This window comes from Agriterribacter sp., assembly GCF_035497235.1.
Lineage (GTDB): Bacteria > Bacteroidota > Bacteroidia > Chitinophagales > Chitinophagaceae > Agriterribacter.
The window spans coordinates 173,015-230,685 of sequence record NZ_DATJEB010000033.1; the positions used below are offsets into that span (position 1 = coordinate 173,015).

Annotated in this window: 49 protein-coding genes, 2 tRNA genes and 1 pseudogene (2 of these 52 running past the window's edge); 32 read left to right on the forward strand and 20 right to left on the reverse strand. The window is 42.2% G+C overall.

From position 1 onward, the window contains the following. Positions 1 to 299, forward strand: partial view of a sensor histidine kinase gene (locus VL121_RS10445; RefSeq protein WP_325404936.1) — the 3' portion only. 2,149 nt of this gene lie to the left of the window's left edge; only the last 299 of its 2,448 coding nucleotides appear in the window; the start codon falls outside the window, past its left edge; its stop codon occupies positions 297 to 299. 105 nt (positions 300 to 404) lie between these two features. Here VL121_RS10445 and metH read toward each other — a convergent pair whose 3' ends face one another. The 7 genes from metH to VL121_RS10480 all read right to left on the reverse strand — a co-directional run bounded on the left by metH (position 405) and on the right by VL121_RS10480 (position 11,639). Continuing rightward, complete coding sequence (metH, locus tag VL121_RS10450; protein ID WP_325404938.1) at positions 405 to 3,080, reverse strand: methionine synthase; 2,676 nt, start codon at positions 3,078 to 3,080, stop codon at positions 405 to 407. Positions 3,081 to 3,151: 71 nt separating this feature from the next. Beyond that, positions 3,152 to 3,688, reverse strand: a complete 537-nt coding sequence (locus VL121_RS10455) for an ORF6N domain-containing protein (RefSeq protein ID WP_325404940.1) — start codon at positions 3,686 to 3,688, stop codon at positions 3,152 to 3,154. Between the two features lie 242 nt (positions 3,689 to 3,930). Further along, entirely contained in the window at positions 3,931 to 4,935 is a 1,005-nt protein-coding gene (locus VL121_RS10460) for a homocysteine S-methyltransferase family protein (protein WP_325404942.1), read from the reverse strand. 253 nt (positions 4,936 to 5,188) lie between these two features. Further along, on the reverse strand, positions 5,189 to 5,806 hold the full coding sequence (recR, locus tag VL121_RS10465; RefSeq protein ID WP_325404944.1) for a recombination mediator RecR: 618 nt from the start codon (positions 5,804 to 5,806) through the stop codon (positions 5,189 to 5,191). A 72-nt stretch (positions 5,807 to 5,878) separates the two neighbouring features. Further along, positions 5,879 to 7,321, reverse strand: coding sequence for an Ig-like domain-containing domain (locus VL121_RS10470; RefSeq protein ID WP_325404947.1), 1,443 nt, complete (start codon positions 7,319 to 7,321; stop codon positions 5,879 to 5,881). Positions 7,322 to 7,540: 219 nt separating this feature from the next. Beyond that, on the reverse strand, positions 7,541 to 10,693 hold the full coding sequence (locus VL121_RS10475; protein ID WP_325404949.1) for an ATP-dependent helicase: 3,153 nt from the start codon (positions 10,691 to 10,693) through the stop codon (positions 7,541 to 7,543). Positions 10,694 to 10,988: 295 nt separating this feature from the next. Beyond that, positions 10,989 to 11,639: a tetratricopeptide repeat protein gene (locus VL121_RS10480; RefSeq protein ID WP_324555434.1), complete on the reverse strand. Its 651-nt coding sequence runs from the start codon at positions 11,637 to 11,639 to the stop codon at positions 10,989 to 10,991. Positions 11,640 to 12,008: 369 nt separating this feature from the next. On the opposite strand from VL121_RS10480, the gene VL121_RS10485 reads away from it, so the two are divergent. The 8 genes and pseudogenes from VL121_RS10485 to VL121_RS10520 all read left to right on the forward strand — a co-directional run bounded on the left by VL121_RS10485 (position 12,009) and on the right by VL121_RS10520 (position 24,747). After that, positions 12,009 to 12,080 (forward strand) — tRNA-Arg (locus VL121_RS10485). A gap of 406 nt (positions 12,081 to 12,486) precedes the next feature. After that, the gene (locus VL121_RS10490) at positions 12,487 to 15,363 is read left to right on the forward strand and encodes an SNF2-related protein (RefSeq protein WP_325404952.1); all 2,877 of its coding nucleotides are present in this window, start codon (positions 12,487 to 12,489) and stop codon (positions 15,361 to 15,363) included. A gap of 15 nt (positions 15,364 to 15,378) precedes the next feature. Then, complete coding sequence (locus VL121_RS10495; RefSeq protein WP_325404954.1) at positions 15,379 to 17,319, forward strand: site-specific DNA-methyltransferase; 1,941 nt, start codon at positions 15,379 to 15,381, stop codon at positions 17,317 to 17,319. Position 17,320: 1 nt separating this feature from the next. Then, positions 17,321 to 19,237, forward strand: coding sequence for an RNA-binding domain-containing protein (locus tag VL121_RS10500; protein ID WP_325404956.1), 1,917 nt, complete (start codon positions 17,321 to 17,323; stop codon positions 19,235 to 19,237). Then, positions 19,237 to 22,134, forward strand: coding sequence for a restriction endonuclease (locus VL121_RS10505; protein ID WP_325404958.1), 2,898 nt, complete (start codon positions 19,237 to 19,239; stop codon positions 22,132 to 22,134). Before VL121_RS10500 ends, VL121_RS10505 begins: the two co-directional genes overlap by 1 nt. A 145-nt stretch (positions 22,135 to 22,279) precedes the next feature. Continuing rightward, positions 22,280 to 22,791, forward strand: a pseudogene (locus tag VL121_RS10510) (TOTE conflict system archaeo-eukaryotic primase domain-containing protein); the annotation flags it as partial. A 9-nt stretch (positions 22,792 to 22,800) separates the two neighbouring features. Beyond that, a complete protein-coding gene (locus VL121_RS10515; RefSeq protein ID WP_325404964.1) occupies positions 22,801 to 23,304 on the forward strand; it encodes a hypothetical protein in 504 nt (167 codons plus the stop codon). A gap of 567 nt (positions 23,305 to 23,871) precedes the next feature. Further along, a complete protein-coding gene (locus VL121_RS10520) occupies positions 23,872 to 24,747 on the forward strand; it encodes an alpha/beta fold hydrolase (RefSeq protein ID WP_325404966.1) in 876 nt (291 codons plus the stop codon). A gap of 166 nt (positions 24,748 to 24,913) precedes the next feature. Here the strand turns inward: VL121_RS10520 and VL121_RS10525 are convergent. From VL121_RS10525 to bshA, 4 genes are all read right to left on the reverse strand, one after another. Continuing rightward, positions 24,914 to 25,000 (reverse strand) — tRNA-Ser (locus tag VL121_RS10525). Between the two features lie 60 nt (positions 25,001 to 25,060). Beyond that, positions 25,061 to 26,098, reverse strand: a complete 1,038-nt coding sequence (locus VL121_RS10530; protein WP_325404968.1) for an asparaginase — start codon at positions 26,096 to 26,098, stop codon at positions 25,061 to 25,063. Between the two features lie 8 nt (positions 26,099 to 26,106). Further along, positions 26,107 to 26,880 carry a TatD family hydrolase gene (locus tag VL121_RS10535; RefSeq protein ID WP_325404970.1) on the reverse strand — a complete coding sequence of 258 codons (774 nt, stop codon included), beginning with the start codon at positions 26,878 to 26,880 and terminating at the stop codon, positions 26,107 to 26,109. 45 nt (positions 26,881 to 26,925) lie between these two features. Further along, the gene (gene bshA / locus VL121_RS10540; RefSeq protein WP_325404972.1) at positions 26,926 to 28,092 is read right to left on the reverse strand and encodes an N-acetyl-alpha-D-glucosaminyl L-malate synthase BshA; all 1,167 of its coding nucleotides are present in this window, start codon (positions 28,090 to 28,092) and stop codon (positions 26,926 to 26,928) included. Between the two features lie 139 nt (positions 28,093 to 28,231). On the opposite strand from bshA, the gene VL121_RS10545 reads away from it, so the two are divergent. Then, positions 28,232 to 28,624 (forward strand): hypothetical protein, encoded by a 393-nt coding sequence (locus VL121_RS10545; protein ID WP_325404974.1) that lies wholly within the window; start codon positions 28,232 to 28,234, stop codon positions 28,622 to 28,624. Positions 28,625 to 28,635: 11 nt separating this feature from the next. Here the strand turns inward: VL121_RS10545 and VL121_RS10550 are convergent, their stop codons facing one another. Together VL121_RS10550 and VL121_RS10555 are read right to left on the reverse strand one after the other, a co-directional pair. After that, positions 28,636 to 29,355 carry an SAM-dependent methyltransferase gene (locus VL121_RS10550; protein ID WP_325404976.1) on the reverse strand — a complete coding sequence of 240 codons (720 nt, stop codon included), beginning with the start codon at positions 29,353 to 29,355 and terminating at the stop codon, positions 28,636 to 28,638. A 67-nt stretch (positions 29,356 to 29,422) separates the two neighbouring features. Next, positions 29,423 to 30,184, reverse strand: coding sequence for an EI24 domain-containing protein (locus tag VL121_RS10555; RefSeq protein WP_325404977.1), 762 nt, complete (start codon positions 30,182 to 30,184; stop codon positions 29,423 to 29,425). 97 nt (positions 30,185 to 30,281) lie between these two features. On the opposite strand from VL121_RS10555, the gene VL121_RS10560 reads away from it, so the two are divergent. From VL121_RS10560 to porT, 3 genes are all read left to right on the forward strand, one after another. Further along, a complete protein-coding gene (locus VL121_RS10560; RefSeq protein WP_325404979.1) occupies positions 30,282 to 30,887 on the forward strand; it encodes a DNA-3-methyladenine glycosylase in 606 nt (201 codons plus the stop codon). A 196-nt stretch (positions 30,888 to 31,083) separates the two neighbouring features. Then, a complete protein-coding gene (gene ubiE / locus VL121_RS10565) occupies positions 31,084 to 31,827 on the forward strand; it encodes a bifunctional demethylmenaquinone methyltransferase/2-methoxy-6-polyprenyl-1,4-benzoquinol methylase UbiE (protein ID WP_325404981.1) in 744 nt (247 codons plus the stop codon). Next, positions 31,800 to 32,543, forward strand: coding sequence for a type IX secretion/gliding motility protein PorT/SprT (gene porT, locus VL121_RS10570; protein WP_325404983.1), 744 nt, complete (start codon positions 31,800 to 31,802; stop codon positions 32,541 to 32,543). Before ubiE ends, porT begins: the two co-directional genes overlap by 28 nt. A gap of 166 nt (positions 32,544 to 32,709) precedes the next feature. Here porT and VL121_RS10575 read toward each other — a convergent pair whose 3' ends face one another. Continuing rightward, complete coding sequence (locus tag VL121_RS10575; protein ID WP_325404985.1) at positions 32,710 to 32,916, reverse strand: hypothetical protein; 207 nt, start codon at positions 32,914 to 32,916, stop codon at positions 32,710 to 32,712. Between the two features lie 107 nt (positions 32,917 to 33,023). Further along, positions 33,024 to 35,006, reverse strand: coding sequence for a DNA topoisomerase (ATP-hydrolyzing) subunit B (gyrB, locus tag VL121_RS10580; protein ID WP_325404987.1), 1,983 nt, complete (start codon positions 35,004 to 35,006; stop codon positions 33,024 to 33,026). Between the two features lie 102 nt (positions 35,007 to 35,108). On the opposite strand from gyrB, the gene VL121_RS10585 reads away from it, so the two are divergent. The 11 genes from VL121_RS10585 to rsgA all read left to right on the forward strand — a co-directional run bounded on the left by VL121_RS10585 (position 35,109) and on the right by rsgA (position 46,360). Next, the gene (locus VL121_RS10585) at positions 35,109 to 36,065 is read left to right on the forward strand and encodes a helix-turn-helix domain-containing protein (protein ID WP_325404989.1); all 957 of its coding nucleotides are present in this window, start codon (positions 35,109 to 35,111) and stop codon (positions 36,063 to 36,065) included. 288 nt (positions 36,066 to 36,353) lie between these two features. Further along, a complete protein-coding gene (hemA, locus tag VL121_RS10590) occupies positions 36,354 to 37,592 on the forward strand; it encodes a glutamyl-tRNA reductase (RefSeq protein ID WP_325404991.1) in 1,239 nt (412 codons plus the stop codon). Between the two features lie 51 nt (positions 37,593 to 37,643). Then, positions 37,644 to 38,621 (forward strand): hydroxymethylbilane synthase, encoded by a 978-nt coding sequence (locus VL121_RS10595; RefSeq protein ID WP_325404993.1) that lies wholly within the window; start codon positions 37,644 to 37,646, stop codon positions 38,619 to 38,621. Further along, complete coding sequence (locus VL121_RS10600; RefSeq protein WP_325404995.1) at positions 38,608 to 39,306, forward strand: uroporphyrinogen-III synthase; 699 nt, start codon at positions 38,608 to 38,610, stop codon at positions 39,304 to 39,306. The genes VL121_RS10595 and VL121_RS10600 overlap by 14 nt, the downstream gene beginning before the upstream one ends. A gap of 1 nt (position 39,307) precedes the next feature. Next, on the forward strand, positions 39,308 to 40,342 hold the full coding sequence (hemE, locus tag VL121_RS10605; protein WP_325404997.1) for a uroporphyrinogen decarboxylase: 1,035 nt from the start codon (positions 39,308 to 39,310) through the stop codon (positions 40,340 to 40,342). A 69-nt stretch (positions 40,343 to 40,411) separates the two neighbouring features. Next, positions 40,412 to 41,407, forward strand: coding sequence for an oxygen-dependent coproporphyrinogen oxidase (gene hemF, locus VL121_RS10610; RefSeq protein ID WP_325404999.1), 996 nt, complete (start codon positions 40,412 to 40,414; stop codon positions 41,405 to 41,407). Positions 41,408 to 41,539: 132 nt separating this feature from the next. Next, positions 41,540 to 42,514, forward strand: coding sequence for a porphobilinogen synthase (gene hemB / locus VL121_RS10615; protein WP_325405001.1), 975 nt, complete (start codon positions 41,540 to 41,542; stop codon positions 42,512 to 42,514). Between the two features lie 60 nt (positions 42,515 to 42,574). Further along, positions 42,575 to 42,880 (forward strand): four helix bundle protein, encoded by a 306-nt coding sequence (locus VL121_RS10620; RefSeq protein ID WP_325405003.1) that lies wholly within the window; start codon positions 42,575 to 42,577, stop codon positions 42,878 to 42,880. Between the two features lie 44 nt (positions 42,881 to 42,924). Then, positions 42,925 to 44,199, forward strand: a complete 1,275-nt coding sequence (gene hemL / locus VL121_RS10625) for a glutamate-1-semialdehyde 2,1-aminomutase (protein WP_325405005.1) — start codon at positions 42,925 to 42,927, stop codon at positions 44,197 to 44,199. Positions 44,200 to 44,268: 69 nt separating this feature from the next. After that, a complete protein-coding gene (hemH, locus tag VL121_RS10630; RefSeq protein ID WP_325405008.1) occupies positions 44,269 to 45,324 on the forward strand; it encodes a ferrochelatase in 1,056 nt (351 codons plus the stop codon). A gap of 109 nt (positions 45,325 to 45,433) precedes the next feature. Further along, entirely contained in the window at positions 45,434 to 46,360 is a 927-nt protein-coding gene (gene rsgA / locus VL121_RS10635) for a ribosome small subunit-dependent GTPase A (RefSeq protein ID WP_325405011.1), read from the forward strand. On the opposite strand, the gene VL121_RS10640 is transcribed toward rsgA, so the two are convergent. Beyond that, positions 46,357 to 46,659 carry a DUF3630 family protein gene (locus VL121_RS10640; RefSeq protein ID WP_325405013.1) on the reverse strand — a complete coding sequence of 101 codons (303 nt, stop codon included), beginning with the start codon at positions 46,657 to 46,659 and terminating at the stop codon, positions 46,357 to 46,359. The two genes, rsgA and VL121_RS10640, sit on opposite strands and share 4 nt — an antisense overlap. Before the next feature lie 463 nt (positions 46,660 to 47,122). Between VL121_RS10640 and VL121_RS10645 the strand changes: the two genes are divergently transcribed. The 5 genes from VL121_RS10645 to VL121_RS10665 all read left to right on the forward strand — a co-directional run bounded on the left by VL121_RS10645 (position 47,123) and on the right by VL121_RS10665 (position 52,804). Further along, positions 47,123 to 47,842, forward strand: coding sequence for an HAD-IIB family hydrolase (locus tag VL121_RS10645; RefSeq protein WP_325405015.1), 720 nt, complete (start codon positions 47,123 to 47,125; stop codon positions 47,840 to 47,842). Between the two features lie 161 nt (positions 47,843 to 48,003). Continuing rightward, complete coding sequence (locus VL121_RS10650; protein ID WP_325405017.1) at positions 48,004 to 50,049, forward strand: OPT family oligopeptide transporter; 2,046 nt, start codon at positions 48,004 to 48,006, stop codon at positions 50,047 to 50,049. A 37-nt stretch (positions 50,050 to 50,086) separates the two neighbouring features. Then, positions 50,087 to 50,446, forward strand: coding sequence for an SdpI family protein (locus VL121_RS10655; protein ID WP_325405019.1), 360 nt, complete (start codon positions 50,087 to 50,089; stop codon positions 50,444 to 50,446). A 250-nt stretch (positions 50,447 to 50,696) separates the two neighbouring features. Next, positions 50,697 to 51,995 (forward strand): alpha/beta hydrolase family protein, encoded by a 1,299-nt coding sequence (locus tag VL121_RS10660; protein WP_325405021.1) that lies wholly within the window; start codon positions 50,697 to 50,699, stop codon positions 51,993 to 51,995. A 98-nt stretch (positions 51,996 to 52,093) separates the two neighbouring features. After that, on the forward strand, positions 52,094 to 52,804 hold the full coding sequence (locus tag VL121_RS10665; protein WP_325405023.1) for a hypothetical protein: 711 nt from the start codon (positions 52,094 to 52,096) through the stop codon (positions 52,802 to 52,804). A gap of 46 nt (positions 52,805 to 52,850) precedes the next feature. Here VL121_RS10665 and VL121_RS10670 read toward each other — a convergent pair whose 3' ends face one another. After that, positions 52,851 to 53,771 carry an NAD(P)-dependent alcohol dehydrogenase gene (locus VL121_RS10670; RefSeq protein ID WP_325405025.1) on the reverse strand — a complete coding sequence of 307 codons (921 nt, stop codon included), beginning with the start codon at positions 53,769 to 53,771 and terminating at the stop codon, positions 52,851 to 52,853. 221 nt (positions 53,772 to 53,992) lie between these two features. Here VL121_RS10670 and VL121_RS10675 point away from each other — a divergent pair, with 221 nt between their 5' ends. The 3 genes from VL121_RS10675 (at position 53,993) to VL121_RS10685 (ending at position 55,480) form a co-directional block, all read left to right on the forward strand. Then, complete coding sequence (locus tag VL121_RS10675; protein ID WP_325405027.1) at positions 53,993 to 54,421, forward strand: YybH family protein; 429 nt, start codon at positions 53,993 to 53,995, stop codon at positions 54,419 to 54,421. Positions 54,422 to 54,655: 234 nt separating this feature from the next. Next, a complete protein-coding gene (locus VL121_RS10680; protein WP_325405029.1) occupies positions 54,656 to 54,865 on the forward strand; it encodes an ATP-binding protein in 210 nt (69 codons plus the stop codon). A 162-nt stretch (positions 54,866 to 55,027) separates the two neighbouring features. Then, entirely contained in the window at positions 55,028 to 55,480 is a 453-nt protein-coding gene (locus VL121_RS10685; protein ID WP_325405031.1) for a hypothetical protein, read from the forward strand. Positions 55,481 to 55,612: 132 nt separating this feature from the next. Here VL121_RS10685 and VL121_RS10690 read toward each other — a convergent pair whose 3' ends face one another. The 3 genes from VL121_RS10690 to VL121_RS10700 form a co-directional block, all read right to left on the reverse strand. Next, positions 55,613 to 55,837, reverse strand: coding sequence for a hypothetical protein (locus VL121_RS10690; protein ID WP_325405033.1), 225 nt, complete (start codon positions 55,835 to 55,837; stop codon positions 55,613 to 55,615). Positions 55,838 to 55,854: 17 nt separating this feature from the next. Further along, positions 55,855 to 56,628, reverse strand: coding sequence for a glycoside hydrolase family 25 protein (locus tag VL121_RS10695; RefSeq protein ID WP_325405035.1), 774 nt, complete (start codon positions 56,626 to 56,628; stop codon positions 55,855 to 55,857). A gap of 128 nt (positions 56,629 to 56,756) precedes the next feature. Further along, positions 56,757 to 57,671, reverse strand: the 3' portion of a protein-coding gene (locus VL121_RS10700) for an ABC-F family ATP-binding cassette domain-containing protein (RefSeq protein ID WP_325405037.1). The gene runs 747 nt beyond the window's last position; 915 of the gene's 1,662 nt are visible here — the last part of the coding sequence; its start codon lies beyond the right edge, outside the window; its stop codon occupies positions 56,757 to 56,759.

Consider the following 57,671-nt stretch of genomic DNA (forward strand, 5'->3'; position numbering starts at 1 on the left):
AGTTCCAGTTGAATGTTTTCAGGATAGTGCAGGAACAATTGAATAATATTTTAAAACATGCCAGGGCAACAGAGGTTGCCATTAACCTTTCGCAAAACGGAAAATCCATCCTGCTTTCCATTTCAGATAATGGTGTTGGCTTTGATACCGGTAAAAAGCGAACAGGAATAGGAGTAGATAATATCAAAGCCCGTGCAACCTCTTACAACGGAACGGCCGATTTTGTTTCGCAATCCGGACAGGGATGCGTTTTATCCGTAACCTTTCCTGTAGAAGCCGGGCTGTTGGATAAAAGCTAAAGACAAAACATCCTTATAGCTAGCTCTACGCTGCGCCTGACTATCCGTTCTGCAAGAAGACTTCAAGAATTTCCAGCCTTTGGAAGGTTCGAAACCCTTTCTCTATCACTCCATCACCGGTCTCAGCCATCTCTGCATTTCTTCTGCAGTTGCCTCACTTCGCTTTACATAATCATCAAACTGATCCTGCTGAATTTTGCCCACACCAAAATACTGGCTTTGCGGGTGACTGAAATACCAGCCGCATACCGATGAAGCAGGGTACATGGCTAAGGATTCTGTGAGCTGGATGCCTGTTGCTTCTTCGCCACCCAGCAGGTTGAACAGCTTATATTTTTCTAAGTGATCCGGACAGGCGGGATAACCCGGCGCCGGCCGTATACCCTGGTATTTTTCTTTGATCAGGTCTTCATTGTTCAGGGCCTCCTCTTTTACATATCCCCAGAACTCTTTCCGCACCCGCTGGTGCAAACATTCTGCAAAAGCTTCCACTAAGCGGTCGCACAAAGCCTGCAGGGTTATTTTATTATAGTCATCGTGCTCCGCTTCAAATTTTTTAATATGGGGCTCTATACCTTTTATGGTAACGGAAAAAGCACCTATGTAATCCTGCACGCCCGTAGTTTGGGGAGCAATAAAATCTGCCAGGGAAAGGTTGGACTGTCCGGGCGCTTTCTTAATTTGCTGGCGCAGGGATTCTAATCTTATTTCGTACCCGCCGTTCTTTACTTCAATGGTATCCGGCGTAGTGGTATTAGCCTGCCAAAAGCCTATGGCCCCGTGAGCCGTAAGCCCTTTCGTGGCAATGATCTGGTCCAGCAGGGCATTCGCGTCATTATACAACTTGGTGGCTTCCACACCTACTTTTTCATCGGTCAGTATCTGCGGAAAATTACCATGCAGCTCCCATGCTATAAAAAATGGTTTCCAGTCTATATACTCCCGTATTTCTTTGAGATCATAATCCTCAAATATTTTCGTGCCGGTAAAAGAAGGCACGGGAGCAATATAACCTTCCCAATCTATTTTTACTTTATTGGCCTGCGCGGCTTCATAAGAAATATACTGTTTAACCGGCCGCTTGTTTTCGAAATCGGTTTTAAGCTTCTGGTATTCCGCATGAATGCCTTTGAGGAAACCTTCTTTTTGCTCATTCAGTAATGCGCCCGCCACTGTTACACTCCTGCTGGCATCGAGTACATGCACCACACCATAGTCATACTGGGGCGCTATTTTAACAGCAGTATGCATACGAGAGGTGGTAGCGCCGCCAATCAGCAGGGGAAGGTTCATACCCCGGCGTTTCATTTCCTGTGCCACATGCACCATTTCGTCAAGCGATGGTGTAATTAAGCCGCTTACGCCTACCATTGCGGCGCCGCATTTCACGGCTTCATCCAACAACTTGTCTGTGGGTACCATTACACCCAGGTCTTTTATATTATAACCGTTACACCCTAATACTACGCCAACTATATTTTTACCAATATCATGCACATCTCCCTTAACTGTAGCCAGCAAAATAGTAGGCGCATCGGATACTTCAGACTTTGCGGCTTCAATATAAGGTGTAAGAATGGCCACCGATTTTTTCATTACCCGTGCCGATTTTACTACCTGCGGCAAAAACATTTTTCCCGCACCAAATAAATCGCCTACCACATTCATCCCATCCATCAGCGGGCCTTCAATAACATCTAAAGGACGCGGATATTTCAGGCGCGCTTCCTCGGTATCAATATCAATAAAATCGGTTATGCCGTTTACTAATGAGTGGGTAAGCCGCCCTTCAACAGAAGTATTGCGCCAGGCATTATCCTTAACAATCTCTTTTCCTTTTGCCTTTACCGTTTCAGCAAAAACAATCAGCTTTTCCGTTGCTTCATTATTATCGTTGTTCCTGTTCAATATTACGTCTTCACATAACTGCCGCAGGTGAGGATCTATTTCATCGTACACTACTAACTGACCGGCATTTACAATACCCATATCCATGCCGGCCTTAATAGCATGATATAAAAAAACGGAATGCATGGCTTCCCGCACATGATCATTACCCCGAAAGGAAAAGGATACATTACTTACGCCCCCGCTTATTCTGGTTAGCGGCATCAACCGTTTTATTTCTTTTGTAGCCTCAATAAAATCAACCGCGTAGTTATTGTGTTCTTCAATACCGGTAGCAATGGCAAAAATATTAGGATCAAAAATGATGTCCTGCGGATCATATCCTACTTTTTGTGTAAGTATTTTATATGCTTTATGGCTTATCTCTATTTTCCTTTCTTTGGTATCCGCCTGACCCTGCTCATCAAAAGCCATTACTATAACGGCAGCACCAAACATTTTGCATATTTCCGCCTGGTGAATAAATTTCTCTTCCCCTTCCTTCATGGAAATGGAGTTAACGATGCACTTGCCCTGTACGCACTTTAAGCCCGCTTCTATGATCTCAAATTTGGAAGAATCAATCATGATGGGAATCTTAGCAATATCAGGCTCGCTTTGCAGCAGGTTAAGGAAGGTAGTCATAGCTGTTACACCTTCCAGCATGGCGTCATCCATATTTACGTCTAATACCTGGGCGCCACTTTCTACCTGCTGCCGGGCAACGCTTAATGCTTCTTCATATTTACCATCCCGCACTAAACGGGCGAATTTTTTTGAGCCGGTAACATTGGTACGCTCACCTATATTTACAAAATTAGTTTCAGGACGAACTACCAAGGGTTCAAGACCCGATAAACGGAGGTATGGTTTTATAACTACAGGTTCAGACATAGTTTTTTGTTTTAGCTGTTGCTGTCAGCTTTACGTTATCAGCCATAAAGCTTTCAGTGTTTCTCTTTCTTTCATTTTTTACCGGGAATTTTAAACCCAATCGGCTGTCTCGGCTTTTCTTCCTTTACCAGTAAATTTTTCAATACTTTAAAAATAGCCTGCACTTCATCGTCTTTCTTGGCTAACGCCTGTTCTATCTTTTCAATTTTTAACCAAAGCTCTTTGTTGTCCAATATGAGTTGCCGCATCTTTGTGTACACCCGCACAATTTGTATATTTACCTGTATTGCTCTTTCAGATCGTAATACAGAAGATAACATTGCAACACCTTGTTCTGTAAAAGCCATAGGCAGGTATCGTAACCCTCCCCAACTTGAGGTCGCAAATTGCGACCTCAAGTTGTTTAACTCTAATTCTGAAAGTTCAAACATAAAATCATCAGGAAATCTTGAAATGTTTCTCCGTACAGCCTCTTTAAGTCGTTTAGTTTCAACTCCGTACATTTCTGCTAAATCTCTATCCAGCATAACCTTCAACCCTCTTACAACATAAATTTTCTCTACGATTTCATTCGTTGTTACTTCCGGTAACTGATTTTGTGCTTTCATATGTGCAATTTTTGGTTAGCGTTTTAATGCGATCAGCTTTCAGAGCGGTTAGCATTTAACTTTCAGCACCATAGTCTTCTTCAACTTGAAGTCATCAATTGTGATATCAAGCTCTTTCATGTTTTTCAATTGCCGCAGATGCGCACATTACCAGGAAATTTACCACTATTTCCACATGCCCATACTTCCCACCCGCCTATTCAGTCGGGCAGGCATTTTCATTTTTCCACATCTTCAAATTGTCAAATTAACTCCTCCTCCACCACCGGTAAAGCCCTTGGTTTCAGATTCCTCACATTATCCGCTATATGCTTAATATGATCGGGCGTGGTACCGCAGCAGCCACCCACAATGTTCACAAACCCTTTCTCTGCCCATTCTTCCAGGAAATGCGCTGTTTCATCGGGCGTTTCATCGTATTCGCCCATGGCATTGGGCAGCCCGGCATTAGGATAAGCAGACACATAGCAGGAAGCTATATGCGATAACTCTTCTATATGCGACCGCATTTCTTTTGCGCCTAAGGCACAATTCAAGCCTATGCTCAAAGGCCGGGCATGCATTACCGAAGTATAAAAAGCCGCTAAGGTTTGACCACTAAGGGTACGGCCGGAAGCATCGGTAATGGTGCCACTGATCATGATTTCCGCAGGCGGCAATTCCGGATGATCGTGATAAAATTGCTTTATAGCATAAATGGCCGCCTTGGCATTAAGGGTATCAAAAATGGTTTCAACCAGTAATATATCAACGCCGCCCTCAGCTAAACCTTTTACCTGTTCATAATATGCGGCTACTACCTGGTCGAAAGTTACCGCCCTGAAACCGGGGTTATTTACATCGGGAGAAAGGCTGAGCGTTTTATTTAAAGGGCCTATAGCGCCCGCCATCCAGGCTTGCTTACCCGATTGCTTAATTGCTTCCCTGGCGCATTGGGCGGCAGCCACGTTTAACTCATAGGCCAGCAACTGCATGTCGTAATCGGCCTGGGCTATTGCCGTGCTGCTGAAGGTATTGGTTTCAATAATATCTGCTCCGGCGGCTAAATACTGCTTATGAATTTCGGTAATGATCTGCGGTTGGGTTATGCTCAGCAGATCATTATTACCTTTTACATCGGAAGGCCAGTCTTTAAAACGCTCACCGCGGTAATCGGCTTCGGTGAGTTTATACTGCTGTATCATGGTACCCATGGCGCCATCTATAATAAGAATACGTTGTTTTAGTATATCGCGGATGTCATTCATGCTTCCCTTATTTAAGTTAAATGGTTTTAGGAAAAACCCGGAAGGTGCGGCGCCCGGCATTACAATGCGCATGCTCAACAACAGCATTGCCGCTGCCTCCAAAAAATTATTACTGAACTACAAAACGTTGGGAAACTTAATGAGGAGGTTTCTTAGCGTTTATTAGTTCTGTTTTTTAATCAGGCTGAACAATAAACAAATCTGCCTGTATGTGTGGCGCAAATGTACGATAGTATATTGAAAATAAAAAGCATTAGTGCGAGACGTACTTTTCTACAGGCATCCGGTTTTGTAAACTCCTGCCTAAAGTAAGCTCATCTGCATACTCCAGTTCGCCGCCAAACGAAATACCGCGGGCAATGGTGGTAACCTTTACACGGAAAGCTTCAATTTTCTTCTGTATGTAGTAAATGGTAGTGTCGCCCTGGATATTAGGGCTAAGTGCGAAGATCACTTCTTCCACATCGCCTTTTTGTATGCGCTGCACCAGTGTTTCAATATGCAACTGGTCGGGGCCTATGCCATCCAATGGCGAAATGATGCCACCTAATATATGATACAAACCATTGTATTGCTGGGTGCTTTCTACGGCAATTACATCACGTATGGTTTCCACCACGCATATGGTTTCTTTTTTGCGGGAAGGGTTGCCGCAGATATTACAGACGCTGCTATCGGAAATATTATGACAAACCGTACAAAACAGCACTTCCTTTTTCATTCTGTTAATAGCGCTGCTGAACCGTTGTACTTCTTCGGGACTTTGTTTAATGAGATGCAGGACCAGGCGCAGCGCCGTTTTTTTACCGATGCCGGGCAGGCGGGCAAATTCGTTAACCGCGTTTTCAAGTAAGGAAGAAGAAATTTGCATAGCGCAAAGATATAACAAGTTACAGGTTGCAGGGTGTGGTGCAAGATACACCTTGACGAAGGAAGGAACCAGTTAATTGGCTATAACATCAGCCGGAGGTTGTGCCGGCAGCTCGATGGTGATTTCGTTATCCCAGTTTGGCCGTACCGTATATTTTTTCCCATCGGAAACAATTTTTTCAGGCTGAAGCTTTAGCCAGTAGTTGCCGCTATCCCATTTACCATTATTATTGGTATCGTATAAAATGCGTATTTCATAATCGCCGGTATGGAATAATGTAAAATTCACGTCTTTGCCGGTCAGGGGCTGCGACTTTTCTATTTTATCGGTCTTATAAAAAACCAATACAATATGCTGTGCCGTATCGAGGTTCTGCAGCCGTATTCTTAACCTGCCATAGTCGCTGTTCTTTTTTGTTTTAAACCGTATGGTATCTGCCTTTGCCAGCTCTGTTCCGGAGGAATCTTTGGCTATATCTTTTTCCACTATCAGCCGAAATTCCTGCTCTTCTTTCCAGGGGTAGGTGAGCGTAAATAATTTATTTACAGAATCCGCCTTTACATGGTATCCGTTCACCGGATGAAATAAAGTATCGGTAAAACGGAGCTTAGTACTATCAAATGATTGCAGCGGTTCGCTGAAAGTAAGGGTTAAATCGCCGAGCAGATCCTGCTGGTTACTTTCGAGATTGGTACTATAGCTTAGCTTTTTTTCTTTCTTCGCAGCGGAGGGTTTTGCAGTGGCGCCGGCTCTTGCTCCCCCGGGTCTTTTTTCTTCGGGTACTTCGGCAAAAGCGTACAGCACAGGCCGTATATTATTATGGCCGATGATTAACGCACTATCGTAAAAGGCAAACAAGTCGCTGTTGCGCATGTACATTTTTTGCCCTCCCTGGTCTTTCAGCGCAAAAATAGTATAGCGGCCGGGTGCTATATTATGAAACGCAAAACGCCCTGCGCTGTCTAAACGCGTAAAATACCGGGGTTTTTCTTTTGATACCGCAGAATCTTCAAAATTGCGGTGCAGCATTACAATCAGGGTGCTGTCGGGCCGGCCTGTTTCGGCCACTGTTACTTTTCCCAGCAAGCTGCTGCTGTCAATATATTTACCGGTAGAAAATATATACGTGAACTGTTTTGCAGGGTTGCCTTCATTAATATCCTTTAATGCTTTTCCGAAATTAATGCTATAAGTAGTATTTTCTTCCAGGGTGTCTTTGATACGGATGGTAATTTCCTTAAGCTTTGCCTCAATGAGTGGCGACACTTTAGGTACGGGTGAAATAATCAGTTGCTCTTCGGGCCGTTCCAACTGAATATATTCGTCAAAGGCCAGTACTATTTTATTACCTGTAAAATTAAGTGTTGAATCTTTAGGCACAGCGCTCAGCATCACGGGTGGAAGAGAGTCACGCGGCCCGCCGGTAGGGGGTATAATTTGCGCGCAGCCCGATGTAAATACGAGCAATTTATAAAGGAGTAATATAGTAACAACGGCGCAGAATACTTTTTTCATTGATGTTTCGCTTATCCCTTTCAAATCTGCAAACTTAGCAGGTTTACAGCTTTTGCAGCGCATTGTTTTATTAATAATGACTTAAAATGAGGTATCAGGTGTCAGCGGGTAGCGGTTAGCTAAAAACTACTAACGATGGGCTTGGTACTCACGCCTCCCCTCTAACGTCTCAGCACCACTATTCACCCTGTCCGAACAGGGTTCATCCGGGCGGGGCTCTCAGGTATCAGCGTCATCCGCTTCCGGTGCATGAAGCGCTACGGCAAGATTATTGTTTTTTACAAAGCTGCACCACTCACAATCAGCTTTCCCGCAGCCTGTCTTAAATTCCTTACGCTGTATTTTCTGCCAGGTATCCGTTATCTGGTGTGTAACCGTTGTAATATCGGCATCTGTAATCAGTACTTTTTCTACTTTATATTCATCATTTACGGGTTCCAGAAAATCGAACTCCGTGCTTACTATTTCCCAGCCTTTATTAATGCTTTCGCTGAAATTGTCTAACAGAATTTTGTAAAACACGGCCTGCCGCCAGTAATCGCCCCCATTAGGTTCTTTTTCATTTGGTGTTACCAGTTTTTTGCGGGCGTTTTCGTATTTACCTGTTTTATAATCTACCACGTTTACCTGTTTGCCATTAAATTCCAGCTTATCCAGCTTTCCGTTAACAGGTACGTTCTGAACCACCACGTTGCGAACCGCTTTTTCGGCGATGATCACTTTTGTCCACCGGTTAATATGGTAATCATAATAGGCAGGCAATATCTTCTCTCCATATGCTGATCTTCTTTTATACTCCTCCGGGGTAAACGCTTCCCGGTTTACATGCATAAAAAATGTGAAGTCTGCCAGCATAGCTTCTTTACCGGGAAAGATGTCGTTATTGTTCTTCATTTTTTTGAAGAGCATTTCAACGGCATAATGTACAGCGCTGCCAAAAGTCATGTTCTCATTTTTTGCCGCAGGCACCCTGATTAAATTCTGGTAATAAAACTTTAGGGGGCAATTGAGGTAATTGTTGAGATGCGTTACGCTTAGCGTGTATTTTTTTAATAGCTGATCAATGTATTCCTCTTCCATCAATGCAATTTCCGGTTTGGCTTTTTCGGCAAACTGAAGCGCCAGGTATGCTGTAAGCAGCTCGTCCGGAACCTGCTTTTGTATAGATGGCAATGTTGCACCCTCCTGTATTTCGGTAACAAAGCTACTGCGTACCTGCTCCTTATCTTTAGCGTTTTTTAAGGCATACGAAATATTTAAATGCATTTTAGCACGCGTTATAGCTACATAAAACAACCGCCTGCTTTCTTCCAGGCTTGCAGGAATATTGGTATGGCTGACAAGGTTATCGGGTAACTTATAGGACTTGTTACCGGCTTTGGTATCATCCCATATATCCCTGGTAGCGCCAATAACAAAAACATGTGCGTATTCCGAACCTTTGGAACCATGTGCAGTAACCAAATTTACACCCTCTTCCGCAGCATTAACTTTGTGCAATGAAATACCCAGCCTGTTTTTCCGCATCGTTTCGATATTGATCAGCAGTTCATGGAGGTTAAGCGTGGGATTGTGTTTGGTTTCTTCCTTTATAAAACTAAAGAAAGCATTCAGCACCTGCATGAGCCAGGGTTTTTCGGGGCTTTGCATGATAAAGGAAAGTATTCCCGCTTTTTGGATCACCAGTTCAAACAGGTGCTGCAGGGTTACATTGCCTGACGCTTTTAACAGGCTTTCCAGGGTGTCGCTTATTTCTTTAAAGGAATAACCATTGGATTGGTTAAACAGATCGGCACGGGGTACCGTCATTTCCGACAATAATCTGCGGATAGCATATACATCATCCTTATTACTCCTGTTTTTAGCATTTACCGCAACGCTTAGTTTGGCTATATCCAATGGCGGCAACCTGAAAAAGCTCGTATGCAGCAATTGAAACAAAATATCATCGGCGCTGTAAGGGATATAGTTTTCTTTGTCAATCCAGGTTAGCAGGCTAATGATATTATTGATAAAGGGCAGTTGCAGGATGTCTGCCTTTCTTTTTATATTCACCGGAATTTTCTTCGCTTCTAACAACGTAATCATTTCAGCTACCTGGGCATGATTACGATAGATTACGGCTATTTCGCTGCCGCGCATTCCCTGCTGTATCAGCGCTTCAATTTGTAATACCACATCAATCGCTTCCTGGGCGCTGTTAGCATATTCATATATACGGGGCTCAATAGCCAGTCCCCGGAGATTATTGTTAGCCGATATAAGCGGATCGCTATTTTCTATAGAATCTGTACGTGTATTATTATTACGGATAAGCGTATGCGCCGTATTTAATATATTTTGTACAGAACGGTAATTATGCGTGAGGGTAATTTTTACAATACTGCCTGCATATCTTTCTTCAAACGCTATTATATTTTGCACATTGGCATCCTGGAAAGAAAATATGCTCTGGTCAGGATCTCCCACCACAAACACATTCGGATCGTTCCAGTAACCGGTAAGATACTGCAATAGCAGGTTTTGTCCGCGGCTGGTATCCTGGAACTCGTCTACAAGAAAATACTGAAACCTTTCCTGGTAATCTAACAGCATATGCTTATTATTTGCGAAGGCATCCAGCACCCACAAAATCATATCATCAAAATTATAACGTCCCGCTTCCAGCATCAGCTGGTTATACCGCGGATAAAGATTCACCGCGGCGCGCAGCATTTCCATCTTTTGGGTTTCTTCCGCAATAGCTCCGGGTTTTTCATCTCCCGCCTTAAATTCCTTAAATTTTCTTTTATAATAAAACCCTTCTTTTTGGGGTAGCTCCTTTATATAATTATCTATGCGTTCATTCAAATATTCAGGCGTCCACGCTTCCTTCTTCATCAGGCGGTACAATTCCTTTAGCCTGTCTTTCTCATAATATACTTCCCCCCTGAAACGCTTCAATATATTATCCTTTTCAATGCTGTCTATTAATGTATAAAAGAGGTCAATTTCTTCCAGGTCGCCTATAGGTTCCAGGTTCAGCTTACCGAACCAGGTAAGGTTATCCTGTATTACTTCGTTGCAAAAAGAATGGAAAGTGTGTATCTGGATTTTATAGGCGGTGCTTCCAGCAATTTTGAGTAACCGGTTGCGCATTTCCACAGCACCGTTATCAGTATAGGTAAGACAAAGAATATTACCTGCATCAATATCGGTTTGCTGCAATATATGGGCAATGCGTAATGCCAGTATTTGCGTTTTACCGGTGCCGGGGCCTGCATTTACAATAACCGGTCCTTCAATCGTATCAACCGCTTTGCGTTGCTGTTCATTGAGCCTATTGTATTCTTCCCTGAATTTTATTTGCAGTTTTTCTTTTGAAAATGACATGAACCAAAGTTAACCAATGAATAGTTGTAACATAAGTTTACTAATACTAAACTTATTGTATATAACCACTTTGCGGTATAGGCCGGTATTTGTGTTTATAATACATTTACTTTGTTGCATTGCACACTATAGCCGTTGGTACCAATTGAACAGCACAATCCGATTTCGGAAGGATAGGATTAAATAGCTGAAAATACAACTTCTTACCGTAAAGCCTACTATTTACAGAAAAGCCGCATCATTTCTATTTGCGGCTTTACTGCATTTATGCGTTTATCAAAGTACCCGGTACAACTTACCCGGGTATCCGGCTGATGTATTTTTCAATTTGTTTGATCTGGTCTACCACCTGTGCGGTTGAAGGTTTTAGTTCTTTGGCCCGGCGGAAATAATCCTTGGCAGCACGGAATTCCCGCTTGTTAATAAATATCTGGCACATTTGCAGGTAGGCGGCAGCCGTATTTTCCTTATCGGGCAATCCTACCCGGATGGCTTTGCGGATATATTCTTCTGCCTGCCGCATATTGCTTTTTTGCATGGCTATAGTACCCAACTGGAAGTAAGCAGCTCCTTCGGTTTCTTTCATGGGCATTCCCAGGCTGAGGCTCTTTTTCATCATAATTTCCGCGCCGTCAAAATCCTGCTTAAACATGGCCAGGTTCGATTTCAAAAAATAATATACACTGCGAACGGGTTTGATGAGCAGGTTAGGGAAACGGATGGAATCTAATATTTTTTGAGCTCCGTCAATATCCCCGTCTTCCATATAACCCTGTATCAGGCGCATGGGGCCAAACAAAAAATGACTCACAATGGCTACTAACGCAACAAGATATAAAGCAAATGCCGGCCAAAATCCGGAGGAAATATTTACCACAACGGCCAAAGCCAGTGCTAAAAACCCCAGGGGCAGCCTGTATTTAATCAATAAGGTGTAAAACTTCATACGCACATTTTAGGACGGCAAAGATAGGGTTTAAGGAGGATGCGGGTTACGAAAATTTGCCTCTGCCGCCATAGGGCAAATGACATATTGAATGATCGTATTTCAATATGTCAGTTCCTGTCAGCATTGATCTTCAGCCAGTACCCGTTGGGCTGGCGCAGTCATATCTGGTTTATGCCATCCCCCCCGTTTACTGATGGTCATTTGTTCCCCGTTCACTTTTTCCAAAGCAAAACAGGTAATAACAGAAATGAAAGTAGTAAAATAAGGAGTTAAAATGACCGGAAACTGTTATTTTTGCGCCCTGCTATAAACCGGCTGACAGCAGTTGCTAAAAACTGGTTTCATAGTTTACCCCGCAGGCAAAGCGGCCCGGTAGTTCAATGGATAGAATAGAAGTTTCCTAAACTTTAGATACAAGTTCGATTCTTGTCCGGGCTACTTTGCTGATGCGGAACTCCACTTTAGATGCACCCGCCCATGCCGGACTGTACGTTGGGGTTAGAGTTCTATTTTTGCCGCGACTACATCACCGGAAAGGTTGCAATTTATTGTTGCTTTTACAATTTTCCATTTCGTTAAACCACATTTCCAGTGGGAGTAATCTTCTCAAAGCTCATTTCATAATTATTCAAAATAAGAAAGGAAAAGTTGAGCTATTGAAGAAACAACCGGATAAGGCGAAATAATCAAGATTCTTCTTATTGAATATATTTGAATCACCCGAAGCGGGTCTTTTGTAAGGCCTTACTGGAATAAATAAATATATTTGATCATCTTAAAACCACGAATAGTACCCCTTAATAATGTCACAGTAATATAGATTCCTGAAAACGATTGATGAAGAATGAATTTAACCCCATACCACGCTAAATATTTTGCTTATGAACTCACCAAAAGAAGTTCATCGGATAGTATGCAGAAATTGGCCGCTACTTTAGTTGATGCGCAGGTTGACCTAAACCCCCACCAGGTAGAAGCGGCATTATTTGCATTTCGTTCACCACTTTCTAAAGGTGCTATACTGGCCGATGAAGTAGGGTTAGGAAAAACCATTGAAGCGGGTTTGGTTATATCTCAAAAATGGGCAGAATGCAAAAGGAAAATCTTAATAATTACACCTGCTAACCTGCGTAAGCAATGGAGCCAGGAGTTACAGGATAAGTTCTTTCTACCCTCATTTATTTTAGAAGCCAAATTATTCAATGATTATATAAAAAAGGGTAACCTCAATCCATTTGACCATCACGAAATAATCATTTGCTCCTATCAATTTGCAAGAACTAAAGAAGCATACGTAAAATTAATCAATTGGGATCTTGCTGTTGTTGACGAAGCTCACAGGCTTAGGAACGTGTACAAGACAAATAATAAAATTGCCCGTTCCATAAAATCATCCTTGGAAGAAGCTCCAAAGATTTTGCTCACAGCTACACCATTGCAGAATTCTTTATTAGAGCTATATGGTCTTGTAAGCATCATTGATGATTATGCGTTTGGCGATTTAAAAAGCTTTAAAGCCCAATATAGCCGTGTTACAAGTACTGCTGATGCAGATGCTTTCACAGAACTCAAGGAGCGTTTGAAACCTGTTTGTAAGCGTACTCTTCGCAGGCAGGTATTGGAGTATATCCGGTACACCAACAGAATTGCATTGGTTGAAGAATTTTATCCAACCGAAGAAGAGCAACGCTTATATGACCTGGTTTCTAATTACCTGCAGGAGGAAAATTTATATGCATTACCGGCAGGGCAACGCAAGTTAATGACTTTAATACTTCGCCGGTTGCTGGCATCCTCAACTTTTGCCATTTCAGGTACCTTAGAGGGGTTAGTCCAAAAATTAGAAAGTATAATTACCAACAATACAAGTGTTGATACAGAAGAAATTATTTCCGAAAACTTTGAAACATTTGACGAACTAAAAGATGAGTGGTTAGAGGACGGAGAAGAAGAAAATACAGAAGGTTCATTTTCAGAGGCTGATATTGTCAATATTAAAACAGAAATAAACGCGCTCAAAGAGTTTGAGATGCTTGCAAAATCCATTCACCGGAACTCTAAGGGAGAAAAATTGTTTACAGCCCTTGAAAAAGGATTTAAAGAAATGGAGCGCTTAAATGCGCCACGCAAAGCAATTATTTTTACTGAAAGTACAAGAACACAAATTTATTTACGCAACATTTTAGAAGAAAGAGGATTTGCCGGCAAGGTTGTTTTATTCAATGGCTCTAATACCGACCCTAAATCACGGGAAATTTATGCCGTATGGGCAGCAAAGTATAAAGACACTGATAAGGCAACCGGCTCCCGTTCCGCTGATATAAGAGCAGCCTTAGTTGATTACTTTAGGGATGAAGCAACTATAATGATTGCAACCGAGGCTGCAGCCGAAGGTATCAACTTGCAATTTTGTTCTTTAATCATTAATTACGATATGCCCTGGAATCCTCAACGGATTGAGCAGCGGATCGGCCGCTGCCATCGTTACGGGCAAAAGTTTGATGTGGTAGTGGTTAACTTTTTAAACAAAGCAAACGCAGCGGATGTAAGGGTTTATGAATTATTAAGAGATAAGTTTCAATTATTCAACGGTGTATTTGGGGCAAGTGATGAGGTTTTGGGCAGCATTGAAAATGGGGTTGACTTTGAAAAAAGAATAGCTAAAATTTACCAGGATTGCCGGACACATGAGCAAATAACCATTGCATTTAACGAACTGCAAGCAGATTTGGAAGGCAATATTTCAAATGCTATGCAAACAACAAGGCAGCAGTTACTAGAAAACTTTGATGAAGAGGTACACGAAAAATTGAGGATTAATTTGCAGGAAAGCTCAGCGTATCTTTCCCGATACGAAAAATGGCTTTGGGATATTACAAAGTTTTATTTGAACGATGATGCGGATTTTGCACCCCATGAACATTCCTTCACGCTAAAGCGTAATCCTTTTCCTGCCGGCAAAATACATTCAGGGCCTTATAGAATAGGTAAAGCCATTGATGATGCAAATGTTTACCGCATCGGGCATCCCTTAGCCCAAAATATTATTGGAGCCTGCAAAGAAACCCAATTAGGAGATGTTGAATTGGTATTTGACTATACGAACTCGGGTATAAAAATTACAACACTTGAAAAGTTTATAGGGCAAAGCGGATATATGATCGGAAATGTTGTAAGCATCACAACTTTTGAAGAAGAAGAGTTTGTTCAGTTGCTTGCAATAACAGAAGATGAAAGTATTTTAGATACGCATGTATGTGAAAGATTTTTTTCTTTGCCCGCAAATATTGTGGAACAAGTGCAGGAAATACCCACCATATCAGAAAATCGCTTAACTGATGCAATGGCATTACAACAAAATACCATTATTGATGAAGTGGGTCAGCGTAATGCCAATTATTTTGAAATAGAATTGGATAAGTTAGATAAATGGGGCGAGGATAGGAGAAATTCTTTAAAAGTAGCATTGAAAGAATTAGACCAGCAAATAAAAGAAATAAAGAAGCAAACAAGATTAGCGCCCAACTTACCGGAAAAGCTCAAACTGGAAAAAGAGCGAAAAAAATTAGAAACGGAAAGGGATGCAGCATGGAAAGAATATGATGGTGCGGCAAAAGAGATAGAACAGAATAAAGACCTGTTGATAGATAAAGTAGAAAAACGTTTAAAACAGCATGTGAAAGAAGAACGATTGTTTCGTTTCAGGTGGACGTTAATTTAAAATAGTAAAACCTTTATGGCAGAAATACAAAAACAGGAATTAACCTCAATGGATATTAAACTGGCGCAGCTACAAAAGCTGAAAGCGCTTTTTCCTGAAGTATTTACAGAAGGATTGAAAGTAGATTGGGATAAGCTACGCTTAACATTAGGTAACGATGCTGTAGATACAGGCAAAGAACGCTACGGCATGAATTGGCCGGGCAAAGCTGACTGTTTTAAAACCATACAGCAGCCAAGCATAGCAACACTTATACCTGCCAGGGAGGAAAGCATTGACTTTGATACAACCCAAAACCTTTTTATTGAAGGCGATAACTTAGAAGTATTGAAGCTGCTGCAAAAAAGCTATTTGGGAAAGATAAAGATGATATATATAGACCCTCCTTATAATACCGGTAATGAATTTATTTATCCCGACAACTATAGTGAAACCCTTGATACCTATTTAGAATACACTGGGCAGATTGATGGTGAAGGCAGAAAGTTTGCAACCAATACGGAAACGGATGGCAGGTTTCATAGTAAATGGATGAATATGATGTATCCACGATTATTCTTAGCAAAAAACTTGCTTAAAGACGATGGATTGCTATTCATATCAATTGATGATCATGAAATGACTAATCTTAGAATTTTATGTAATGAAATTTTTGGCGAAGAAAATTTTATTGCACAAATAATATGGCAAAAGAAAACATCTCCTGACGCGAGAACAGTTATTAGTGCAGCACATGATTATATTTTATTGTTTGCAAAAAATGCAGAAACAATAAAAAAATCAATAAAACATTTGCCTTTGGATGACGAGCGTAAAGCCGATTACTCAAACCCCGATAATGACGAGAGAGGTGATTGGGCATCCGTTGATTTAACGGGTCAGGTCGGGAGGGCACCTAAGAGCCAGTTTTATACTATAAAGTCACCTAGTGGGAATGAGTTTCCTCCTCCAGAAGGTAGATGTTGGGCTTTAGCTGAAAAGACCTTTTATGATTTATTAAATGATAACCGTATTTGGTTTGGCAAAGATGGAAATTCGCGGCCGAGGTTAAAAAAATTCCTTTCAGATGTTGAAGGTGTCAGACCTTGGACGTGGTGGGATAATAAAACAGTTGGCCATAATCAAGAAGGTAATCAGGAAGTTAAGAAATTATTTAATAATGAGTTGGTTTTTGACAACCCAAAGCCTACACGCCTAATTAAACGTATTTTGGATATAAGCACAAGTGATTCCGATATTATTCTTGATTTTTTTGGCGGTTCTGGCTCTACTGCACATGCGATAATCGAAAAAAATATTGAAGATGATTCAGACAGGAGATTTATTATTGTTCAACTTCCAGAAGTATTGAAAGATGATGCCGGTTCTTTCAAAGCATTTGCTAATGCAAAAAAAATGGGTTATAAAACTATTTCTGAAGTTAGCAAAGAAAGAATACGAAGAGTAATATCAGAATCGAAAAAAAAACTTGCAATATCTAAATCTAAAAGTGAGGGAGAGTTGTTTACCAATAATGATGAGAAGCTAAAAATTGATTTGGGCTTCAGGGCATATAAACTGGCTCCATCCAATTTCAAAGTTTGGGATGCTACTTTGGAAAAAGAACCGGAAGCCATTCAACAAAAATTATTTGACCACATTAACCATATTTCCCCGGAAGCGCAGCAGGAAGCCATATTGTATGAATTATTGCTGAAAAGTGGTTTTGAGCTCACTACTCCTATTGAAATAGTAAGCCTTGCGGGCAAAACAGTTTTCAGCATTGCCGAAGGCCAATTGCTGATCTGCCTGGAAAAAGAACTAACCCATGATTGTATAAAAGCAATGGCAGAAAAACAACCATCGAGGGTTATCTGTTTAGATGAGGCATTCACAGGCACTAATGCCGATGCATTAAAAACGAATGCGGTGCAAATAATGAAAAGCAAAGGTGTGATAAATTTCAGAACCGTGTAATATGGAAAACAGGCAACTGTCATTATTCGATAAATATGGGTTCCCGATATTTTCGGCTCTGTCGGAGCTGTTTTCTGATCATGAAACGGATGAGCTGGAATACAAAGCTGCCCAGGGCGGCTTTCCAACCGACTTCTGGAAAACATATTCAGCCTTTGCCAATACCAATGGCGGCATCGTAATATTGGGCGTAAAAGAAAGAAAAGGTATATTTCAAATAGAGGGATTGCAGGATGATAGAATAGCAGCATACAAAAAATTGTTTTGGGATGGCGCTAATAATCCTGTTACCGTAAGTGTTAACCTGATGACGGAAGCCGATGTGAAACACTTTTCCGTAGAAGGGAAGCTGCTGATGGCATTTAGAGTTCCTGCGGCTACCCGAACACAGCGGCCGGTTTTTCTTACCCGTAATCCTTTTGAGAATACGTATAAGCGCAATCATGAGGGCGATTACAAATGCACCAACGAAGAGGTGCGAAGGATGCTGGCTGATGCAGATTTAAATCATCATCCCGACAGTCGTGTGCTGCAGGGGTTTTCAATAGATGACCTGGACGAACAAAGCGTCCGGCAATACCGGCAACTTTTTGCCGCTGCCCGGCCCGGGCATGCCTGGCTTGTGTTGGAAGATAAAGAATTGCTGATCCAGTTAGGGGCCTACCGGAAAGACCGGAAGTCAAAATTAGAAGGCCCCACCGTTGCAGGTATACTGATGTTGGGAAAAGGCATCAGCGTAACCGATCCGGAATGCTGTCCTAATTTTTTTCCTGATTTCAGGGAACTGCTGAGCACAAACCCCCAGATACGATGGACAGACCGTATTTACCCGGATGGCTCATGGGAAGCAAACCTTTTTCAATTTTACCGTAGGGTATGGCCAAGGCTTTCATCGAGCCTGCCAAAACCTTTTCAGCTAAAAAAAGGAGTAAGGCAGGATGAAACACCTGCACACACCGCGTTAAGGGAGGCTTTTGTAAACGCGCTTATACATACCGACTATTCGGCGCCGGGAAATATAATCATTGAACAACGCACCGATACTTTCAGGTTTTCCAATCCGGGCACTTTATTGGTTTCCATACAGCAGTACTATCATGGGGGCATAAGCGAATGCAGAAATACAAGCATTCAAAAAATGTTTTTAATGATAGGAAGCGCGGAAAAGGCGGGAAGCGGCGTAAATAAAATAATGGCGGGATGGGAATATGCACATTGGCGAACGCCTTATTTGTCTGTTGAATCGCAGCCCGACCGGCTTAGTCTTGAGCTTCCTATGTTTAGTATCCTGCCCGAAGAAACCTTGCAGGAATTAAGGCATTTGTTTGGCGACCAGGTTGATTCTTTGGGCAAGGACGAGCTTACCATATTAGCAGCCTGCCACATTGAGGGCGAAATTACCAATAGCCGGTTACAGTTTATGATTGCCCGGCACAGAACAGACATTACTAAGATCTTGCAGGAACTCTGTAAATCCGGTTACTTACAATCCGACAATAAAAACCGGTGGACAACTTATCACCTGAGTGCCGACTATAAACGCGATATTTTACACCCAAACATGGACACCTCTGGTGAAAACATGGACAGTTCCGGTGAAAACATGGATACCTCTGGAGGAAACATGGACAGTTCCGGGAAAAACATGGATACTTCCACGGAAAATATGGACAGCTCCGCAGGAACTATGGACACTTCAAAACGTAAAAAGTGGCTTTCTAAACCCGAACTCGAAAAATTAATTATCAGCGCAGTTCATGATCAGCCAAAGTCGTTGGAAGAAATTGCAGGTATTGTAGGTAAAACTGCCAAGTATCTTAAAAACACAATAGTGCCTGAGATGATAAAAGAACAAAAACTGGAAATGTTATATCCCGACAGTCCAAACCACCCCTACCAAAAATACAAGGCTAAGTGATGAAAATAAAATTTGACAGCACACAGGCATACCAAATACAGGCAGTCAATAGTTTTATTGATTTGTTTGATGGCCAGCCTTTGCAGCAGGCAGATTATACCATAGAAATAAACCCAACTGAAGAAACAACACAAACCAGCATGTTCCGTAGTGAAATGGGCATAGGTAATAATCTTGTGCTAAGTCGCGATGCGATATTCAAAAATCTCCGGCTTGTACAGGAAAAAAATGATTTAGATCCTGCAACCCACGAAGATTTTGATAAGAACGGGTTAAATTTTTCGGTTGAAATGGAAACCGGAACAGGCAAAACTTATGTGTACCTGCGAACCATTTTTGAGCTGAGTCAAAAATACGGGTTTAAAAAATTTATTATCGTTGTGCCAGGCGTAGCCATCAGGGAGGGCACCCTGAAGAATATAGAAATAACAGCCGACCATTTTAGGGCACTATACAATAACATAGCATTTGAACATTTTGTATATGACAGTAAGAAGGCTAATCGTTTACGGCAGTTTGCCACCAGCAACCAATTACAGATAATGATCATTAATATTGACGCCTTTAATAAGGATACCAATATTTTTAACCAGGAACGTAACCAGCTTAATGGTTTTAGTCCAAGAGAATTCATCAATGCAGTTCGCCCCTTTGTGTTGATTGATGAACCCCAAAGTGTAGATAATACTACAAAAGCACAGGAAGCAATAAAATCATTAAACCCTATTGCCATATTCCGTTTTTCCGCTACGCATAAAAACCTGTATAATCTTATCTACAAATTGGATCCTGTAAAAGCTTATGAATTAGGATTGGTAAAACAAATAGTGGTTGCTTCGGTAACAGGTGTAAATGCTCAAAATGATGCTTATATAAAATTGCTGGAAGTAAATAACAAAGCTGGCATAAAAGCAAAAATCCGTTTGCAGGTTCAGGGTAATGCGGGTGTAAAAGAGAAAGACATTTGGGTAAAACAAAATGCAGACCTGTTCGAGTTGTCAAACGAAAGGGAATCGTATAAAAACGGATTTGAAGTATTGGATATAAGTGCGGAACCGGGTAATGAGTTTATTGATTTTACTTCAGGCAGATTATATGCGGGGCAAGAAAGAGGTGGCATAACGGAAGATTTGGTGGAAGTGCAGATTAAGAATACCATCAAAAAGCATTTGGATAAAGAACTGCAATTAAAAGGCAAGGGCATAAAAGTATTGAGCCTGTTCTTTGTAGATAAGGTGATCAATTATCGGGTTTACGGTGCCGATGGAAAAGCGTCTCCGGGGAAATATGCAGCATTGTTTGAACAACACTATAACGAACTCATTAAACTGCCGCAATACCAGGAACTAAATATTTTTCCTGTTGACAAAATACACGATGGCTATTTTTCAGCAGATAAGAAAGGTGTGTACAAAGACACCAACGGAAACACCCAGGCAGATGATGACACCTACGCAAAAATTATGCGTAATAAGGAGCAACTGCTTTCGATGGATGAACCATTGAAGTATATTTTTTCACATTCGGCATTAAGAGAAGGATGGGATAACCCTAATGTATTTCAGATTTGTGTTTTAAGAGAGGTAGGAAGCACTAAAGAGCGGAGGCAAACGTTGGGCAGGGGGTTAAGGTTGCCTGTAAATCAAATCGGCGAAAGGGTAAAGGATGAAAATATTAATAAGCTCACTGTTATAGCAAGGGAGAGTTATACTGATTTTGCAAGCGGTTTACAAAAAGAATATGAAGAAGACTGCGGCGTTACTTTCGGCAAAGTACCTAAGCTTGCCTTTGCAAAGCTTACGGAAACAATTGGCGATGAAGATAAAATGCTTGGCAGAGATAAGAGCGAAAGCATCTGGGCGGCACTAATCAGTAATGGGTTTATTGATGATACCGGAAAAATTCAACGAGCATTCAATCCGGCAAAAGCAGGTTTTACTTTAATGCTGCCAGATAGTTTTGCAGTGGCAGAGCATGAGATTATTGACATCTTACAATCATACCAGCTAAACAGGTATATAAAGGAAGATACAGCACCAAAACGGTTAAAGCTAAACAAGGAAATATTCCTTGACCCTGAATTTGAAAACCTTTGGAAAAGAATTAGCCACCGTACTACTTACGAGGTTGATTACTCAACTGGTACCTTAATTGCCAATGCAATTAAGGCGATAACAACAATGGATAAAATTGAAGCCACAAAAGTTTCCTATCGTGAGGCCGAACTGGATATAGATATAGCGGGTATAACGATGCAGGAAACCAGGGCCAACTACCACACTTTAAACTATTCAGGAAGTATACCGGATATCCTTGGATACCTGCAAAAAGAAACGGAATTAACGAGAAGCACATTAGTAAAAATATTGTCAGGCAGTAACAGGTTAAAAGAGTTTGCAATCAATCCTCAAAAGTTTATGGATGCCACTGCAGTGATCATAAAAAGAGAGTTATACAGACTGATGATTGACGGCATTAAATATGAGAAGCTGATAGCCGGAAAAACAGAATGGAGTATGCAGTTAATCAGAGATGAAGAATTAAAAGACTATTTTGAACAGTCATTAAAAGTAAATAAATCGGTATACGACAGTGTAATATATGATAGCGAAATAGAAAGAAAATTTGCAGAAGAGTTAGATAAAAGAAAAGATATAAAATTATTTGTAAAGCTACCTTCGTTTTTTAAAGTAGAAACGCCCATAGGTACATATAATCCTGATTGGGCGATAGTAAAACATGATGATGATACCATTTATTTAGTAAGGGAAACAAAGAGTACAAAAAATTATGAGAAGCTAAGAAATTCTGAAGCAGACAAAATAAAATGCGGACGTAAACACTTTGAAGCAATCGGGGCAGATTTTGATGTGGTTACTAATTCAGGTGAGGTTTAAGTCAATAACGACAAACCATTGAGTACAACCAGAGCTGTATATGAGCTGTACGCAGTTATGCCCCATCTTAAGAATTTGATGAATTGACTTGCAGAGCCTTTTAAGCGAATTAAAACAGAAAGAATAAAATAAATACAGGATTGATTTGTCAGACCCAAACATTGATAAAAAACTCCACCTGTTCCGTTCTCTCTTTAAAGGCCGTGAAGATGTATTTGCGCTGCGTTGGGAAAAGCCTGCCCGTCCGTCAGGCGGGGGAGCTACAAGCGGTTATATGCCGGCCTATTTTTATGACCCGTACCGGTACAGGGCGCATAAAATGAAAGGCGGTACTTTCCAGACCTATACTGATAAAACCTATCTGCCATTCACAGATGACCAGCTTGCAAAACATTTGAACGGCGAACAGCTCATAGGATTATACCCGTTATTGCATAATAATACCTCATGGTTTATTGCTGCAGACTTTAAAGCAGAAAAATTATTTTATCCCTTTTAACTGAATCAGGTATTGTTTCCGCATTTGATAAGAATTCAAGCTTTGACAGGCTATTCCCTAACCAGGATATACGCTCCGGCAAAGGCCTCGGAAACCTGATAGCATTACCGTTACACAAGCCTGCTTTAGATCAGGGAAATAGCTGTTTTATTGATCCGCAGACGTTAATGCCATTTCCTGATCAGTGGTATTTTCTTTCAGGGATTCAAAAAGCAAGTGTAGCAACACCCTTCCGGAAATACAATGATGGAAAACTCATATTTATTCACCAGGGAGAAATCACTGCAGAGCTAGAAAATGAGCAATTGGTTTCTCAATTAGCAACCTCAGAAGATATTAAAAGAATAGACAGGCAGATTATTGAAGGCGTTCGTTTTCAGTTTGTTACTAAGCCCCTGTTTAACCCGGCGAATCCCGATAACAAAAATGATTGGAACCAGCAGCTTCAAACAAAGCACCCTTTATACGAATCAGGAGAAGCGCTTTTGGAAAACATGCTGAAACATGCCCGGTTCAAACATCACCGGCATCTTCGCTATCTGGCCGATAATCATGCCGGACACTTAGTAAAAATCCGGTTTGTGCTGCAGCCATTTTCTTTTGTCTTTTTGCTGGAAGGCACGGATCAATTTCACATTTGGAAAGATATGTTAGCGGAAAGGATGATTTAACAACTCCTGTATCGGGGTGGGGGCGGTTTTTTTAATAATTCATGGGATAATCCGGTTTAAACCCGCCATTTCCTCCCAACTGATCCGGCAGTATACTCTTTTAATTGTGCGATTCTGAAAAGTTAATTTCCCTTACAGTACCTTTTCCATATATCGGATGGAAAGTTCGTATGAATTAAAAAAGAATAAGTTATATTCTGATCGTAATATTCGCTTTTGACCTTCTGACATTTTATTATGATAGCTTTAATTTTAATTCATGAATTTACATTTTTTAGTTGTTTGCCGGCTAAGAAACGACTCTTTTACTTCATTTGTTCAAAAACAAAAATGCCCCGCTATTGCGCGGCCATTTACCGGCTTGCGGAGAGAGGGACTATAGTTGATCACCTGATACGCTTTTCAATTTTTTTAAACAGCCTTGAAATCGCATAAGTTCTTTTTCCTGTATAATGGTGATATTTTGTCACAATTCACCCTCTATGTTGTCGCTTTTACACGCTGTCAAATCCTGAAATGAACCCTATTTTTATAATGTCAATAAGTTTAAAACTAATTTAAACCGTTATGGAAAATTTATTCAAAACGCATAATCTTATTAAAACAATACTACTAATTGCAATTATTATGGGTACAGCATCTCAATCCAATGGACAACAAGGTAAACCTATCGGCAGTGGCTACGCACCTGTCAATGGTATCAAAGTTTATTACGAAGTATATGGCGAAGGTAAGCCTATCATTTTACTACATGGCGCTTATATGACCATTGAGACGAACTGGGGCCAGTTAATTCCTGAATTGTCAAAAACAAGAAAAGTAATTGCCATTGAATTGCAAGGACATGGGCATACCCCGTTTTCAGATAGAAAATTATCGCGTGTTACTTTAGCAAGTGATGTGGAAGGAGTAATGAATTACCTGAAAATTGACAGTGCTGATGTAGCAGGCTATAGTTTTGGGGGCTCTGTAGCTTACCAGTTGGCCATACAAAGCCCTAAACGGCTAAGAAAATTAGTGATCATTTCTTCTGCTTATAAAAGTAGTGGTTGGATGCCCGAAGTAAATAATGCGTTTAAAAGTATGAAGCCTGAACTTTTTACGAACACTCCTATGCAAGCCGCATACGATGCGGTAGCGCCCGACAAAACAAAATGGACAAAGTTCGTGGAACAGATGATTGCTTTAGCCGGCGAACCATACAACATGGGTGAAAACAACATCGCGAAGATTACTTCTCCCGTATTACTGATCGCGGGTGATAATGATGGGCTGGATAAAGTTGAGTTGATAAAAACGTATCAATTACTGGGAGGTGCTGTATGTGCTGATTTTGGAGCATTGCCCAAATCGCAGTTGGCCGTTGTCCCTTCGCAGGGGCATGTAAGCTTGATGAAGCAAACGCAAACAATATTCGGTTATTTGGATAGTTTTTTACAGTAATCCATGTAATCGGATTTTGCCCGTTCGAGCCGAATATTATTGTTAGCAAGAGTACTCATAGAATAAAATGGGCAAAACGAATAATTGAGGTAAAGTAGAAGTGTTCGATTTCGCTTTGTCACTATCAAATAAAAAGCGCCGGAAATCAGCGCTTTTTATCATCTTGCGGAGAGGGCGGGATTCGAACCCGCGATACAGTTTCCCGTATACACACTTTCCAGGCGTGCTCCTTCAACCACTCGGACACCTCTCCTTTTTTTTGAAGGACTGCAAAAATAGCATTATTAGCTATTGGCCTGAAGGATGAATACATTTATTTTTCCGTTAGCTCCCCTTTTAAAGAAGTTCCCAGTAACTGCTTTACTTTTTCTACGGTCAGCTCCTGTCCCAATAATACCATCAGTTTGGTAACCGCTGCCTCAAAAGTCATATCATGCGCACTAACAACCCCTATTTCCAGAAGATGCGCGCTGGTTGCATATCGCCCTAATTCTACCGAGCCGCCATCACACTGCGTTCTGTCTAACACAATAATACCCTCCTGAACGGCCTGTTTCAGCGCATCTATAAACCACGGCGCTGTAATGGTATTGCCATTACCAAAGGTTTCCAGAATAACGGCTTTCAGCTGCCGCGTTTGCAAAACGGCGTTTACAGTATGCGGTGTAATGCCCGGGAACATTTTGAGTACCGCTATATCAGCGTTTAACCGGGTATTGATCCGAAAAGGTTCCTGTGGGTATTTTAATATGAGTTGATCACTATATTTAATATCTATACCCGCTTCAGCTAATGAGGGATAATTGAACGAATGAAAGGCTTCAAATGTTTCTGTATTATACTTTTTGGTGCGGTTTCCCCTGAACAGGTAGTAGTCGAAATAAATACAAACTTCAGGTACCCGGGCCTTACCGTTTTTTTTGGCGGCAGCAATTTCCATGGTGGTAATAATATTCTCCTTGGCATCGGTACGTATTTCACCCATGGGTAGCTGTGAGCCGGTAAGTATAACGGGCTTGGCGAGGTTTTCGAGCATAAAACTTAAGGCCGATGCCGTAAAAGCCATCGTATCCGAACCGTGCAGTATAATAAACCCGTCATAGTTCGCATAATGGGTATGAATAATGTTCGCCAGTTCTATCCAAATTTCAGGCGACATATTGGAGGAGTCTATCGGGGGATGAAAAGCATGCATATCAAATGTATACCCCAGCTTGGCAATCTCCGGTATATGGTATTTTATTTCGCGAAAACCCATAGGAACCAATGCACCCGTAGCATCGTCAAAAGCCATTCCAATAGTGCCTCCGGTATAAATGATGAATAGTTTTGCGCCGGGTGAAGAAGCCATGGACATATTTAACCCTTATTTTGAAAAACGAATGTAGCATTTGCGGTGGTGATCCCCGCAATTTCTTCGGGAGAAGTGCTTTTGATTTCCGCCAATGCCGCTATAATGTATTTTAAGTAAGCGCTTTCATTTCTTTTGCCGCGTTTGGGTACGGGCGCCAGGTAGGGCGAATCGGTTTCCAGCACCATATGATCAAGGCTGATATGCTTTAACACTTCCGGCAATCCCGATTTTTTATAGGTAAGCACCCCACCAATACCCAGGTAAAAACCAAGGGCTATAATTTGCTCTGCTTCTTCCAAACTTCCGCCAAAGCAGTGAAAAATTCCTTTCAATCCGCTGCCTGCATATGCTGCTACCACATCTATACAGGACTGCATAGCCTCTCTTGTATGTATTACAATGGGTAACTGATATTGCAGCGCTAACGCTATTTGCCGCCGGAATGCTTCATACTGTTCTGTTTCAAAAGTCCGGTCCCAGTAAAAATCAAGTCCTATTTCACCAACGGCCGCAAAGCTCCTTTTTTGCAACCAGTTTTCTACTGTTTGCAACTCCTCTTCGTAATTTTCTTTAACTGAACAGGGATGCAATCCTATCATGGCTGTACAAACACCGGGGTATTTTGCTTCCAACTCCAGCATAGCGTCAATAGAAGAACCATCTATATTGGGAAGAAAGAATTGCTGAACACCTTCCTGCTGCGCATTCGCAATTACCTGCTCAATATCCTTTTCAAATTCTGCTGTGTATAAGTGGCAATGTGTATCAATGATGGTCATGGCTTCTCTTTAAAACACCGCTTTAAGGTTAAGCGCCCGGCAACCTTATCCTTCAATTACTTCATTTTTTTTGTGCTGGTCTTTGCAAAATCCTTCATACAGCCTCTCATACAAATGTTCATACTGCGGTACAATACGGGCGATATCAAAGTTTTCCGCCTGTTTTTTTGCATTAACCTTAAAGCGCTTAAAGGTATTTTCGTCTTTTAAAATATCTATAGCATACAGTGCCATTTGATCCGTATCGCCCACATTACCCATAAAACCATTCTCCCCGGGCGTTATAATTTCGGGTAAACCGCCTACATTGGTAGATACCACTGGCGCCCCGCCGGCCATGGCTTCCAGGGCCGAAAGTCCAAAGCTCTCATATTCTGACGGCAGTAAAAACAGGTCGGCTATGGCAAAAATTTCCTCCATGTCCTGCTGCTTGCCCACAAAGCGTATTTCATCGCATAAACTTAATTCCCTGCACAAAGCTTCCGCCATAGGCCTTTCCGGACCATCACCTACCAGTAATAACTTAGACGGGATAACATCGTTCAGTTTTTTAAATATGCGGATAACATCATCTATACGTTTTATTTTCCTGAAATTGGAAGCATGTAATATAATACGCTCATTATTGGGCGCAATTACTTTACGAAACGCGTCAATCGGTTTTTTGCTGAAGCGTTGTACATCCACGAAGTTGTATATCACTTCTATATCCTTTTCAATTTTAAACGTGCGGTAGGTTTCTTCTTTCAGGTTTTCCGATACCGCTGTTATGGCATCGCTTTGATTGATGGAGAAGGCCACCACAGGCGCATAGGTTTTATCGCGGCCTACCAGCGTAATATCCGTGCCATGCAGGGTGGTAATTACCGGCACATATTTATTTTCTTTTTGAAGAATCTGCTTGGCCATATAGGCGGCAGAGGCATGCGGAATAGCATAGTGCACATGTAAAAGATCGAGTTTGTTATTTTTTACTACGTCAACCAAAGTGCTGGCCAATGCCGATTCATAGGGAGGATAATCGAACAAAGGATAGGTGGGAACTCTTACTTCGTGATAAAACATATTGGCCCTGAAGCCGGTAAGCCGTACAGGCTGGCGATAGGTTATAAAATGTACATTGTGATCCTTATCTGCAAGCGCCATGCCCAGTTCGGTAGCTAAAACACCGCTTCCGCCAAAAGTAGGGTAGCAAACAATTCCTATATTCATGTGTTTGTTTTATGGTAAAGGTTAAGCGAAGGTAATTATTCTCGCTTGCTATCAACAGGCTAACAAAAGTGAATTTATAGTAATCTCCTATCTTAGTAATTCAGCTACATTTACTAAATTGTTGTTTCAAACACCATTTATGAAAAAATTCCTTCGCATTTTATTGTTGCTTATAGTAGTTGTATTGTCCATATTTATTTATGTACGTTATTATTTTGTTCTGGGAGAAGGAGTGAAGTCGGGTGAATTGAATTATTGCGTTAAAAAGGGATATGTATTTAAAACCTATGAAGGAAAGCTCATCCAGTCAGGTATCCGTTCCCTTTCACCAAATACCATACAATCCTACGACTTTGAGTTTTCGGTAACCAATGAAAAAGTAGCGAAAACATTAATGGCCAACTCAGGAATGGTATTCGACCTGTATTATAAGGAATATAAAGGAGCGCTTCCCTGGCGTGGATTTAGCCGGTATGTTGTAGATAGTATTGTAGCGATGAAAGACCCAAGAAATGGTAATATTGTACGCTAATTTCCGCTTAATTAATTTTCACCCAGAATAAAGATTGCCGGTTTTTTATGCAGATCGGGTTTATCTTTTTTCCATCCGGCAATAGTTCTTGTTTTAATATACTCTTCCGGGGCAGTAAGGGAAACGGCTATACATAACCGGGTAAGGGGGCTGCAGGTTTTAAGCAGGGTGTCGAGCAACAGGTTGTTCCGGTAGGGTGTTTCAATAAATATTTGCGTACAATGTTTTGAAACCGCTTCGTTTTCGATGGCTTTTACCGCTTTCGCTCTTGCTGCATTGTCTATAGGCAAATAGCCAACAAACCTGAAATGTTGTCCATTCATACCACAGGCCATCAGCGCTAAAATAATCGAACTGGGGCCTACCAGCGGTTTTACCCATGCGCCGGCAGCCTGAGCGGCTTCAACTAAAATTTGCCCGGGATCGGCAATACCCGGACATCCGGCCTCACTAATAATGCCTACCGTTTTATTATGTTTTAACGCCGCTATAAAAACTGCCCGTACAGTTACCTCTGCCTTATGAATAGTATGCCATTCGTAATCGTCAATCACCATCTCTTTCCAGATACTTTTTAAATAGCGGCGGGCGGTTCTTTCATTCTCAACAAAAAAAACGGAGCAATGCTTTACCGCGTCAACAATATAGGCAGGTATAGCAGCCAGCCCCTGCTCATCAATTACCGAAGGAATTAAATAAACGGTTCCATTACTCGTGGAGGATATAATCATTGCTTTGGATTTGAAATTTGAAACTTAAGATTTGAAATACGAAAGAACCTTCAAATCCTAAAAGTTATTAGTCTCCTTCTTTTGGATGATACAGGCTAAGCGTTGCTGCTATTACGGCATAGGAGGGAGCCAGCACCCAGCCAATCCCAATTAATCCATGCATCAGGTAAAATATCAGTCCGTTACCAATAGCAAGGCCTTTATGCTTGCCTATAAACTCAATACTTTGCCCCGGAGACAGCTTTTGCCGTTCGCAACTGTAATCCAGCATAGAAAATCCATAATAATAGCATTCTATCATTAAAACAACCAGCGGGGTTATCCAGCCCACTATAGGCACAAAAGAAATGATAAGCAGGGTAAAAGTATATACGGTTTGCCACAAAACATTGCGCATGGCCAGTTTTATACCCCGCACCATATCCTTCATTAACTGCGGAAAACTGAAAGGATAGTCTTTTCCTTCAATAATGGATTCTGTTTTTTCACTGAGGTAACCAAATAAAGGCGAGCCCACAATCAGCCATATGTATTTGAACCATGAAAAATACAGCATAATGAGTATGAGCCATAGCATTACACCGCCCAATGCAAAGAAAAAGCCCAGCAGGCTGCTTTGCATTTTATCTACCCATGCTTTTAACCCGGTTTCAATGCTCAGCAATTCAATAACATGCGTGGCACTTTTGCCAAAAAAATACATACCCACCACGAACAATACCGCATAAATTAACCCTGGTATAATGATCCATTTCCACAGGTGGTGTTTACGAATAAACTGGTGCGCTTTAAAATAAGACTGAACAGCTATTATGATCTCTTTAAGCAAATGGATTATTTTAAACAATTTTAATAAACTTGCCTCAGTAAATGGGGGTGATCCCAATGGTCAAACTTAATGAAATTCTTTTGCTTAATTTCCGGAGATGAAGAAACTGGATTATAATTTTTACAATCGCCCGGATGTAGTGAAAATTGCCAGGGAATTACTGGGCAAAGTACTGGTTACAGATTGGGAAGACGGATTAACATCGGGGAGGATTGTTGAAACGGAGGCTTATAAAGGCGTAACAGACCGTGCTTCACACGCCTATAATGGCAGGCGAACCACACGTACAGAGGTAATGTTTAATGATGCAGGCAGCGGGTATGTGTACTTATGTTATGGTATCCACCATTTGTTTAATGTGGTTACCAATATTAAAAATACGCCGCACGCCATATTAATAAGAGCCATAGAGCCATTACAGGGCATCAATATTATGCTGCAAAGAACAGGGAAGCAAAAGGCAGACCGCACTTTAACCTCCGGCCCGGGCAATGTATCCAAAGCCCTCGGTATCCTTACCCGGCATAGCGGCATAAGCCTTATGGATAACATGGTTTTTATTGCCGATGACGGGTTTGTACTTCAGCAAAAAGATATTATGGCCACCCCGCGCATTGGAGTAGATTACGCCGGAGAAGACGCCTTACTGCCCTACCGGTTTTTTATCAGGAATAATATATACGTAAGCGGAAGAAGACATTGACTGCTGTTTCGATACTCATTTTCAACACATAGGCACAATAGGCTGATAGGTACACATAGTGTTATATTAAAATATAATAACAAACTGATTTTCCTTTCCGAACATCCAAAATTCACGTTAAGATTAGGCTCAATTCAACGATGCCTGCAGCATAAATCCGCATTCATCTGATTATTGTTTTACTTTTGCTGCCCGGATGACGAAGTTTGACCATGATAGCATAGTTCCATATAAAGAATCTGAGTTAACAAAAAAGCAGCAGGTGGCTGAAATGTTTAACCGGATTGCGTTTCGCTACGATTTTATGAACCGGTTCCTTTCCGCGGGTATAGATACCGGCTGGCGTAAAAAAGCCTTAAAGCAATTGGCAGAAGAAAAGCCTAAAATTGTATTAGACGTTGCTACCGGAACGGGTGATATTGCTATCATGGCATATGAATTGCTTAAGCCTGATAGCATAATAGGTATTGACATATCGGAGAAGATGCTGGAGATAGGAAAAGAGAAAGTGTTAAAGTTAGGACTGGAACAGCATATTCAATTACAAAGCGGTGATAGTGAAGCAATAAACTTTCCTACGGGTTCGTTTGATGCGGTAACTGTAGCCTTTGGTGTTCGGAATTTTGAGCACCTGGAGCAGGGGCTGGAAGAGATAAAAAGAGTGTTGAAACCGGGTGGCAAATTAGTAATATTAGAATTTTCAAAACCTAAAATAACAGGCATAGCACAACTTTACAATTGGTACGTAGGAATCGTAGCGCCGCAGATGGCTTCCCTTGTTTCAAACAACAGGAAGGCTTATCAGTATCTGAATAAATCGGTGCAGGGGTTCCCGGAAGGAAAAGCATTTGTGGATATTTTAAACAACGTTGGATTCCGAAACACATCATGCAAAAAATTAAGCCTGGGTATTTGCAGTATTTATTGCGGTGTAAAATAATAGTAACGGTTATTATTGCATCTGGTTTTGTTACGTCTTCTTTTGCACAGCTTCGTGGTAATATCAATCTTCCCAATCACGATGATAAGCCGTATTATTTTGGTATAGTGCTTGGCTATAACACTTCGCATTACCATATTTCGCATGCCTCATCTTTCCTGAACCAGGATAGTATACAGGGCGTAAATGGATTAAACAGCGGGCGTATCCATTTGGGGATCATGGCTAACCTGCAGTTGTCGAAACGGTGGGATATCCGGTTTTACCCGTTGAACCTTATTTTCAGCGAAAAGAAATTCCGTTATGATCTGCAGTATCCCGACCTTGGTGAAAATACCCTGCAAAAAACACAAAAAGTAGAATCTATAGTAATGAGCTGGCCTTTGCAGGTAAGGCTAAAAAGCGACCGTATCGGAAACTTCCGGGTGTATACGCTTGCAGGAATAAAGTTTGATTATGACCTGGCGTCCAACTCCGGTACTTCCAACTCGGAAAACCTGCTGAAGGTTAAAAAAACCGACTTTGGCGTAGAAGCCGGGATCGGTTTTCAATTCTTTAATAAATATGTGATTGTATCGCCCGAAATAAAAATAAGCAACGGGCTTAGCAATGTACATGCCAAAGACCCCTCGCTCAAATACTCCAATGTTATAGACAAACTGAATTCCAGGATGATCTTATTTTCACTGCATTTTGAAGGAGGGGGCCTGCTTTAGGCAAACCGTTGTTGAAGCTAATGCTTGGTTAATCCTGATATGCCGTATCATGCTGTGTAAAGTGCCCTTCGGACGGGTATAAAGGTGAAAAAAATATTTCACTTTCCTCTTTTCACCTCTGGGAACGATACAACAACTATACAGGGCAATTAACCCGGCGCCAGCATTACCAGCCCTGTTTGGCTGTGCCCGCTTTAATAGCGGCTAAGGCTTTGGCTTCACCCAGCAATGTAGTAAGTTTGTTTCCCTTGCCATCATGACCCTGGGCCATGTAGGCTCCTTTAGAAGTTTTTGTGATAACGGCATCCTGAATAGGAACGTTTCTTTCTTTTGTTTTTACGTTATATGCGGTTAAAGCTGCGCTGTCTGACATAAATAATACATTTGATGGTTAGTAAAGTAATGATTTATTCTATGGATGAACAAGTAATTATTGTTCTAAGATAATAACATTTCACCATCCATAAATGCTAAAGTTCTCTATATATCAAGATTCGCATATTTGGCATGCGACTCAATGAACTCTCTTCTTGGCGCCACTTCATCGCCCATTAACATGCTAAATACACGATCTGCTTCAGCCGCGCTCTCAATGGTTACTCTTTTTAATGTGCGGGTTTCGGCATTCATAGTGGTTTGCCATAATTGTTCCGCATTCATTTCACCCAAACCTTTATAGCGCTGCACATTTACACTCTCCTCTTTACCTCCGCCTATCTTCGCTACCCATGCTTTGCGTTGCTCCTCTGTCCATGCATATGCCGATTCTTTACCTTTTTTAACTAAGTAAAGCGGAGGCATGGCAAGATATACATAGCCCTGCTCTACCAGTTCCTTCATATACCGGAAAATAAAGGTAAGGATCAGGGTAGCAATATGGCTGCCGTCTACATCAGCATCAGTCATAATAATAAGCTTATGATAGCGGAGTTTGGATATATCCAGCGCTTTGGGGTCTTCCGGCGTGCCTATTTTTACGCCCAGGGCGGTAAACATATTGCGGATTTCCTCGTTATCATAAATCTTATGTTCCATTGCCTTTTCCACGTTCAGTATTTTTCCTCTCAAAGGCAGGATGGCCTGAAAGCGCCTGTCGCGGCCCTGCTTGGCTGTTCCCCCTGCGGAATCTCCTTCCACCAGGAAGAGTTCACATTTTTCGGGGTCGCGGTCCGAGCAATCGGCTAATTTACCGGGCAGTCCGCCACCCGTTAATACACTTTTACGCTGAACCAGCTCCCTGGCTTTTCTTGCCGCTGCACGGGCCTGCGCTGCCAGTATTACTTTGGAAATAATAATTTTAGCGTCTTTCGGATTTTCTTCTAAGTAACTTTCCAATACCCTGCTTAAAGTGGTATCCACTACGCCCATTACCTCATTGTTACCCAATTTGGTTTTGGTTTGCCCTTCAAACTGCGGCTCGGGAACCTTTACGGAAATAACAGCGCTCAGCCCTTCCCTAAAATCATCCCCTTCAATTTCTACCTTGGCTTTTTCAAACATGCCCTGCTTTTCTCCATAGGCTTTAAAGACACGGGTAATAGAACGGCGAAAACCTGCTACGTGCGTGCCACCTTCAATGGTATTGATATTATTTACATAACTAAAAATATGTTCATGAAAACCGGTATTGTAAACCATGGCTACCTCTACCGACACATTACTTACCGGTTCAAGCGCTTCGCCGTAAATAACACTGGGCAGCAGCGGCTGGCGGTTGGCATTCTTATCCAGCATTTCAACAAATTCTGCAATACCACCTTCACTATAAAACTTTTTGGTATAGGTATTGCCACTATCATCCTTTTCACGTAAGTCGTTAAGAATAATGTTCAAACCCTTATTAAGAAAAGCCAGTTCCCGCAAACGGCCTTCCAGGATATCTTTATTATAAACAGATACGATAAAGATGGACTGATCCGGCCAAAAACGGACCAGGGTGCCGGTTTTATCTGTTGTGCCAATTTCGCGTACGGGGTATTGAGGTATACCGGTATGATATTCCTGCTCAAAAACCTTTCCTTCGCGGCATACCGTAACGTGCATAACGGAACTCAGGGCATTTACACAGCTTACCCCTACACCATGTAATCCGCCAGAGACCTTATAGGTGTTCTTGTCAAATTTGCCCCCGGCATGCAATACGGTCATTACCACTTCAAGCGCGCTGCGCTTTTCTTTGGTATGCATTCCCGTAGGTATACCCCTGCCATCGTCTTCAACACTTACAGAATTATCTTCATATATGGTAACGGTTATGTTTTTACAGTAGCCTGCCAAAGCTTCGTCAATGGAATTATCTACTACCTCGTATACTAAATGGTGTAAGCCCTTGGTGCTGATGTCACCGATATACATCGCTGGGCGTTTGCGAACTGCTTCTAAACCTTCAAGAATCTGTATACTGTCTGCACCATATCCGGTTATAGGAGAGGGGGTGGCCAAAGCCTGTGTTTCATTGCTCATAAATCTTTCCGAATCGCTTTTGCTGATCAAAAAAATATTCGTGCAAAGGTACTGAAATTAGGCTGCGCAGGCAATTTTAATATCCTTTTTAATGGTTAAACAATGTATATTTGCAAACTTATGCTGCAGGCGCCTAACATATTGGATTTGGCCCAAAAGTATCCCGTAATGCTTGAGGAGTTAAATGTATTGCACGAAAAAGAACGTCAAACGCCCGGCGCCATTCAATACACTATCAAACGATACAGCCGTATACCCCAGTGGAATACCGAAGATATGGGTATGATGGTGTATCACTATAAAAAAAATGAACCTGCTACCAGCTATCTTGAGTTACGGTTTTGTGTGAGTGGAAATGTATACTGCAAGGGTAAAGAACAGGAATGCCTGAACTGCAAAAACGGGCTTACCAAAGCCTGCTCAGAAAAGGAAGAGACCATTGATGTAATGAATTTCACTTTTTTGCCCGAACATTTACTGCAGTTTGTAAAGAATCCCCGCTCTTTTGATTTCACTAACGAAGTACTTTGTTTTAAGCACCCTTCTTCTTTTACAAAAATCCTTCCGCTATGCAACCGCGTGAGGGGTATATTAGAAAGCCTGTTAGATAATACGTACACCGAAAGTTTCGAAAATATTTACATTAACGCGCAAACCCAGATGCTGTTGTTATATAGCCTGGAATGTATGCTGGGAAATAAGGAAGAAGAGACCTTTAGCTGTAAGTTCCTGGCCAATGAATCAGACAGGGACAAGATACTGAAAGCCAGGGAAGTATTGTTGGCGCATATTGGTGAACCCATTACCATCAAAGACCTGAGCCGTAAAGTGGCCATCAATGAATGTTACCTGAAAAAAGGATTTAAAGAAATTTTTGGCACCACCATTTTTGATTTTTACCAGAGCCAGCGTATGGAACATGCTAAATATCTTTTGTATGAAAAGGGGTTAAGCGTAACCGAAGTTTCACTTATGCTGGGCTATTCCTCTATATCTCACTTTTCTACCGCGTTTAAAAAACACACCGGCTTAAAGCCTTGTGAATTGCTGCTGAGGTAGGGAGCGTTAGCAGTCAGGTATCAGCAACCCGCTATCAGGTGAGTGTTGTTAATGACAGAATGAATAATCCTTCTTTCACCTCCCGCCACATCCTTGGTTTTGTATTCGAATTTCTAAATTTAGCGTTTAAATTTTATTTCTTTTTGGTGATTTGTCTTTCCCCCCACAACTCATCCCTGATTTTAGTCAGTTCAACAAATAACTTTGAACAGTTTATGCAGAGATGGCGATTTTATGACAATACGCTGACGGTAAGATGACGGTTGTCTGCTACATTTGCATCTGTTTATGTTATACCCCGACACATATGACGTTTGTAGCGGATTAGACAACTTTGTTATTATTGGCGTTAATTATCATAATGCCGATACCTCCACACGAAGCAACTTCGCGGTATCTAATACCGCATACGAAAAGATCGCAGAACATGCCGCACAAAAAGGAATCAACGATGTTTTTGTGCTTTCTACCTGCAACAGAACCGAAGTATATGGCGTTGCCACTGCCGCGGCGTTAACAGAACTGTTGTGTGAAGCCACAGGCAATCCTGTTTCGGCATTTAACCGGCATGGGTATGTTCAGCATGGTATAGCCGCCATAATGCACCTCTTTAAAGTAGCCGCCGGGTTAGATTCCCAGATTATCGGGGATTACGAAATTCTGATGCAGCTAAAGAAAGCAACAAAGTATGCAAAAGAAAAGGGTTTACTCGGTACTTTATTAGACAGGCTTGTAAACTTCGCGCTTCAGGCTTCCAAAAAAATAAAATCTGAAACCCGCCTGAGTACCGGAACCGTTTCTGTGGCCTACGCTGCCATTGAAGTGATACGGGAAAAAGTAGCGGATATTGAACAGAAGAACATCCTGCTGGTAGGCGCAGGAAAGTTTGGCTGTAATGTGGCTAAGAACATCAATGCGTACTTCCCCGGCGTTAAAGTACGCATTACCAACCGCACACATGCAAAAGCGGAAGCATTTGCCGTGGAATATGGATTGGAATGCGTGCCTTATGAGTTGCTCAGCACCGTTGCCAATGAAAGTGATGTTTTAATAGCGAGTACCGCCGCTGAAGCATTTAGTATAGTTCCTTCTTTTTTTTCAATACAAAAGCCAAGGCTGCTTTTAGACCTGTCTGTACCCAAAAGCATTGACCCCGCCACGCAATCATTACCCGGTACCACCTTAATGGATGTAGACGAAATATCCGCCATTTTGAATAATACATTTGCTATGAGAAAAGCGGAAATACCGCGGGCGCTGGATATTATACAGGAAACCCTGGGTGAGTTTGCCGCATGGCACAAAATATTTTTACACCGTCATTTTTTGGGCGAGGTAAAATCCAAACTATACGAACTAAGTGAAACACAGCCTTGCATAGCACCAGGCAGCAGGGAGAAAGAAGTTAAAGATGCGCAAATACAGAAAGCCGTAAAAACGCTTGCCGTAGACCTTCGTACACATACTGCCAAAGGTTGTCAATATATCAGTACGATCAACGCGTATCTGCAAATGAATCCATTATAAGGATAACAACCTTGTTTTTCTAAAAAATTTCTGTTTAAGCATAACCGGTTTATGAAGCATATAGTAAAAATAGGCACACGTGAGAGTGCATTAGCCGTTTGGCAGGCCACAAAGGTTCAAACGCTTTTGGCGGAACGGGATGTGGCTTCAACCCTGGTATATATAAAGAGCGAGGGCGACATTAATCTTACCGTACCGCTATACGAAATAGGTGTGCAGGGCATTTTCACCAAAGCCCTTGATATAGCCCTGCTGCAAAAAAATATTGATGTTGCCGTGCATTCCTATAAAGATGTTCCTACCCAAATGGCAACGGGAATAGTTAAAGCGGCAGTACTCCAACGCGATTCATATAAAGATATTTTAATATATAAATCAGGGAATACCCTGCTGGAAGAAGAGTTGGGATTTGCAGATGGAAAGTGGACAGACAAAAATAATAATGCGCCCGGTGAAATCAGCAGCTTCACCGTTGCTACCAGCAGCATACGCCGCAAAGCCCAATGGCTGCACCGATATCCGCATCATACCATTGATAATTTACGCGGAAATATTAACAGCAGGCTCAGAAAGCTGGAGGAAAGCAAATGGCAGGGAGCTATTTTTGCCGCTGCCGGACTGGACCGTATTAACCTGCGCCCATCAGCAAGCATAGAGTTAGACTGGATGTTGCCAGCGCCGGCCCAGGGAACAGTGGTGTCTGTTTGCCGTGCGGAAGACCAATGGCTGAGAGCTATTTTTGCATCCCTGAATGATGCGCATACGGATATATGCACCGGGGCGGAACGTAGTTTTTTACGCGCCTTATCTGGCGGTTGTTCCACCCCCATAAGCGCGTTGGCCCAAATTAACAACGGATTGCTGCATTTCAGAGGAAGCATTACATCGGTTGACGGGAAAGAAAAAATAGAAACAGAAAGGAAAGTGGATGTAAATAAAATAGAAGATACAGGTAAAGAAGCCGCCCTGGAAATTTTAGCCAAAGGCGGAGATAAAATCATTGAATCTATCCGGAATGGCGGAAAATAAAATTGAAATATTATCAACACGCCGGCTGAACAGCCAGCTATCCGGGGAAGGCGAATGGCAACACATTCATGTGGATGCAAATGCTTTTATACACATCATTCCTGATGTTTCGCAGGAAACCACGGCACAAATACAATCCCTGGCCCTGCAGCCGGCCACCGTTATTTTTACAAGTGTTAATTCGGTTAATGCAGTTACTACCCGGTTAACCGTTGCCCCTGCGTGGAAGATTTTTTGTATAAGTGGGGCAACCAAAGACGCCCTGATACCATTTTTTGGCGCCGCTTCCATTATTGCCTCTGCAAAAAATGCCATCCTTCTTTCCGAAAAAATAATCGCTCACGGAAATACAAAAGAAGTAGTATTTATTTGCGGAAGCAGCAGGATGAACCATTTACCTGAAAGACTTGGTGCCGCGGGTATAAAAGTAAATGAACTGGTGGTGTACCAAACAGTAGCAACACCAATACCTGCCACAAAAGATTATAAAGGCATATTATTTTTTAGTCCCAGTGCCGTGCATAGCTTTTTTTCAATAAATACTACACCTGTACATACAGTATTGTTTTCTATTGGTGAAACTACTACGGCTGCAATAGAAGCTTATTGCAGCAATAAAGTGATCACCAGCCCATGGCCCGGAGAAGCTGATATGCTCGAAATGGTTACAACTTATTTTAAATGATATGAAGAACGATTTATTATTAAAAGCACTTAGTGGTAAACCTGTAGAACGCCCGCCGGTTTGGATGATGCGCCAGGCAGGCCGTTATTTGCCCCAGTACATGAAACTGCGTGAAAAATACGGCTTTTTTGAGCGCTGCCAAACCCCTGAGCTGGCATGTGAAATTACTTTGCAGCCCGTGGATATTATTGGCGTGGACGCTGCTATCCTTTTTTCGGATATACTGGTAGTGCCACAGGCCATGGGGCTTGAAGTGCAGTTGATAGAAAGCAAGGGACCTTTTTTGCCGGACCCGGTAAAAACCGCTTCCGATTTACAGCGGGTGTGCATACCCGATGTGCATGAAAAGCTGCAATATGTTTTTGATGCCATACAACTAATCAAAAAAGAATTGAACAACCGCGTACCACTTATTGGTTTTGCAGGAGCGCCGTGGACCCTGCTATGCTATATGGTACAGGGCAAAGGCAGTAAAACCTTTGACGAGGCCAAAGCATTTTGTTACACACAACCCCAGGTGGCGCATCAACTGCTGCAAATGATTACCGACACTACTATTGCTTACCTTAAAGCCCAGGTAGAAGCCGGTGCAGATGTAATCCAGATATTCGACAGTTGGGGCGGATTACTGGGTCCCGCAGATTTTGAAACCATTTCCTTACAATACATCCGGCAGATAGTAACCGCGTTAAAAGATAAAGTACCTGTTATTGTTTTTGCCAAAGGGGCCTGGCATTCATTAGATGCTATGGCAGCAACAGGCGCCCGGGCGCTGGGTATTGACTGGTGCATTACTCCGCAAATGGCCCGGAGCTTAGCAGGGGATACAGTAACTTTACAGGGCAATTTCGATCCGGCAAAACTTTTGTCGCCCATACCTGTTATTAAAAAAGAAACAGAAGCCATGCTTGCTGCTTTTGGCGGGGAGAAATATATCGCTAATCTCGGGCATGGCATTTTACCCCATATACCTGTTGATCATGCCCGTGCATTTGTAGATACGGTTAAGGGATGGAGCAACCACAGGGAGCAGTAGAATACATTTTCAATTAGTACCAAAATGGGCTGTATTTAATATGAGATCGTATTAAACAAACTGAAAGAAATGAAAACCCATCATCTGTCGTCTGGCATTGACGAATCCTTGACTTTACACCATTCACCCCGTCCGAACGGTTCAGCCGGGCGGGCACTCACCACTAACAGTTGGATCAATTATATACATGATCTTCAAAACCGTATTTGTAGTGCATTGGAGCAGGAAGACGGCAAAGCCAGGTTTATAGAAGATAAATGGGAACGGCAGGAAGGCGGGGGAGGAAGATCGAGAGTGATGGCGAACGGAAAGGTATTTGAAAAGGGAGGCGTAAACACATCGGTTGTGCACGGGAAAGTAAATGACGCCATGCGAACCCAGTTGAAGATTAATGGCGATAGCTGGTTCGCCTGCGGACTTAGTATTGTTATACATCCGCTTAATCCTTTTGTACCCACGGTGCACGCCAACTGGCGCTACTTTGAATTATATGATACAGCCGGAAAAGTAACAGACAGGTGGTTTGGAGGCGGGGCCGACCTTACCCCCTATTATTTGTTTGAGGAAGACGCACAGCATTTTCATCAAACCCTGTGCAACGCTATGCTGCCCTTTGGTGAAGATTTATATCCAAAGTTTAAGCGCCAATGCGATACCTATTTCTCCAATACCCATCGCGGCAATGAAATGCGGGGAATTGGAGGTGTATTTTATGATTACCTGCGCCCGCTGGATGAAGAAGATGCTAACCGTTTATTTGCCTTTCAGCAGGCTAATGGCAATTGCTTTACCGATGCATACATACCGGTTGTTGCAAAAAGAAAACACACAGTATGGAACGAAAAGCATAAGCACTGGCAGGAGATTCGCAGGGGACGCTATGTTGAATTTAACCTGATACACGACCGGGGTACCCTGTTTGGGTTAAAAACCAATGGAAGAACCGAGAGTATACTCATGAGTTTACCGCCCACTGTGCGGTTCGAATATAATTATCGGCCCGAAGCGGGTAGTGAAGAAGACAAGCTGCTTCAGGTTTGTTTGCATCCAAAGGAGTGGGTATGAGGTGAGGGAGAAGCAGTGAGCGGTGAATGGTGAGAGAAACAAATAAATTCAAATTTCAAATCCGAAGCAGACAGACCGAAATCCGAACGGCTTCAGTCTCAAATTTCAAATCTTAAATTTCAAATTGATCCTATGTTCTTACAACGCAGAAACCGTATCCTTCGCAGCAATGCAGCCATTCGCAGCATGGTAGCCGAAACAGTATTAACGCCTAACGATTTTATTGCGCCCCTGTTTATTGATGAAGGCGAACACATCGCCTACGAAATTCCTTCCATGCCGGGATACTACCGCTATTCAGTTGATAATACGGTTAAAGAAGTGAAAACGCTGTGGAGCATGGGCATTAAAAGCGTTTTGCTTTTCATAAAATGCAGGGATGAATGGAAAGACAATACGGGTAAGGAAGCATGGAATGAAAACGGGCTGATGCAGCGCGGCATTAAAGCCATTAAGGATGCAGTGCCGGAAATGATTGTGATGACGGATGTGGCGCTGGATCCTTATTCTGAATACGGCCATGACGGCATCGTAAAAAACGGCAAGATACTAAACGATGAAACCGTTGAGGCCCTGGTTAAGATGAGTGTGAGCCATGCCGTGGCAGGTGCAGATTTTGTTGCACCCAGCGACATGATGGATGGCCGCATTGGCGCTATACGGAAAGCGCTGGAAGAAAATCATTTTACCCATACAGGCATCATGTCATACAGCGCCAAATATGCTTCCTGCTTTTACGGACCGTTTCGCGATGCATTGGATAGCGCACCCGGCTTTGGCGATAAAAAAACCTACCAGATGAATTATGCCAACCGTATAGAAGCAGTGAATGAAACATTGAGGGATGTTGATGAAGGCGCCGATATTGTAATGGTAAAACCTGCTATGGCTTATCTTGATATTATCAGGGAAATAAAAAATACCGTTACCGTTCCGGTAAGCGCTTATCATGTAAGCGGAGAATACGCCATGATAAAAGCCGCTGCAAAAATGGGGTGGCTCGATGAATCAAAGGCAGTTATAGAAAGCCTTACTGCTATCAAACGCGCGGGCGCTGACCTTATAGCTACTTATTTTGCAAAAGATGCAGCGGGGATGTTGGCCTGAGAGAGGTGAATGTCCGCCCGGCTGAACACCGTTCGGACGGAGTAAATGAGGCAATGGTGAATGAATAGACACAATATAAGATGTAAGTGTAAAACAATTATTTTACAGATATTTCTTCATCTGATAAGCAGAGCTGCATTGTCAATACACCTCAATATTGCAGAGGGAGCCTCCAAAAAATCTAAAGTGGAGAGAAGAAGATATTATGAAATTTCAAGAGGTTCAATAGTAGAAGTAGATGCGGCATTAGATATAGCCAGTGACTTAAACTATTTAAATAATATTGATATGAAAGATTTAGCAGAAAAGATGGTCAGCACCTTTAAGTTATTGACGGGTTTAATACTATCTTGTTCAAAGCATTAATATAGGCATCGCCCAAATCACTATTCACCATTCACTTATTCACCATGAATTACCAATCCAGCAAAACACTATTCGAACGCGCCCAACACTCCATCCCCGGCGGCGTAAACTCCCCGGTAAGGGCATTTAAAAGTGTTGGAGGTACCCCCGTATTTATGGAAAAGGCCAAAGGAGCCTACCTATACGATGTTGACGGGAATCAATATATTGATTTTATCAACTCCTGGGGCCCAATGATCTTAGGTCACGCGCATGAACCCGTTATCAAAGCTATCTGCGATAAGGCCGCAGGATCTACCTCCTTTGGCGCGCCTACCAAACTGGAAATTGAAATAGCCGAGCTCATTAAAACCATGGCACCCAATGTTGACCTGATTAGAATGGTGAACAGTGGTACAGAAGCCTGTATGAGTGCTATAAGACTGGCGAGAGGATATACCGGGAAAAATAAATTTATAAAATTTGAAGGTTGTTATCACGGTCATGCAGATTGCTTTTTAGTAAAAGCGGGAAGTGGGGTGGCTACCTTTAACATACAAAAAGTACCGGGTGTAACAGCGGGCGTTGCCACCGATACCCTAACCTGCCCTTATAACAATATAGCTGCTGTTGAAAAGTTGGTAGCGGAAAACAGGAATGAAATAGCCGCTATTATTATTGAACCCATAGCGGGTAATATGGGTTGCATTTTGCCGGGAGAAGGGTACTTAGAAACGCTCCGGAAAATTTGCGACAGGGAAAATATATTGCTCATCTTTGACGAGGTGATGACGGGGTTCAGACTGGCAAAAGGAGGCGCGCAGGAAAAATTGAAGGTGAATGCTGATATTATTACCTATGGAAAAATTATCGGGGCCGGTATGCCTGTAGGTGCTTTTGCGGGTAGAAAGGAGATCATGCACCATATAGCACCCGTAGGGAGCGTATACCAGGCCGGCACCTTAAGCGGTAACCCTTTAGCTATGATTGCGGGGTATACACTTCTTAAAGAGTTAAGTACCAACCCGGTAATATACGATGAGCTGGAGGCCAAAGGTGCTTACCTTGAAAAAGGACTGAGCGGGGCATTAAAAGCCAGGTCGCACGCTTTCCGGATCAATCGTTTGAGCAGCATGATCAGCGTGCATTTCAGCGATCATGACATCACTGATTTTGCGTCGGCATCGGAAGCAAATATTGAAGTCTTCAATAATTTTTTTCATCATATGTTGAATTCCGGTGTATATTTGCCTCCATCCGCTTTTGAAACCTGGTTTATAAGTAACGCCATTACCTATCAAGACCTGGACCGTACCATTGATGCGGCGTCCCGTTTTTGATCCATCATATCAGTAAAGGTCACCCCGCGTGACCTTTACCATTTTAAAAAAGCAAGCATACCAACTATCATGATAAATACATCTCCCAAACAGGGCATCCTATTAATGAATCTCGGCTCGCCCGATTCAACTGAAGTGAAAGATGTTCGCCGTTATTTAATGGAATTTTTAATGGATGGAAGAGTGATTGATTACTCTTACCCGTGGCGGCTGCTGCTGGTAGGCGGTATAATTGTACCCTTTCGCGCTCCAAAATCTGCGGCGGCTTACCGTTCTATATGGACTACGGAAGGTTCTCCCCTGATTGTAATTACCAAACAGTTACAGGAGGCGGTGCAACAACAAATAGAAGCGCCTGTTGAAATAGCCATGCGGTATGGCAATCCATCCGTTGCCGCTGCTTACGATAATTTGATGAAGCGGTTACCGGCGCTTGAAGAAGTGATCGCTGTTCCGCTCTACCCGCATTTCGCCATGTCATCGTATGAAACAGCGGTAGAACATGCGAAAGCCGTACACAAAAAAGGGAAATATCCTTTTTCGCTTTCCTTTATCAAACCCTTTTACAACGAGCCCAATTATATACAGGCAATGGAAGAAAGTATTATCCCTTACCTGCAGCAGGAGTATGATCACATTTTATTTAGCTACCACGGCGTACCGCAAAGACATATACATAAGTCGGATATTACAGGCAACCATTGTTTGAAAAATGAAAACTGTTGCCAGACAGATTCCCCCGCGCATGCTTTTTGCTACAGGCACCAGTGTTTTGAAACCACACGCCTCCTTACACAAAAGCTTAATATTCCGGAAAATAAATACAGCATTTCCTTTCAGTCGAGGCTGGGTAAGGGATGGCTGGAGCCCTTTACCGATATACGTTTGGCAGAACTTCCCAAAGAGGGTAAAAAGAAACTGGTAGTGCTTTGTCCGGCTTTTGTAAGTGATTGTTTGGAAACACTGGAAGAAATAGCAGTGGAAGGAAAGGAAATCTTTTTACATGCGGGCGGCGAATCCTTTACTTTTGTTCCCTGCATCAATACCGATGCCGCATGGGTAAATACAATAACTTCATGGATGAAAGCGTACGCGGAGGGTGAACGCCAAATGATCCTGCAGTAATGCTGAACAGCCTGGCAGCACAGGAAATGATTCCAAACAAAATGGTAGTTTACAGGTATTGTTTCCGAATTGAATAACAACAGCGCAAAGAACTAATTTATTGTATTGCATGAAAGCCCTGGTATACAAATCTACAGGAAGCTGGTACGTAGTGAAAAGCCAGGACGGAGCGTTGTATAACGCGAGGATGAAAGGCAAATTTAAAATGGATGGCATTACATCTACCAACCCCATTACCGTTGGCGATGAAATAGATATAGCCATAGAAGAAGGTGATGAACAGAGCGCTGTTATTACGCATATTTATGACCGGCGGAATTATATTAACCGGCAGTCGCCCGCTCATAAATACCAGCATCATATTATCGCGGCCAATATAGATCAAACTTTACTGATCTGTACGCTCCGGGACCCGCGCACATCGCAGGGATTTATTGACCGGTTTTTGGTTGCCGCTGAAGCCTACCATATACCCGCGGTGCTGGTATTCAATAAATCTGATTTGCACAGGGAAAAAGAAAAGCTCCAGTTTGAAGAAAGAAAAGCCATATACGAGGCCATCGGGTATACCGTTATTTTAATGAGTATAGAAAAGAATGAAGGGATAAAAGATATACAACAAATTTTACAACACAAAACCTCTTTGATAAGCGGACATTCGGGCGTAGGAAAATCTTCATTTATTAACGCGGTAATGCCGGCTTTTGCACTCAAAACACAGGAGGTGAGCGGCTGGAGCGGTAAAGGTCTGCATACTACCACGTTCGCGGAAATGTTTGATCTTCCCTTTGGCGGAAGAATTATTGATACGCCGGGGATCCGTGAATTTGGATTGGTAGATATTTCAAAACAGGAGCTTTCGCATTATTTCCCGGAGATGCGGGAAGTTATAACAGATTGCCAGTTTAATAATTGTTTACATATCAATGAACCCGGCTGCGCTGTTAAAGCTGCTGTGGAAAGCGGAAAAATTAATGTTGAGCGCTATGTGAGCTATTATAATATCCTTGATTCTATTTCGGAGAAGGGGTACTAACGGAGTTGCTCCAAAGCTACGGCCAGCTCTTTTATTGCCTCGTTTTCTTTTGCAACAGCACGCCTTAGCCGTACAGGTAAAATGGATACGCCATCGTATATGTTATAATGCAGGGTAAGTTTATGTCCTTTGTAATTAAAATCCCAGTAAGAAGTATCCAGGTCATCAATTTTATTGGTAAACTGTACCTGCAGCTTATCGGTAAGTAAACCGGCTATCCCATAAAATTTGTCGAAGCCGCAGTTTTCATCAATTATGGCTTCGGTACAGCCATAATCGTTACGCAGGGTCAGGGTCATAGCTTTATTTTTAGTGGTGAGACTAATTTTTAAAAGACTTTGCTTTGGGTGCCTTTTCCCCGCTTAGGATTCTTTCTGCTCCAACGCTCTTACCATTAGCCGGGCATCCATATTTTGGTGAACACCCACTTATATACCACAGCAGCAAAAAGCCGCATGCTGCACAAATAATGAACTTTTTCATAGCATTATGGTTAAATGTAGCTGTCCGCTTCCCCTTTTCATTTTTATTAATAGGAACGGTTAAGGATGATTTTTCGTATGCAGGTATAAGAAAAGCTGCTGAAACAGCATTATGCAGCCTGTTAGGGGCTGTTTAAAAATGATTCCGGGGATTTTGCATACTGTGCTGCCATACGCTCTCAGCTTCTTAGGTAACCCGGCATTTTTTAGGTAAAAGGCATATCATCATTTTATAAAGGATATTTGCCCTTTACCACTATAACAAAAAGAGAAAAAGATAATGTTACTGGCTACGGATTTGGACGGCACATTTTTAGGCGGAGATCCCGTACAGCGCGCTGCACTGTATCGTATAATAAACAGTCATAAAGGGCTTCAGCTTATTTTTGTAAGCGGCAGAGGCCTGGCAACCATTTTACCGCTTTTTGAAGAACCATTAATGCCAAAGCCGGGTTTCATTATTTGTGATGTGGGCGCTACTATTGTAAATGGCAATTCGCTTGAACCCGTTGAGCCCATTCAATCATTGATTGAAGAAAGATGGCCGGGAAAGAAAAAAGTAGCCGCACTACTGGCCGGTGTAAAAGGCCTTACACCGCAGGATGTTCCCCAGCAACGGCGCTGCTCCTATTTTTATAATGATCACACGGATGTTGACGATCTAAAGTATAAGGTGGAACAATTAAATTGCGACCTGGTATTGTCTGCAGGAAAGTTTGCGGATGTATTACCCAAAGGCATTAATAAAGGATACAGCCTGCAGTTGCTGGCCAAACAATATCATTTTACCATAGAAAATATCCTGGTGGCAGGCGATACCTTCAACGACCTGTCTTTATTTGCAACAGGATACAAAGGGGTTGTGGTAGGCAATGCGGAACCCGGCTTACGGGAAGCAACCGCGGATCTGCCTGCTATATACCATGCCAAAGAAGATGGCGCAGGCGGCATACTGGAAGCCATGCAGCATTTTTCTTTATTAAAAAAGCCGGCGATCTGACCGGTTGAAAGATTTGTTTCCGGCACATTTCAAATGGCACCGCTTTGGCGGATTTTCGCCACCGGGAATCTTGTTGGGCTTTTCTTTTTCAAACCCGGGCGTTGATTATTATTTACCCAATCCCTATTTTCTTTATCTTTCTTCCGAAAACTTTCCAAGCTATGCCTGAAAAAAAATTTCAGCCCTTCATTGCTCCCGAAACTAAAATGGCCGAGTTTACCATTAAAGCCATATTAACCGGTTCGGTGTTTGGTATCATCTTTGGCGCGTCTACCGTATATCTTGCGCTCAAAGCGGGGTTAACTGTTTCTGCCTCCATACCCATTGCGGTAATGGCCATAACACTCAGCAGGCTTTTTTTAAAGACCACCATTCTTGAGAACAATATTATTCAAACAACAGGATCGGCAGGTGAAAGCATTGCGGCTGGTGTTGTATTTACGCTGCCCGGATTTTTATTTTTGAGCGATAAGGCCAATGAAGACTATTTTAATTATGTAACCATACTTACGCTTGCCATACTGGGCGGTATACTGGGTACGCTAATGATGATACCATTGCGGCGGCCACTGATTGTAAAGGAACACGATACCCTTCCCTATCCGGAAGGAACCGCCTGCGCGGCCGTATTAAAAGCCGGGGAGAAAGGCGGCGATTTTGCTAAAACCGCTTTTACAGGAGTAGGCTTCGCATTAGTTTATGCTTTTTTACAAAAGATCGTTCATGTCATTGCCGAAACGCCGGAATTTATGACTAAGCAGGTTAATAAATTTCTGCCTTCGGCAAAAGTGAGCGGCGAAATAACACCTGAATACCTGGGCGTAGGTTATATCATCGGACCTAAAATAGGTGGCGTGCTGGTAGCGGGCAGCGTGCTGGCCTCTTTTGTACTGATCCCTTTACTGGCCACACTTGTACCTGCCGATTCCATTGCCGCCCAATTGGTAAAACTTGGGGTACTCGCCGATGTGAGTACGGCAGGAGGAAAGGGTGGCTGGAACCCCGACACCCATACTTTTACTGATTTTTCAAACGCTATTTATTGGGCCTATATCCGGCAAATAGGGGCGGGCGCCGTTGCGGCAGGCGGTTTTATAACACTGTTAAAAACCCTGCCAACTATAGTGTCTTCATTTAAAAGCAGCCTGGGTTCATTAAAAAATAAAAATGCCGGCAACATAACCACTGAAGAATTGCGTACAGAAAAGGATTTGAGTTTAAAAGTGGTAGGCTTTGGAAGTTTGGGACTGGTACTGATCGTATCTGTTCTGCCGTTCATCCCCGGCGAAAATTTTATCAGCCGCCTGCTGGTGGGCGTGCTTATTGTAGTGTTTGGCGCATTGTTTGTAACCGTTTCTTCCCGCATTGTGGGGCTGATCGGTTCTTCCAATAACCCTATTTCCGGGATGACCATTGCCACTATCCTGGGCACCTGCTTAATTTTTATAGCGGTGGGCTGGACGGGTAAATCTTATGAACCCATGGTGCTGGTGGCAGGAGGCATGATATGCATAGCCGCGGCAAATGCAGGCGCTACTTCGCAGGATCTTAAAACCGGTTATATCATTGGCGCTACACCACGGTACCAGCAATTGGCGCTGTTCATTGGCGTAATTGTTTCTTCCCTGGCAATAGGAATAACCATAAAAGTATTGGATACCCCCACTCCCGAAATGGTAGCGCAGGGCATCCATCATGCCATTGGACAAAGCACCTACGCAGCCCCGCAGGCCACGTTAATGGCTACACTAATAAAAGGCGTACTGTCGTTTAACCTCGACTGGCAGTATGTGCTGGTGGGTGTTTTTGTGGCGGTGGTGGTAGAGCTTTGCGGTATTAAAGCCTTATCATTCGCCATTGGTTTGTACCTGCCTCTGGCAACCACGTTACCTATTTTTATAGGCGGCGCTATACGTGGTATTGTTGACTGGCAGGCTAAAAAGAAAGGCGAAGTATTACAACCCGGTGAAGAAGACCTGGGAAAAGGCAACCTGTTTGCAACAGGATTGGTGGCTGGCGGCGCCATAGCGGGCGTGATCGTAGCCTTCCTGGCTGCTAACGATACCATTTCAAAAGGATTAGGAAAGCTGAGCTTTGAAGATGGGATCACTAATGTACTGGGTGGCGCCTTAGGTTATGAAATATTAGGGGTGATCTTTTTTGCAGCACTGGGTGGCTTACTGTATAAAGTGGCGAGAGGGAAATAAATTCCGGTAAACAGATAACAGCAATTATAAAAAGAATATGTTTCCCTTTACCATTGTTACAGGTGTTACGGGCTGCACACTTATTGTTATGAGTATGATAACCCTGTTTTATCCGCCCAAAAAAATCAATTCAACTTACGGCTACAGAACAAAAGCCTCCATGCGCAACCCGCAAACATGGGAGGAGGCTAACCGCTATTCTTCAAAGCTGATGCTGCTTTGCGGTGGTATACTTACCGCAACAGCACTGCTTTCCTTCTTCATACCATCTTTGAGCCAAACAGGCATAATTACCGGAATAATACTCACTTTTTTATTTAGCCTTCTGCCCATTCCGCTTACAGAACGGCATTTAAAAAAGTTGTTTGATAAAGCGGGAAACAGGAAAACGGAATAGCACTATATTTTGCAGTCGGTACGCGATGAAGGAGGGCCGGACTGCAAAATGATTAGATGTTATTAGGCCTTATACCTGCATAAAATGGAATATACTTACCCGGTCTGATACTATGCATACCGACCGGGTAATCGGGACTATGTTAGTATAAACCCGGCGCTTTAGTTAGCTTATATTTATAGTAATAATTTTCAGTTACAGTAATGGATGCCTGAAGTTTTGCTCTTTTCAACATTTTAAATACTTAACAATGAAGCGCAATTGTTTCTTCATCATTTTAGTTTATTTTTTGATTGCCGCACCGGTAAAAGCACAAACCATTGCGGCGTCATTTATCAACGGCGATGCATTGCCCGATGCCCCGGAACTGGCAGCAAGGGGACCATACAAAGTGGGCGTGCGCACCCTAACCCTTATAAATAAAGACCAGGCAGATATACTACATTCAAAAGGAGGTGCTGATCCGTTATACGATCGTTCCCTAAAGCTGGAAGTATGGTATCCTGCCAGGGTGCCTGAAGGCAAAGCCATGCTCGCAGTTTACGAAGATGTATTAGGCAGCTCAAATGATTCGTTAAGGCCCATTGTTCCTTTTAGTTTTAAGGGCAGGGCATTGCGCGATGCCGTTCCTGATGAGGGAGCTGCCGCATTTCCATTGGTCATTGTATCACATGGTTACCCGGGTTCAAGGGTATTGCTATCCTATCTCACTGAGAACCTGGCGTCCAAAGGGTATGTAGTAGTGGCAATTGATCACACCGAATCTACTCATAGTGATACAAAGGGCTTTCAAAGTACCTTGCTCAACCGTTCAAAAGATGTCCTTTTTGTGCTTAATGAAATGGCGGAAGCAGGTAAAGCAGGTAGCGGAAGTTTTTTATCAGGATTGGCAGATGCCGGCAATACGGCGCTTATCGGGTACTCCATGGGTGGCTATGGTGTATTAAATGTGGCCGGGGCCGGTTACAGTGAAAAATTAGCTGGCTTTTTTACTGCTATGACGGGAGGAAGCAAAGCAATCAATGTACGCACTGCCAATAACCCGCAGTTTGAAGCATCTTTGGACTCACGGATTAAAGCCGTAGTGGCCTTTGCGCCATGGGGTATGCAAAGAGGCGTATGGGATGCACAAGGATTAAAAGGCTTGAAAATACCTGTTTTTTTTGTGGCGGGAAGCAAAGATGATGTATCGGGGTATGAGGATGGAACAAAAGCCATGTATAACGGAGCGATAAATGCCAGCCGTTACCTGCTTACCTACGAAAACGCAAGACATAATGTAGCGCCCAACCCCCCTCCGCCTGAATCACTACAACCCGAGCTATCTATGCAGGAATATTATCATTATGCTGAACCGGCCTGGAATGAACGGCGCATCAACAATATTAATCAACACTTCTTAACCGCTTTTCTGGGAGTTTACCTGAAGAAAAAAGACTTTGACAAATACCTGTTGGTAAACGAATCCGCCGGTACAAATGCATGGCCGGGATTTAAGCAACGAACACTGGTAGGCTTGGAATTGCTGCATGCGGCTCCTGGAAAATAAACAAAACACTTTTCTCTCTGCCAATATTGATCCCGGCCCGTTGTTGAAAATGGGATACACTCATATAATTTCCTCACCTTCGCATAAATGCGCAGTACATGGATAATAATGCTATAATTAAAGGAAAGATAACATCTGTAAATCACGAAAAACAATATGTATCCATTGAATACATTTATAAGGATAAAAAGAAAACGATCACCTGCAGAACAGACGATAAAGAAGGGCAGAAAGAGAAGAAACCGCACCAGTATCGTATAGGCGATGCCGTACGTTTCCAGGTAAAGGGCGCCGACAGGGGTAAAAGGATAATAGCTTTTAATTTAAAGTTTCTATATAATACCGCGATAGAGCAACTCGTTCACAAAGCGGCAACGGATAACCGCTTTACCGGCTATTTAAAACGTGTGGAGGATGCCCTTTTTGTGAAAGAAATCGGCAGTTATATTTTTTTTCCGCTGGTACTATCCCCATGGGAAATTCCGCCGGCAGAAAAAAATTTTAATGAACCTGTTGAATTTAAATTACTGCATCTGGATAAACCCAACAGCCTCTCTGCCGAACTTTTTACGCACAACTATATTCCTGAATTTCGCAAAGCGGTACAGTATTTCAAAAATAAAACGCCAATAGAAGCTACCGTTATTAAGGTTTCGCCCTATGGCGCCCATGTAAACCTCATCAATGATACAATACAGGCTAAAATTCAGTTGCCCGGTGAAGCGCTTGCCACTATAAAAACGGGCGATCTGATCCGTGTAATGATTTCCTATTTAAGCAATACCCGCATTGTAGTGGAAAAGCTGTAGTGTTATCACAATGCATGTACACAACTACCAGGTCAGGGCTTTCGCGTTATTCAGTTATTTTCAGCACTACGTTTCCCTTTTTTCTTCCGGTATCTACGTACCGGTGAGCGGCTACCACTTCATTCATTGAAAAGGTTTTATCAATTACTGCTTTATAATCGCCTTTTTCAAACAATTCTTTTAAAAGGACTAACTGTTCCTTCGTTTCGGAAGCGTATTCCAGCCCTGCAACAGATTTGAAAACCCCACCCTGGTTCAGAAGATGTAAACATTGCTTTTTTGTTGTCTTGCCCACGGCATCAAAAACAATATCGAACTTCATCGGGTACTTTGTAAAATCTTCCTTATCGTATAATATCAAATTGGTAACCCCCAGTGACCTTGCTATTTCAACCCCGCTTGAACTACAAACTGCAGTAATGTTTGCACTATAATGCTGTGCTACTTGTATAGCTGCTGAGCCTACAGAACCAGTGGCGCCAATGATCAGTACGTTGAGATTTGCCTTCTGTTTTATCCCTGCCTTTTCTAAAAAATAAATGGCGGTTTGTCCGCCAAACGGAATTGCCGCAGCCTCTTCAAAACTGGTATTTACAGGTTTTAGTAGTACATTACTTTTTTCATTGACCGCAATATATTCAGCATAAGTACCAAATTTAAAGCCGGTAATCCCAAATACTTCGTCTCCCGCGTTAAATTGTGTAACCCCGCTGCCAATTTGTTCAACAACACCCGAAAACACGGTTCCCAAAATCGGCCTGCGGGGTTTTGAAAATCCGATAACGAACCGAAATATAATTTTCATAAAGCCTGTAACAACAAGACCCCGCACTCTGACATCGCCAGAATTTACTGAAGCGGCAACAATGCGTACCAGAATTTCCTTATCCTTAGGAACAGGTTTTTCTACATCCACAATATGCAGAACTTCGGGTGGACCGTATTTCGTACAAATAACTGCTTTCATAATTTAATTTTTTATTTTTCTGATTTATACGTTTCAATCTGCTCTAAAAGTTCAATATTTTTTTAAAATAAAAAGAATAATCTGCTAAAATAGGTGCCGAAAATATTCATCATCAAACCGTTTTATTACGCTATGCTTTTCTGATTATTTGCAGGTCTTTTCAAAAATCACAACTATCCAAAAAAATTTCTTACTTAAATTAGCGCTTTATTTTTCCTGATATGCAAAAAATAGTAAGCCTGTTGCTCCTGGCAAGCCTGGGGCTATTCAGGGTCAGCGCCCAGTCTGCAGATGAAAAAGCGATTTTAAAAATATTAGATGACCAAACCCTGTACTGGAATAAGGGAGACCTCGACAATTTTGTAAAAGATTACTGGAACAACGATTCCCTTATGTTTGTTGGTAGCAGCGGCGTGGTGTATGGTTACCGGAATACCTTAACCCGCTATAAAAAAACCTATAGCGATACGTCAAAGATGGGCAGGCTCCGGTTTGAGGTACTGCATATCAAAAAACTTTCCCCGGAATATTATTACGTGGCGGGTAAATGGTTTCTCAAACGAAGTATCGGGGATTTGAGCGGACATTATACTTTACTGATCCGTAAAATTAAGGGAGCGTGGACAATCGTTTCTGATCACAGCAGCTAACAACAGGCACTGGCAATTCCTGATGGAGCATGGTAGCCGTAATAGGACGCCGCCGGGTAGGAAAAACGTACCTGATACGGCATGTACTGGAAGGCGTATGCAGCTTTGAAATGACTGGTATGCAACAGGATCACAAAGCTTATACATTTAAAACCCTTTACGCTGGGTGAAACCGAACAGTTTTTAAAAACGGCGCATATTGGTCTTAACAGGTACCAGATCATACAGTTGTACATGATTACCGGTGGTGTTCCGCATTACCTGAAAGAGATAAAAAAAGGCAGGAGCGTAGCCTGGCAAATTGACCGGCTGTGTTTTTCGAAAAACGGGTTACTAAAAGAAGAATTTGACAAATTGTATGCCTCGCTGTATGACAAGCCGGATACCCATATTACCATTATCCGTGTTTTGGCTACCAAATGGATGGGAGTTACCCGCTCCTAACTGCCGGAGCTAACAGGAATAAGCGATGGAGGCAGCGTTACCCGTGTCCTTACAGAGCTCGAACAATCCGATTTCATATTAACCGTACCGCCATTCAACAAAAAGAAAAAGGATATACTATACCATTTAGCAGACAACTATTCCCTGTTTTACCTGAAGTTCATGGAAGGCAAAAGAAAAAACGGGGAAGGCAGTTTTATTAGTCTTGAACATACGCCGCAATGGAAAACCTGGTGCGGTTACGCTTTCGAAAATATCTGCTTTATGCATTTACAACAAATGAAAAGAGCAATGGGCATAGCAGCCGTTTATACTGAAGCCGGCAGCTACATACAAAAAGCCGGCGGCGATACCGGGGGGGTGCAAATAGATATGCTGATAGACAGGGCATATAATATCATTAATGTATGTGAAATGAAATTTTACGATGCACCCTTTACCATAACAAAAAAATATGCAGCGGAATTAAGAAATAAAAGAGCCATGGTAAGGATGGCGGCGCCCGCTAAAAAAAGTGTTTTCATTACCCTGGTAACCTGCTTTGGCGTACAGGAGAACAGCTATGCTACCGAGTTAGTACCAAGCCAGATAATAGCAGGCGACCTGTTTGGCTGACGATTATTAACATTAAGAACATTTTACTTCACAACGAAATCCTTATTCCAACATCCGCGATATAACTATAGTTGGCGGAATGTGCTTACTTTAATGCGATTCCGCCAAATATAAATATCCGGTTAACATGCCCTATTCGCGCCATATCCGGTAAAAAAAGTAGATCAGCGCCACAAAGCTTATTACAAACCATGTATAGAATATCGTATTAAAGGTATTAAAGGAACCCCTGATTAAAGCCCACTCTAGGTATAAACCGAAGAATATGGTAATAACAGACCATACGATTATGGCTGTTATTACCCGCAAAATTTTTGTGATGATCCGTTTTAATTCGGGTTCAATGCCATTACTCATATATTAATGCTTTTATTTTAGTTTAACAACAATTGACTGAAAGCCGCCGAATCGCCGTTAAACACATTAAAATCTACCCTGGTGCTTATACCATTAACTTTTCCCGTTTCACTATGCTGCCAGAATACCCAGGGTCTTTCAATGCGGGGCTTATTGGGTTGCAGATAATGCGCCACCCACAATGGGTATTCATCAAACGCTTTTCCCAGGTATTGATCATAAAAATCAACATTGGTATAAATAATAGGTTTTACCTTATAGTAGGCTTCAATAGTGGTGAGCCATTCCTGAACCCTTATACGAAGGTCTTTAGGCTTTACTCCGTATAATTGCTCTACATCCAGCACCGGGGGCAGGTCTCCCGGTTCCAGCGTTACCTGTGCTATAAAATTATCTGCCTGCTTTTTCCCGCTTTTGGTAGCCAGAAAAAAATGGTAAGCACCTCTTGCCATTCCTTCTTCCCTTGCCTTATACCAATTGCGCTTAAACAATTTATCTACGTTTACCAATCCTTCTGTGGCTTTAATAAAAGCAAAGCTCAACTGCATATCTTCTACATTCATCTTCTTTACTTCCTGCCAATCTATCACATCCTGATGATGCGAAACATCTATACCATGAATATTATAATTAACGGGAATTTCAATACCAAAGGCAGTGTAACGAACAAAATGCACGTGGTAATCTTTCCAGCGAACATAGCCATATATAACGGCAGCGCCTAAGAGCATCATGCCTGTCATTACCAGTAAAGCCTTCCAGCCGGGTATTGTCTTTTTTTTACGCGCCATGCGGTTTTAAATACGAACAAATACAAAAGCACAAGGAACAAATAAATCTCAAATCCAAAGCGGAATGCAATCTCAAATATTAAATTTCAAATCCTTCCTATCCAAATCGAACAACAATAAACCCCAAACTACAAATACCCCTGCACCAGCACGCCTCTGCCTTCATACATCGTCTCTCTCAACTCCTTCACCCTGTCGTCTTCCAAGTATTCATCAAATGTGGTCAGCCTGTCTATAATTCCTTTAGGTGTTAGCTCTATTACCCTGTTGGCAACAGTTTCCATAAAAGTATGGTCGTGTGAAGTAAGCAATACTACCCCTTTAAAATTTACCATACTTTCATTGAACGACTGAATGCTTTCCAGGTCAAGATGATTGGTAGGTTCATCTAATATTACAAGATTGGGATTTTGAATCATCATGCGGCTGATCATACATCTTACCTTTTCGCCTCCGCTCAGCACACCTGTTTTTTTCAGGATCTCATCACCGCTGAAAAGCATTTTTCCCAGAAAGCCACGCAAAAACGGTTCATCCACATCCGTAACGTTTGGCGGCACAAACTGCCTGAGCCAATCCATCAGGTTTACTTCCTTCTGTTCAAAATAAGCCGCGTTATCATTGGGTAAATAGGCTTTGGTAATAGTAGTACCCCATTCATATTTGCCGCCGCTTGCCTCCATTTTGCCATTAATGATCTCGAAGAAAGAAGTGAGGGCAAGATGATCTTTGGAAAAGAAAGCGATCTTATCTCCTTTGTTTACCGAAAAACTGACATTGCTGAACAAAACCCTCCCGTCATCTGTTCTCTTCAATAATTTTTCTACATTCAATACCTGGTTACCCACTTCCCGATCCTGCTTGAAAATAATACCGGGATACCGCCTGTTAGAAGGCTCAATATCTTCTATTACTAATTTTTCAAGGGCTTTTTTACGTGAGGTAGCCTGCTTGCTTTTAGAAGCGTTAGCGCTGAACCGGGCGATAAAATCGAGCAGGTCTTTACGCTTATCTTCCATTTTCTTATTCTTGTCAGACAACTG

Coding starts and splice junctions, on each gene's coding strand:
- metH (WP_325404938.1), bottom strand. CDS start 3,080: ATGTCTGAACCTGTAGTTATAAAACCATACCTCCGTTTATCGGGTCTT.
- VL121_RS10455 (WP_325404940.1), bottom strand. CDS start 3,688: ATGAAAGCACAAAATCAGTTACCGGAAGTAACAACGAATGAAATCGTA.
- VL121_RS10460 (WP_325404942.1), bottom strand. CDS start 4,935: ATGAATGACATCCGCGATATACTAAAACAACGTATTCTTATTATAGAT.
- recR (WP_325404944.1), bottom strand. CDS start 5,806: ATGCAAATTTCTTCTTCCTTACTTGAAAACGCGGTTAACGAATTTGCC.
- VL121_RS10470 (WP_325404947.1), bottom strand. CDS start 7,321: ATGAAAAAAGTATTCTGCGCCGTTGTTACTATATTACTCCTTTATAAA.
- VL121_RS10475 (WP_325404949.1), bottom strand. CDS start 10,693: ATGTCATTTTCAAAAGAAAAACTGCAAATAAAATTCAGGGAAGAATAC.
- VL121_RS10480 (WP_324555434.1), bottom strand. CDS start 11,639: ATGAAGTTTTACACCTTATTGATTAAATACAGGCTGCCCCTGGGGTTT.
- VL121_RS10490 (WP_325404952.1), top strand. CDS start 12,487: ATGAATTTAACCCCATACCACGCTAAATATTTTGCTTATGAACTCACC.
- VL121_RS10495 (WP_325404954.1), top strand. CDS start 15,379: ATGGCAGAAATACAAAAACAGGAATTAACCTCAATGGATATTAAACTG.
- VL121_RS10500 (WP_325404956.1), top strand. CDS start 17,321: ATGGAAAACAGGCAACTGTCATTATTCGATAAATATGGGTTCCCGATA.
- VL121_RS10505 (WP_325404958.1), top strand. CDS start 19,237: ATGAAAATAAAATTTGACAGCACACAGGCATACCAAATACAGGCAGTC.
- VL121_RS10515 (WP_325404964.1), top strand. CDS start 22,801: ATGCCATTTCCTGATCAGTGGTATTTTCTTTCAGGGATTCAAAAAGCA.
- VL121_RS10520 (WP_325404966.1), top strand. CDS start 23,872: ATGGAAAATTTATTCAAAACGCATAATCTTATTAAAACAATACTACTA.
- VL121_RS10530 (WP_325404968.1), bottom strand. CDS start 26,098: ATGGCTTCTTCACCCGGCGCAAAACTATTCATCATTTATACCGGAGGC.
- VL121_RS10535 (WP_325404970.1), bottom strand. CDS start 26,880: ATGACCATCATTGATACACATTGCCACTTATACACAGCAGAATTTGAA.
- bshA (WP_325404972.1), bottom strand. CDS start 28,092: ATGAATATAGGAATTGTTTGCTACCCTACTTTTGGCGGAAGCGGTGTT.
- VL121_RS10545 (WP_325404974.1), top strand. CDS start 28,232: ATGAAAAAATTCCTTCGCATTTTATTGTTGCTTATAGTAGTTGTATTG.
- VL121_RS10550 (WP_325404976.1), bottom strand. CDS start 29,355: ATGATTATATCCTCCACGAGTAATGGAACCGTTTATTTAATTCCTTCG.
- VL121_RS10560 (WP_325404979.1), top strand. CDS start 30,282: ATGAAGAAACTGGATTATAATTTTTACAATCGCCCGGATGTAGTGAAA.
- ubiE (WP_325404981.1), top strand. CDS start 31,084: ATGACGAAGTTTGACCATGATAGCATAGTTCCATATAAAGAATCTGAG.
- VL121_RS10575 (WP_325404985.1), bottom strand. CDS start 32,916: ATGTCAGACAGCGCAGCTTTAACCGCATATAACGTAAAAACAAAAGAA.
- gyrB (WP_325404987.1), bottom strand. CDS start 35,006: ATGAGCAATGAAACACAGGCTTTGGCCACCCCCTCTCCTATAACCGGA.
- VL121_RS10585 (WP_325404989.1), top strand. CDS start 35,109: ATGTATATTTGCAAACTTATGCTGCAGGCGCCTAACATATTGGATTTG.
- hemA (WP_325404991.1), top strand. CDS start 36,354: ATGTTATACCCCGACACATATGACGTTTGTAGCGGATTAGACAACTTT.
- VL121_RS10595 (WP_325404993.1), top strand. CDS start 37,644: ATGAAGCATATAGTAAAAATAGGCACACGTGAGAGTGCATTAGCCGTT.
- VL121_RS10600 (WP_325404995.1), top strand. CDS start 38,608: ATGGCGGAAAATAAAATTGAAATATTATCAACACGCCGGCTGAACAGC.
- hemE (WP_325404997.1), top strand. CDS start 39,308: ATGAAGAACGATTTATTATTAAAAGCACTTAGTGGTAAACCTGTAGAA.
- hemF (WP_325404999.1), top strand. CDS start 40,412: ATGAAAACCCATCATCTGTCGTCTGGCATTGACGAATCCTTGACTTTA.
- hemB (WP_325405001.1), top strand. CDS start 41,540: ATGTTCTTACAACGCAGAAACCGTATCCTTCGCAGCAATGCAGCCATT.
- VL121_RS10620 (WP_325405003.1), top strand. CDS start 42,575: ATGAATAGACACAATATAAGATGTAAGTGTAAAACAATTATTTTACAG.
- hemL (WP_325405005.1), top strand. CDS start 42,925: ATGAATTACCAATCCAGCAAAACACTATTCGAACGCGCCCAACACTCC.
- hemH (WP_325405008.1), top strand. CDS start 44,269: ATGATAAATACATCTCCCAAACAGGGCATCCTATTAATGAATCTCGGC.
- rsgA (WP_325405011.1), top strand. CDS start 45,434: ATGAAAGCCCTGGTATACAAATCTACAGGAAGCTGGTACGTAGTGAAA.
- VL121_RS10640 (WP_325405013.1), bottom strand. CDS start 46,659: ATGACCCTGACCCTGCGTAACGATTATGGCTGTACCGAAGCCATAATT.
- VL121_RS10645 (WP_325405015.1), top strand. CDS start 47,123: ATGTTACTGGCTACGGATTTGGACGGCACATTTTTAGGCGGAGATCCC.
- VL121_RS10650 (WP_325405017.1), top strand. CDS start 48,004: ATGCCTGAAAAAAAATTTCAGCCCTTCATTGCTCCCGAAACTAAAATG.
- VL121_RS10655 (WP_325405019.1), top strand. CDS start 50,087: ATGTTTCCCTTTACCATTGTTACAGGTGTTACGGGCTGCACACTTATT.
- VL121_RS10660 (WP_325405021.1), top strand. CDS start 50,697: ATGAAGCGCAATTGTTTCTTCATCATTTTAGTTTATTTTTTGATTGCC.
- VL121_RS10665 (WP_325405023.1), top strand. CDS start 52,094: ATGGATAATAATGCTATAATTAAAGGAAAGATAACATCTGTAAATCAC.
- VL121_RS10670 (WP_325405025.1), bottom strand. CDS start 53,771: ATGAAAGCAGTTATTTGTACGAAATACGGTCCACCCGAAGTTCTGCAT.
- VL121_RS10675 (WP_325405027.1), top strand. CDS start 53,993: ATGCAAAAAATAGTAAGCCTGTTGCTCCTGGCAAGCCTGGGGCTATTC.
- VL121_RS10680 (WP_325405029.1), top strand. CDS start 54,656: ATGATTACCGGTGGTGTTCCGCATTACCTGAAAGAGATAAAAAAAGGC.
- VL121_RS10685 (WP_325405031.1), top strand. CDS start 55,028: ATGGAAGGCAAAAGAAAAAACGGGGAAGGCAGTTTTATTAGTCTTGAA.
- VL121_RS10690 (WP_325405033.1), bottom strand. CDS start 55,837: ATGAGTAATGGCATTGAACCCGAATTAAAACGGATCATCACAAAAATT.
- VL121_RS10695 (WP_325405035.1), bottom strand. CDS start 56,628: ATGGCGCGTAAAAAAAAGACAATACCCGGCTGGAAGGCTTTACTGGTA.